Annotated in this window: 48 protein-coding genes (1 of these 48 only partly in view); 24 read left to right on the top strand and 24 right to left on the bottom strand. The window is 70.6% G+C overall.

Annotation, left to right across the window (positions count from 1 at the left end):
- Positions 1-191: 191 nt before the first annotated feature.
- Positions 192-521, top strand: coding sequence for a peptidoglycan-binding domain-containing protein (locus AB4112_RS22845; protein ID WP_441723217.1), 330 nt, complete (start codon positions 192-194; stop codon positions 519-521).
- 68 nt (positions 522-589) lie between these two features.
- Positions 590-1,471, top strand: coding sequence for an SMP-30/gluconolactonase/LRE family protein (locus AB4112_RS22840; protein ID WP_441723215.1), 882 nt, complete (start codon positions 590-592; stop codon positions 1,469-1,471).
- Here the strand turns inward: AB4112_RS22840 and AB4112_RS22835 are convergent, their stop codons facing one another.
- Positions 1,472-4,579 (bottom strand): AsmA family protein, encoded by a 3,108-nt coding sequence (locus AB4112_RS22835; RefSeq protein WP_441723213.1) that lies wholly within the window; start codon positions 4,577-4,579, stop codon positions 1,472-1,474. It abuts the gene before it with no gap.
- Between the two features lie 218 nt (positions 4,580-4,797).
- Here AB4112_RS22835 and AB4112_RS22830 point away from each other — a divergent pair, with 218 nt between their 5' ends.
- The 3 genes from AB4112_RS22830 to AB4112_RS22820 all read left to right on the top strand — a co-directional run bounded on the left by AB4112_RS22830 (position 4,798) and on the right by AB4112_RS22820 (position 7,255).
- On the top strand, positions 4,798-5,031 hold the full coding sequence (locus AB4112_RS22830; RefSeq protein ID WP_441723223.1) for a DUF4169 family protein: 234 nt from the start codon (positions 4,798-4,800) through the stop codon (positions 5,029-5,031).
- Positions 5,032-6,153: a murein transglycosylase A gene (mltA, locus tag AB4112_RS22825; RefSeq protein WP_441723211.1), complete on the top strand. Its 1,122-nt coding sequence runs from the start codon at positions 5,032-5,034 to the stop codon at positions 6,151-6,153.
- A gap of 151 nt (positions 6,154-6,304) precedes the next feature.
- Positions 6,305-7,255, top strand: coding sequence for a DMT family transporter (locus AB4112_RS22820; protein ID WP_441723210.1), 951 nt, complete (start codon positions 6,305-6,307; stop codon positions 7,253-7,255).
- On the opposite strand, the gene gcvA is transcribed toward AB4112_RS22820, so the two are convergent.
- Complete coding sequence (gene gcvA, locus AB4112_RS22815; protein WP_441723221.1) at positions 7,252-8,130, bottom strand: transcriptional regulator GcvA; 879 nt, start codon at positions 8,128-8,130, stop codon at positions 7,252-7,254. The genes AB4112_RS22820 and gcvA overlap by 4 nt on opposite strands.
- Positions 8,131-8,228: 98 nt before the next feature.
- On the opposite strand from gcvA, the gene AB4112_RS22810 reads away from it, so the two are divergent.
- Both AB4112_RS22810 and AB4112_RS22805 read left to right on the top strand, forming a co-directional pair.
- Positions 8,229-8,396 carry a hypothetical protein gene (locus AB4112_RS22810; protein WP_309798793.1) on the top strand — a complete coding sequence of 56 codons (168 nt, stop codon included), beginning with the start codon at positions 8,229-8,231 and terminating at the stop codon, positions 8,394-8,396.
- Entirely contained in the window at positions 8,393-8,812 is a 420-nt protein-coding gene (locus AB4112_RS22805) for a GFA family protein (RefSeq protein ID WP_441723208.1), read from the top strand. Before AB4112_RS22810 ends, AB4112_RS22805 begins: the two co-directional genes overlap by 4 nt.
- A 3-nt stretch (positions 8,813-8,815) precedes the next feature.
- Here AB4112_RS22805 and AB4112_RS22800 read toward each other — a convergent pair whose 3' ends face one another.
- Complete coding sequence (locus tag AB4112_RS22800; protein ID WP_441723206.1) at positions 8,816-9,724, bottom strand: DMT family transporter; 909 nt, start codon at positions 9,722-9,724, stop codon at positions 8,816-8,818.
- 132 nt (positions 9,725-9,856) lie between these two features.
- Between AB4112_RS22800 and AB4112_RS22795 the strand changes: the two genes are divergently transcribed.
- Positions 9,857-10,768 (top strand): helix-turn-helix domain-containing protein, encoded by a 912-nt coding sequence (locus tag AB4112_RS22795; protein WP_441723205.1) that lies wholly within the window; start codon positions 9,857-9,859, stop codon positions 10,766-10,768.
- A 60-nt stretch (positions 10,769-10,828) separates the two neighbouring features.
- Positions 10,829-12,331 carry a hypothetical protein gene (locus AB4112_RS22790; RefSeq protein ID WP_441723203.1) on the top strand — a complete coding sequence of 501 codons (1,503 nt, stop codon included), beginning with the start codon at positions 10,829-10,831 and terminating at the stop codon, positions 12,329-12,331.
- A gap of 14 nt (positions 12,332-12,345) precedes the next feature.
- Here the strand turns inward: AB4112_RS22790 and AB4112_RS22785 are convergent, their stop codons facing one another.
- The 6 genes from AB4112_RS22785 to AB4112_RS22760 all read right to left on the bottom strand — a co-directional run bounded on the left by AB4112_RS22785 (position 12,346) and on the right by AB4112_RS22760 (position 21,700).
- On the bottom strand, positions 12,346-13,395 hold the full coding sequence (locus AB4112_RS22785; protein ID WP_441723202.1) for an NAD-dependent epimerase: 1,050 nt from the start codon (positions 13,393-13,395) through the stop codon (positions 12,346-12,348).
- A complete protein-coding gene (locus tag AB4112_RS22780) occupies positions 13,396-14,685 on the bottom strand; it encodes a nucleotide sugar dehydrogenase (RefSeq protein WP_441723201.1) in 1,290 nt (429 codons plus the stop codon).
- A gap of 232 nt (positions 14,686-14,917) precedes the next feature.
- Positions 14,918-17,827 carry a [protein-PII] uridylyltransferase gene (locus AB4112_RS22775; protein ID WP_441723199.1) on the bottom strand — a complete coding sequence of 970 codons (2,910 nt, stop codon included), beginning with the start codon at positions 17,825-17,827 and terminating at the stop codon, positions 14,918-14,920.
- 8 nt (positions 17,828-17,835) lie between these two features.
- Positions 17,836-20,457 carry a DNA mismatch repair protein MutS gene (gene mutS / locus AB4112_RS22770; protein WP_441723219.1) on the bottom strand — a complete coding sequence of 874 codons (2,622 nt, stop codon included), beginning with the start codon at positions 20,455-20,457 and terminating at the stop codon, positions 17,836-17,838.
- Between the two features lie 396 nt (positions 20,458-20,853).
- Positions 20,854-21,342: a GNAT family N-acetyltransferase gene (locus tag AB4112_RS22765; RefSeq protein WP_309798777.1), complete on the bottom strand. Its 489-nt coding sequence runs from the start codon at positions 21,340-21,342 to the stop codon at positions 20,854-20,856.
- Positions 21,343-21,538: 196 nt separating this feature from the next.
- Positions 21,539-21,700, bottom strand: coding sequence for a hypothetical protein (locus AB4112_RS22760; RefSeq protein ID WP_309798775.1), 162 nt, complete (start codon positions 21,698-21,700; stop codon positions 21,539-21,541).
- 514 nt (positions 21,701-22,214) lie between these two features.
- Here AB4112_RS22760 and AB4112_RS22755 point away from each other — a divergent pair.
- From AB4112_RS22755 to AB4112_RS22740, 4 genes are all read left to right on the top strand, one after another.
- A complete protein-coding gene (locus AB4112_RS22755; RefSeq protein ID WP_441723196.1) occupies positions 22,215-24,500 on the top strand; it encodes an NADP-dependent malic enzyme in 2,286 nt (761 codons plus the stop codon).
- 126 nt (positions 24,501-24,626) lie between these two features.
- Entirely contained in the window at positions 24,627-25,175 is a 549-nt protein-coding gene (ppa, locus tag AB4112_RS22750; protein WP_309798771.1) for an inorganic diphosphatase, read from the top strand.
- Between the two features lie 79 nt (positions 25,176-25,254).
- Positions 25,255-27,735 carry a bifunctional acetate--CoA ligase family protein/GNAT family N-acetyltransferase gene (locus tag AB4112_RS22745; protein ID WP_441723193.1) on the top strand — a complete coding sequence of 827 codons (2,481 nt, stop codon included), beginning with the start codon at positions 25,255-25,257 and terminating at the stop codon, positions 27,733-27,735.
- Between the two features lie 148 nt (positions 27,736-27,883).
- Entirely contained in the window at positions 27,884-29,194 is a 1,311-nt protein-coding gene (locus tag AB4112_RS22740; RefSeq protein WP_441723191.1) for a transglycosylase SLT domain-containing protein, read from the top strand.
- 77 nt (positions 29,195-29,271) lie between these two features.
- Here the strand turns inward: AB4112_RS22740 and AB4112_RS22735 are convergent, their stop codons facing one another.
- The 11 genes from AB4112_RS22735 to hrcA all read right to left on the bottom strand — a co-directional run bounded on the left by AB4112_RS22735 (position 29,272) and on the right by hrcA (position 38,758).
- Positions 29,272-29,856 carry a class I SAM-dependent methyltransferase gene (locus AB4112_RS22735; RefSeq protein ID WP_441723189.1) on the bottom strand — a complete coding sequence of 195 codons (585 nt, stop codon included), beginning with the start codon at positions 29,854-29,856 and terminating at the stop codon, positions 29,272-29,274.
- Positions 29,857-29,924: 68 nt separating this feature from the next.
- Positions 29,925-30,632 (bottom strand): phosphate regulon transcriptional regulator PhoB, encoded by a 708-nt coding sequence (gene phoB / locus AB4112_RS22730; RefSeq protein ID WP_309798764.1) that lies wholly within the window; start codon positions 30,630-30,632, stop codon positions 29,925-29,927.
- Complete coding sequence (gene phoU / locus AB4112_RS22725; RefSeq protein WP_309798762.1) at positions 30,629-31,360, bottom strand: phosphate signaling complex protein PhoU; 732 nt, start codon at positions 31,358-31,360, stop codon at positions 30,629-30,631. Before phoU ends, phoB begins: the two co-directional genes overlap by 4 nt.
- A gap of 26 nt (positions 31,361-31,386) precedes the next feature.
- Entirely contained in the window at positions 31,387-32,220 is an 834-nt protein-coding gene (gene pstB, locus AB4112_RS22720; protein ID WP_441723187.1) for a phosphate ABC transporter ATP-binding protein PstB, read from the bottom strand.
- 5 nt (positions 32,221-32,225) lie between these two features.
- Complete coding sequence (gene pstA / locus AB4112_RS22715; RefSeq protein ID WP_309798760.1) at positions 32,226-33,089, bottom strand: phosphate ABC transporter permease PstA; 864 nt, start codon at positions 33,087-33,089, stop codon at positions 32,226-32,228.
- Positions 33,090-33,095: 6 nt separating this feature from the next.
- The gene (gene pstC, locus AB4112_RS22710; protein ID WP_309798759.1) at positions 33,096-34,046 is read right to left on the bottom strand and encodes a phosphate ABC transporter permease subunit PstC; all 951 of its coding nucleotides are present in this window, start codon (positions 34,044-34,046) and stop codon (positions 33,096-33,098) included.
- 114 nt (positions 34,047-34,160) lie between these two features.
- Positions 34,161-35,222 carry a phosphate ABC transporter substrate-binding protein PstS gene (gene pstS, locus AB4112_RS22705; protein ID WP_309798757.1) on the bottom strand — a complete coding sequence of 354 codons (1,062 nt, stop codon included), beginning with the start codon at positions 35,220-35,222 and terminating at the stop codon, positions 34,161-34,163.
- A gap of 99 nt (positions 35,223-35,321) precedes the next feature.
- A complete protein-coding gene (locus AB4112_RS22700) occupies positions 35,322-36,788 on the bottom strand; it encodes an ATP-binding protein (protein WP_309798756.1) in 1,467 nt (488 codons plus the stop codon).
- Between the two features lie 124 nt (positions 36,789-36,912).
- The gene (locus tag AB4112_RS22695) at positions 36,913-37,053 is read right to left on the bottom strand and encodes a hypothetical protein (protein ID WP_309798754.1); all 141 of its coding nucleotides are present in this window, start codon (positions 37,051-37,053) and stop codon (positions 36,913-36,915) included.
- Positions 37,050-37,643 (bottom strand): nucleotide exchange factor GrpE, encoded by a 594-nt coding sequence (grpE, locus tag AB4112_RS22690; protein WP_309798752.1) that lies wholly within the window; start codon positions 37,641-37,643, stop codon positions 37,050-37,052. The genes AB4112_RS22695 and grpE overlap by 4 nt, the downstream gene beginning before the upstream one ends.
- Before the next feature lie 14 nt (positions 37,644-37,657).
- The gene (gene hrcA, locus AB4112_RS22685; RefSeq protein WP_309798751.1) at positions 37,658-38,758 is read right to left on the bottom strand and encodes a heat-inducible transcriptional repressor HrcA; all 1,101 of its coding nucleotides are present in this window, start codon (positions 38,756-38,758) and stop codon (positions 37,658-37,660) included.
- Positions 38,759-38,873: 115 nt separating this feature from the next.
- Between hrcA and rph the strand changes: the two genes are divergently transcribed.
- The 5 genes from rph (at position 38,874) to AB4112_RS22660 (ending at position 45,770) form a co-directional block, all read left to right on the top strand.
- Entirely contained in the window at positions 38,874-39,593 is a 720-nt protein-coding gene (gene rph / locus AB4112_RS22680; RefSeq protein ID WP_441723183.1) for a ribonuclease PH, read from the top strand.
- A 204-nt stretch (positions 39,594-39,797) separates the two neighbouring features.
- Positions 39,798-42,266 (top strand): HAD-IIIC family phosphatase, encoded by a 2,469-nt coding sequence (locus AB4112_RS22675; RefSeq protein ID WP_309798748.1) that lies wholly within the window; start codon positions 39,798-39,800, stop codon positions 42,264-42,266.
- A gap of 11 nt (positions 42,267-42,277) precedes the next feature.
- Positions 42,278-43,762, top strand: a complete 1,485-nt coding sequence (locus AB4112_RS22670; protein ID WP_309798747.1) for an SDR family NAD(P)-dependent oxidoreductase — start codon at positions 42,278-42,280, stop codon at positions 43,760-43,762.
- Positions 43,762-45,072 (top strand): DUF4910 domain-containing protein, encoded by a 1,311-nt coding sequence (locus AB4112_RS22665; protein ID WP_309798745.1) that lies wholly within the window; start codon positions 43,762-43,764, stop codon positions 45,070-45,072. Before AB4112_RS22670 ends, AB4112_RS22665 begins: the two co-directional genes overlap by 1 nt.
- A 92-nt stretch (positions 45,073-45,164) precedes the next feature.
- Entirely contained in the window at positions 45,165-45,770 is a 606-nt protein-coding gene (locus AB4112_RS22660; RefSeq protein ID WP_309798743.1) for a hypothetical protein, read from the top strand.
- Here AB4112_RS22660 and AB4112_RS22655 read toward each other — a convergent pair.
- Entirely contained in the window at positions 45,767-46,279 is a 513-nt protein-coding gene (locus AB4112_RS22655; protein ID WP_309798741.1) for an Mpo1 family 2-hydroxy fatty acid dioxygenase, read from the bottom strand. The genes AB4112_RS22660 and AB4112_RS22655 overlap by 4 nt on opposite strands.
- A gap of 56 nt (positions 46,280-46,335) precedes the next feature.
- Positions 46,336-47,199 carry an NAD(P)-dependent oxidoreductase gene (locus AB4112_RS22650; RefSeq protein ID WP_309798739.1) on the bottom strand — a complete coding sequence of 288 codons (864 nt, stop codon included), beginning with the start codon at positions 47,197-47,199 and terminating at the stop codon, positions 46,336-46,338.
- A 93-nt stretch (positions 47,200-47,292) separates the two neighbouring features.
- On the opposite strand from AB4112_RS22650, the gene rdgB reads away from it, so the two are divergent.
- The 4 genes from rdgB (at position 47,293) to AB4112_RS22630 (ending at position 49,870) form a co-directional block, all read left to right on the top strand.
- Positions 47,293-47,922 carry an RdgB/HAM1 family non-canonical purine NTP pyrophosphatase gene (gene rdgB, locus AB4112_RS22645; protein ID WP_309798737.1) on the top strand — a complete coding sequence of 210 codons (630 nt, stop codon included), beginning with the start codon at positions 47,293-47,295 and terminating at the stop codon, positions 47,920-47,922.
- Between the two features lie 92 nt (positions 47,923-48,014).
- Positions 48,015-49,187 (top strand): radical SAM family heme chaperone HemW, encoded by a 1,173-nt coding sequence (gene hemW, locus AB4112_RS22640; protein WP_309798736.1) that lies wholly within the window; start codon positions 48,015-48,017, stop codon positions 49,185-49,187.
- 84 nt (positions 49,188-49,271) lie between these two features.
- A complete protein-coding gene (locus tag AB4112_RS22635) occupies positions 49,272-49,562 on the top strand; it encodes a CopG family ribbon-helix-helix protein (protein ID WP_309798735.1) in 291 nt (96 codons plus the stop codon).
- A complete protein-coding gene (locus tag AB4112_RS22630; RefSeq protein ID WP_309798732.1) occupies positions 49,559-49,870 on the top strand; it encodes a type II toxin-antitoxin system RelE/ParE family toxin in 312 nt (103 codons plus the stop codon). Before AB4112_RS22635 ends, AB4112_RS22630 begins: the two co-directional genes overlap by 4 nt.
- A 47-nt stretch (positions 49,871-49,917) precedes the next feature.
- On the opposite strand, the gene AB4112_RS22625 is transcribed toward AB4112_RS22630, so the two are convergent.
- Complete coding sequence (locus AB4112_RS22625) at positions 49,918-50,568, bottom strand: DUF899 domain-containing protein (protein ID WP_309798730.1); 651 nt, start codon at positions 50,566-50,568, stop codon at positions 49,918-49,920.
- Positions 50,569-50,662: 94 nt separating this feature from the next.
- Positions 50,663-51,310: a dihydrofolate reductase family protein gene (locus AB4112_RS22620; RefSeq protein WP_309798728.1), complete on the bottom strand. Its 648-nt coding sequence runs from the start codon at positions 51,308-51,310 to the stop codon at positions 50,663-50,665.
- A gap of 142 nt (positions 51,311-51,452) precedes the next feature.
- Between AB4112_RS22620 and AB4112_RS22615 the strand changes: the two genes are divergently transcribed.
- Together AB4112_RS22615 and polA are read left to right on the top strand one after the other, a co-directional pair.
- Positions 51,453-51,818: a VOC family protein gene (locus AB4112_RS22615; protein WP_309798726.1), complete on the top strand. Its 366-nt coding sequence runs from the start codon at positions 51,453-51,455 to the stop codon at positions 51,816-51,818.
- A gap of 449 nt (positions 51,819-52,267) precedes the next feature.
- Positions 52,268-53,865, top strand: partial view of a DNA polymerase I gene (polA, locus tag AB4112_RS22610; protein ID WP_309798724.1) — the 5' portion only. 1,177 nt of this gene lie beyond the right edge of the window; only the first 1,598 of its 2,775 coding nucleotides appear in the window; it begins with the start codon at positions 52,268-52,270; its stop codon lies off the right edge, out of view.

Below are 53,865 nucleotides of genomic sequence, written 5' to 3'. Positions count from 1 at the left end.
CGGCACCGCCGCCCGCCGCGCCAGCGCCCCGCGCCAAGCCGCCAGCGCCGCCCGCCGTTGCGGCAGCCGCGGCTGCGCCGGCAGCAGAACCGGTGCGGCCCGACAGCACGGCGGCTGCGTCCGTGGCCCCGGCCCGAAAAGCGGCGGCCCCCCGGCCTGCCGCGGAACCCGCGGCGGAGCCGGAGACCCCGGTGCCCGAGAGCACGGCGACCGCGCCCGGCGCCCCGCCCCGGCGGGTGGCGGCAGTGCCGGCCCAGCCCGCCGCGCCTGCGGCCCCCGCCGCGCCGGACCAGCCGGCGACCGACAGCCAGCTCAAGGAGATCCAGCAGCTGCTGGGAATGATGAACTACGACCCGGGGGCGGCCGACGGCAGGATGGGCCGCAAGACCGGCGACGCCATCGGCGGCTTCCAGCGCAGCCAGAAGCTGCCGGTCACGCGCCGGCCCTCGGCGGCGCTGCTGGAGGCGCTGCGCAAAGCGGCCGGCGCCGATGCGCCGGACTGGACGCCGGGGCATTTCTGACCACGGTCCCGACCAGGGATGACACCGGGCCGCGCGATCGGGCGGGCCCGACGCGAGGGGGATGGGCGATGACGCAGGACGCGGTGTGCATCTGGGAGGCCGGGGCGACACTGGGCGAAGGGGCGCTGTGGTCGGCCGAGGAGCAGGCGCTGTATTGGCTCGACATCCTGGCGCCCTGCATCTTCCGCTGGGACCCGGCGACCGGAACCCGGACGGTGTGGCCGATGCCGGAGCCGATCGGCTGCATCGCCCCGCGCCGCCGCGGCGGGCTGGTGGCCGGGATGCGCTCCGGCTTTCACCTCATCGACCTCGACGCCGGCAGCGTCACGCCGATCGGCGACCCGGAGCCGGACCGGCCCGGCAACCGCTTCAACGACGGCAAGGTCGATCCCGCCGGCCGGCTGTGGGCCGGGACCATGGATTTCGACTGCGTCGAATCGACCGGCGCCCTGTACCGCCTGGACCCGGACCATCGCTGGCACCGCATGGATGACGGCTACATCGTCACCAACGGCCCCGCCTTCTCGCCCGACGGCCGCATCCTGTACCATACGGATTCGGAGCGCCGGGTGGTCTATGCCTACGACCTCGACCTCGCCAGCGGCGCCATCGCCAACCGCCGGCCCTTCATCCTGTTCCCCGACGACGGCAGCGATGGCGTGCCCGACGGCATGACGGTCGACCGCGACGGCCATCTGTGGGTGGCGCATTGGGGCGGCGCGCGGGTCAGCCGCTTCCGGCCGGACGGCGCGCTGGACCGCGCCATCGCCATCCCGGCGCCGCATGTCACCAGCTGCACCTTCGGCGGACCGGGGCTGACCACGCTGTACGTCACCACCGCCCGGTCCGGGATGTCCGAGGCGGCGCTGCGCCAGCATCCGCAGGCGGGCGGCCTGTTCGAGATCGCCGACGCCGGGCACGGCCTGCCGGCGGCGCATTTCGCCGGCTGATCAGGGCGGCGGCGGCTCCGGCGGGTTGACGCCCTCGGCCGCTTTGGCCGCCGCCTTGGCTGCGACCCAGTCCTGCAGCGTCCGGGTCTCGAGCCGGCGCACCGGGGCCGAGGGGGTGCCGTCGAAGCGCAGCCCCACCGGCGGCACGTCCGGATGGGCGTGGAAGCCGAAATCGACCCCGAGGTCGAGCCGCCAGCGCGGCAGGTCGAGGGTGAAGCCCCCCGTCCCCACCGCCGCGTCGGTGACCAGGCGCAGATCGGTCGCGGCCACCATGCCGTCGGCGATGGTGAAGGTGGCGTTGGTCGCCGGGATCGCGGTGCTGCCGCCGGACAGGGCGGCGCGGAGCCCGTCGAGGAATGCCCCCGGCAGTCCGGGATCGGCCAGCAGCCGGTCCACGGCGGCGAGGTCGAGATCGGTCAGGGTGGCGTCGCGGATCGCGATCAGCCCCTTGCCGGACAGGCCGTAGACGATGCCGGCGACGCTGTTGCCTGTGGCCGCCGCATCGAAGCCGAGATCGAGCTTGCCGGTGATCCCGGCCGGGCCGGCCGACTGCTTCAGCACGGCGGCGAGATCGGCATCCACCACATCGGCGTGCACCGCCCAGCGCGGCGTCCCGGCGAGATCGACCCGGCCGGTGCCGCCGAGCCGCCCGCCGGCGACCCCGGCCGACAGCCGGTCCAACGTCAGCGCCCCCTGGTCGAGCCCGGCGTGCAGCGCGGGCTGGTCCAGGGTCCAGCCGCCGAGCGAGATCGCCGCCGCGTCGAGATCCAGGGTGCCGTCGATCCGGGCGAGGCCGCTGAGGTCGAAGGTCCGCGCCGACCATTGGCCGACGACGTCGCCGGCCGATCCGGCGGCGCCGAACAGCCGGTCGAGCGGCAGCGCCGTGGTGCGCAGCGACACCGCCAGCCGGGGCCGGGCGGCGCCCATGGTCAGCTCGGCCCTGCCGCCCAGCGAGACCGGGCCCAGCGTGCCCTGCAGGTTGTCGAGCAGCAGGCGACCGCCGGCCCAGTCGGCATCGGCGTAGAGGTCGACCGCGCCGAGATCGGGCGCCACCGCATCGCCCTCGCCGAAGCGCCGCAGCAGTGCCGGCAGGTCGGAATGGGTGACGCGCACGCCCAGGGCGGCATGCGGCGCCGCCGCCAGGTCGGACAGGGTGCCGCCCAGCGCCACGGTGCCGCCCAGGGCCTCGACCGTGCCGTCGACCGACAGCGCGGCCGGATCGCCACGCAGCCGCAGCGAGGCCGCGAGTGGGCCTGCCGGAGGCGGCGGCAACCGGCCGCCGAGGCGCAGGGCGCGGATCACCGCCGCCGGGTCTTCCGCCTGCAGCTGGGCCTGGAGGTCGACATCGCCGAGCGTGGCCAGCGTCCCGATGGCGCCGTTGAGCGTCAGGCTGGTCCCGCCCGGGCCGCCGACCCGGCCGCTGTGGATGGTCAGGGCCCCCTGGGCCAAAGTGGCTTCCAGCCGCAGCGCATTGAAGCCGGTGCCGTCGACCGTGGCGGCGTCGACGGTGGTGTCGAGATTGACGTCGATGCCGCCGAGCACGCCCAGGATGCGGTCGCGTAGCGCCGCGTCGGAGCGCAGCAGGTCGAGCAGCCGCGGCGCCCCCGCCGGGCGATAGGCGTCGAGGTCGATGCGGTTCAGCGTCAGCCTGGCGCCGACGCCCGGCCGCTCGCCGCCGACATAGGTCAGGGCGCCGGTCAGGCGGTTGCCGTCGAGATCGGCGTCCAGCCCGGTGACCCTCAAATTGGCGACGTCGCCGGACAGGGTGGCGGCGACCCTGGCGCGGCGCAGCGCCGTGGCCGGCACGGGGCCGGGATCGATCCCGGCCCAGGCGAGCGCGCCGCGCAGGTCGTCGGCCGCGGCCTGGACCATCAGTTGCTCCGCCGCCGGCCGGTCGCCGTCGAGCCGGATGGCGCCGGACAGCGCCGCCGAGCCGCCGCCCGGCAGGCCGAAGGCGAAGCGGGTCAGGGTGAGCCGCGCGGCATCCAGCGTCGCCTGCAGCCGGAGGTCGCGGACCAGCCCGTCGCGCACCGCCAGGGCCGCGACGGACAGGTCGAGCGTGCCGGTCACCGGCACCGAGAGCTTGCGCGACAGCGCCTGGAGCAGGCGGGTGCCCAGCGTCGCCGGATCGGCGTCGCCGACCCAGTCGGCCAGCGCCAGCCGGTTGAAGCCGAGCGTCGCCTCGACCCGGGGCGCGGCGCCGAGGATCACCGTCAGGCCGCCGGCGGCGCGCATGTCGCCGAGATCGGCGGTCAGCTGGGTCAGCTCGATGCGGTCGGCGCCCGCCGGGTCGGCGGTGGTCAGCACCGTGCCGCGCAGGGCGAAGACGCCGGGCCGGGACGACGAGGCCGGCAGCTTGACGCCGAGCCGCGCCAGACTGGCGTCGAGGTCCTTGCCCACCACCGAGATGTCGCCCTGCAGACCGCCCTCGGGCCGCAGCAGCCCGCCGATCCGCGCCTCGGTGGCATCGAGACCGACCGTCGCCGTCACCGGCAGGGCGCCGAGCGGCGAGCGCGGCTGCAGCGCCAGGTCGAGCGTCATCGGGATGCCGGCCAGCACGCCGGTGCCGGTGATCGACACCGGCGCGCCCGGCCCGGCGGCGACCAGCCGCGCATCCGCCGTGTCGATGCCGATCTGGCGGCCGCTGCGGCGGTCGAGCCACAGGATCGAACCCTGGATGATCGAGGCGCGGACCGCGCCGACGCGATGGCCGATGCCGTCGCCCAGCCCGTCCCAGGAATGGCGGCCGTCCGGCAGCGTCTCCAGCGCCACGCTGGGCTTCTGGAAGGTGACGCCTTCGACCTCGATCCGGCCGAGCAGCAGCGGGAACAGCGCGACCCGCAGGTCGACGCCGGTCGCGGTCAGGAGGTCGGGCACCTCGGCGCCGGGGATGCTGGCGACGCGGATGTCGCCGGCCGACAGGCGCGGCATCGGCAGCATCTCGAACGCGACCGGCCCGTCGATCACGACGGCACGGCCGGTCAGCGCGCCGATTTCATCGGCGATGCGCCCGCGATAGGGGGTCCAGTCGATCTGGCCGGGCACCACGAGGATCGCGGCGACGAGCAGAACGAGGACAAGAAGGAGACCGAAGGCGAATTTCTTCACGGCGCCCAAGCGTCGTCTGGTGGTGCGACTCCGGCCCATGATCGGAAATCACCTGTCGGAGTCACAATACAAAACCAATGAATCGATCGGCAGCGAAGGCCGATCTTATGCCACGCCACGGTTTCCGATAGTGTCGATTGCGACGCGGTGGGCGCAAGGGGTGCCGCCGGGGCCCGGGAATGGTCGGCCGGGGATGATCGGAATGGGGCGTGCTGCCGATGGGGGATGTGATCAATCTGCGGCAGGCGCGCAAGGCCAAGGCCCGCGCCGGCAAGGAGGCGCAGGCGCAGGAGAACCGCGTCCGCTTCGGCCGGACCGGCGCGGAGAAGCGGCGCGACGCCGATGCCGAGGACCGCGGCGCCCGGGCGCATGACGGCCACCGCATCGAAGGCGGGGGCATCGAAGGCGGCGGCAACGAAGACGAACAGGATCCGGACGGGGGCAAGGTCTAGATGCGGCACGCTGCGAAGACCGGGATCCTGCTGGCGATCCTGGGGCTGATCCTGGCCGCCTGCGCCGGCCCCGCCAGGCCGCCGGCCGGCGGCGGCACCGGCGGCGTCGCCACCGACTTCCAGCACCTGCCGGGCTGGGACGAGGACGACCTGGCCGCGGCCATGCCCGCGGTGTGGAACACCTGCAGCGTCTATGCCGGCAAGCCGGCGGGCACGCGGTTGAACTACAACGGCATCGAGGGGCCGGTCGAGGATTGGCGGCCGATCTGCGACGCCGCCAACCGCCAGACCGGGCGCGACCGCGCCCAGATCCGCCATTTCTTCGAAAGCTGGTTCACCCCGGTCGCGCTGACCGGCCTGGACCGCGGCCAGTACGGCCGCTTCACCGGCTATTTCGCGCCGGAGCTGAACGGCAGCCGGGTGCGCGGCGGCGTGTTCCAGACGCCGTTGTACCGCACCCCGTCGCGCGACCGCGACCGCCGCCACAGCCGCGCCGAGATCGCCCGCGGCGCCCTGGAGGGCCGCGGCTACGAGATCGTCTGGGTCGACGACCCGATCGACGCCTTCTTCCTGGAGATCCAGGGGTCGGGCAAGGTGCGGCTGACCGACGGCAGCGTCATCGGGCTGAAGTTCGACGGCCAGAACGGCCAGCGCTACAAGGCGGTCGGCCGGGTGCTGGTCGATTCCGGCGTCGCCACGCTGGACGAGATGTCGATGGGCTACATCCGCAACTGGATGCTGGCCAATCCCGACCGCGCCCAATGGCTGATGAACCAGAACCCGAGCTACGTCTATTTCCGCGAGAAGGCGGCGGCGGACGTGGTCGGGGCCCATGACGTGCCGCTGACGGCGGGGCGCAGCCTGGCGGTGGACAACGACTACATCTCGCTCGGCACCCCGGTCTGGCTCGACATCGAGGATGACCCGACGGTGCCGAACCGGACGCTGCGCCGGCTGGTGCTGGCGCAGGACATCGGCGGCGCCATCCGCGGCCCGATCCGCGGCGACCTGTACTGGGGCGAAGGCCACGACGCCGGCGCCCTGGCCAGCGCCATGAACGCCGAGGGCCGGGCCTATCTGCTGGTGCCGCGCGCCACGCTGGGCCTGCCGCCGGCCCAGTAGGACCGGGCGCAAGCCTTCGCGGCGGAATTCGGGCGGCGAGACCTGCGCGGATCGCCGGCTGGCGATGCGAGGCCTGCAATGGCGTCGCCGAGTCGCCCGACGTAGGCTGGGGATCGCGGCCTCGAGGTCGCTCTACCCGGCCGCCGCCCCCATGACCGTCGCCCTCGCCTCCTCCCGCAGCACCGTTTCGGCGGGCATCGGCTTTGCCTGCCTCGGCTTTGCCCTCTACACCTGCATGGACACGGCGGTGAAGTGGCTGAGCGCGGGCTATCCCCTCTATCAGGTGATCTTCTTCAACGCTGCCTTCGGGCTGGTGCCGATGCTGGCCTATGCCCAGCTGACCGGCGGCTTCGGCCAGCTGAAGACCAGGCGGCCCTGGCTGCACGGCGTCCGCGCGGCGCTGGCGCTGATCGGCTCCTTCACCTGCTTCCACGCCTATTCGGTGATGCCGATCGCCGATGTCTACGCCATCCTGTTCTGCGCGCCGCTGCTGATCACCGCCCTGTCGGTGCCGATCCTCGGCGAATCGGTCGGCTGGCGGCGCTGGAGCGCGGTCGGCGTCGGCTTCATCGGGGTGATGGTGATGCTGCGCCCGGGCGCCGGCATGGCCAATCCGGCGATTCTGGGCGCCCTGTTCTCCGCCGTCGCCAACGCGCTGGGCTTCCTGCTGCTGCGCCGCTTCATCGCCACCGAGAACCGCATCACCTTCGGCTTCTACGCCAGCGCGGCCACGGCGGCCGCCACCGGGCTGATGATCCTGGTGTTCGGCGGGGTGATGCCGGCGCTGAACGACCTGCCGCCGATCGCGATCGGCGGCATGCTGGGCGGCAGCGCCTATCTGTTCGTCACCAACGCCTACCGCCAGGCGCCGGCGGCGGTGGTGGCGCCGTTCCAGTACACCCAGATGATCTGGGGCGTGCTGTCCGGCTACCTGCTGTGGCAGGACGTGCCCGACACGACGATGCTGGTCGGCTGCGCCATCGTCATCGCCAGCGGTCTGTACATCCTGCACCGCGAGACGGTGCGCCAGGCGCCGGTGGCCCAGGGCGCCACCCCGGCCGGCACCGTCGCCTCGGCCGCGTCGCCGATCAAGACGACCTAATCGCCAACCGGCGGGAAGCAGGACAGCAGCCAGGAGCGGAAGGCGCCCGCGGCCGGCGACAGGCGGCGGCCTTCCGCCATCACCAGCCAGTACCAGCTGCGCGGCACCGTGACGTCGAACAGCCGCACCAGCCGGCCGGCGGCGATGTCGCGGGCGCACAGCACGTCGTCGCCCATGGCGATGCCCTGCCCGGCCATGGCGGCGTCGAGCGCCAGGGCCACGTCGTGGAAGCGCGGCCCTCTTGTGGCGTCGATGCCGGCGATGCCGGCGGCGTCCAGCCACAGCGCCCAGGTCTGCGCGCTTTCGTCATGCAGCAGGGTCTGGCCGCGCAGGTCTTGCGGCCGGGCCAGGGATGCCGCCAGGTCCGGAGCGCAGACCGGATAGTCCATGACATGCACCAGCCGCTCGGCCACCAGGCCGGGCCAGACGCCGCGGCCGTAGCGGATCGCCAGGTCGGTCTGGTCGGCCCGGAAATCCACCAGCCGGTTGGTGGGGTCGAGCTCGATGTCGATGCCGGGGTGGCGCTGCCGGAACTCGCCCAGCCGCGGCACCAGCCAGCGCCCGGCAAAGGCCGGTTCGACCGACAGCCGCATCCGGCCGCGCCCGGATTCGGCCGAGATCGCGACCATGCCCTGGGACAGCCGGTCGAAGGCGTCGGCGACCACGGCGGCGAAGGCCTGCCCCGCCTCGGTCAGCACCAGGCCGCGGCCGTCGCGCAGCAGCAAGGGCACGCCGAGCCGGGCCTCGAGCCCGCGGACATGCCGGCTGATCGCGGCATGGCTGACGCCGAGTTCGGTCGCGGCCGCGGTGAAGCTGCCGCGGCGGGCGGCGGCCTCGAAGGCACGGACGGCGTTGAGCGGCGGCAGCGGGCGCATGCCCACCTGTAACTTTTCCTGACAGATCCTGCAAGGGAACGGCGTTTGTGCCGGGGCGCGGTTCGAGACAGAGTCGGAGTCAAGCCCAGGAGGCGACCATGTTCCACCGTCTGCTCGACGCCTATCTCACCGTCTTCGCACCGCCGCGCCGCAGCCCGACGCTGCCGGCGGAGCTGCGCGCCGCGGCCGAGCCCCTGCCGCCGCTGCCGATCGGCCGGCGCCGCAGCCGCCCGGCGCCTCGCCCGATGGTGATCGGCCGGCCATGAGCCTGTTCCCGCTGGAGGGCGGCTGCTTGTGCGGCGCGGTGCGCTATCGCATCGACGGGCCGCTGGAGTCGGTCGACTACTGCCACTGCCGGATGTGCCAGAAGGCCACCGGCAGCCCGGCCGTGGCCTGGGCGACCGGCCCGATCGGCGGCTTCCGCTGGACCCAGGGCCAGCCGCGCGGCTTCCGCTCCTCCCCGATCGGGCGGCGCTGGTTCTGCGCCGATTGCGGCTCACCGCTGGCCTTCGAGGGCTTCGAGCCCGAGGGCAAGACCATGGGCATCGCCCTGGCGACGCTGGACGACCCGACGGCGCTGCGGCCGCGCCAGCATGCCTGGGTCGGCACCCGCATCCCCTGGCATGTAATCGACGAGACGCTGCCGCAGTATGAGGATGAAGGGCCGCCCAGCGGCCTCTAGCCGCTACGCGCCAGCCTTGACCGCCGGCGCCGCGCCGCCGTTGCGGCGTCCCGGCAGCCGGGCGAAGACCAGCAGGTTGCCGAGCAGCACCAGCGCCACCCCGGCCACCGCCGCCGCGGTCCAGACATATCCCTCGAGCAGCGCCGAGGCGTTCAGCGCCACCAGCGGGAACAGCACGGTGGAGTACGCTGCCTTGTCGGCGCCGATGCGGCCGACCAGGGTCAGATAGGCCAGGAAGGCGATCACCGAGCCGGGGATGGCGAGGTAGAGCAGGGCGCCGACATAGGCCGGCGCCGGATCGAAGCGCCAGGGCAGCCCTTCGGCCAGCACCACGGCGACCAGGATCAACGTGCCGTACAGCATGCCCCAGGCGGTGGTGGTCCAGGGCGTCAGGCCGCGCCGGCGGTGGATCACCGCGAACACGTTGCCGAAGGCGAAGCCCATGGTGCCGGCCAGCGCCAGCCCCAGCCCGTACAGCATGTCGAGGTCGAGCCGCGCGGGATCGATGCCGAACAGCAGCCACAGCCCGGCCAGCCCCACCAGCCCGCCGGCGATCACGCGAGGGCTGAGCTTTTGGCCCAGCGCGACCCAGCTGAACACCGCCGTCCAGATGCTGCCGGTGGAGAAGGCGACGGCGACCAGCCCGCTCGGGACCCAGGCCGAGGCATGGTAGATCAGCAGGAAATTGCCGCTGAACAACGCCAGCCCCTGGCCGAGGCAGACCAGATGGTCGCGGGCGCGCAGCCGTTCGAACCGGCGGGTGACCAGCAGCAGCGCGAACATCACCACAGTGGCCAGGGCGAAGCGGTAGAGGATCGACAGCTCCACCGCCACCGGGCCGATCTGGTAGTGGATGGCGATCCAGGTGGTGCCCCAGATCAGGACGACAAGCAGGTACAAGGCGGCGGTCATGGCGGTGCTCAGGGTTCCGGACTCTCGACCCTCACCCTGCGCCCCGCCGTGCCAAGGCGGCTTGCACATCCTTGCGCTCTTTCGGCCCCCGCCATGGCGCCGGGCGGGGCGCGGGGCTAGGCTGGCGGCACGATGATGGAGCATGGACCCAGGGTCGAGGCCGGGCTGCAGCGGCGGCTGGCGGCGCGCTACGGCGTGGTCGCGGTGCTGGCGTCGTCGCGCGCGGTGCTGGAGCACGCGGCCGAGATCGGCGACGGCTTCACCCTGGCGCAGTGGCGCAATGCCCACGACACCACCGGCTACGAGGCCCCCGGCCACCACACGCTGAGCCTTTACCTGGAGGGCGGCGAGGGCACCCGGCGCATCGGCTTCCCCGACCGCTTCGGCGGCCCCGGCCGGTTCTGCCTGCTGCCGGCGGAGCATGAATCGCACTGGATCCTGAGCCGGCCGATGCGCTTCCTGCACTTCTACTTCGACACCGGGGCCCTGGCCGCGGCCGGCGCCGCCGTGCATGACGCCGACATCCGCGAGACGGCGCTGCCGGACGAGACCTTCTTCGACGACCCCGAGGCGGCGCGCCTGATGGCCGGCTTCACCGGGCTGGACTGGAGCGATGCCGGCGACCGGCTGGCCGCGACCCAGACCGGGCATGAGATCCTGGCCCATCTCGCCGGCAGCCGGCTGCGCCGCCGCCCCTCCCCTGCCCTCGACGGCGGCCTGGCCCCGCATGTCCGCCGCCGGGTGCTGGACGTCGTCGAGACGGCGCTGGACCAGCCGCTGACGCTGGGCCGGCTGGCGGCCGCGGCGGGGCTGTCGGAGTTCCATTTCGCCCGCATGTTCCGTGCCTCGGTCGGGCTGCCGCCGCATGCCTATGTGCTGGCCCGGCGGCTGGACCGCGCCCGCCGGCTGCTGGCCGCCACCGACCTCCCGCTGACCGAGATTGCTGCCGCCTGCGGCTTCACCCATCCCAGCCACCTGACCCGGCATTTCCGCGCCGCCTTCGGCGGCCCGCCCGGCGCGTGGCGGACGGCGATCCGGGGCTGAATCCGGCTTTATCCGCCCGAAGCCGACCGCCATAGTGGCGGAAATGGGGGGAGCGGAACGATGCGACGGATGCTGAGCTTGGCCGGCGGCCTGGTGTTCCTGTTCGGCGCGAGCGATCCAGCCTGTGCCCAGGCCACGGCGGAGGGCGCCGCCAAGCTGAAAACGCTGTTTGAGGCCTGGCTGGCACCGATGGAGAAGCTGACATCGGCGGAAGCCCGCTATCTCGCGACGAAGCTGTCGGGCATCCAGATCATCGGCCAGTGGCAAGTCGAACCCAACGGCGACGGATACCGCATCCAAACCCCTGGGTTCCGGACAGCAGTGGTCGCGAGCCTGTCGCCCGTGACCGGTGAGCTTATGCTCGCCTGCGAGCCGGACCAGTGGCACGCGACACCGGCCGCAGATGGTGCCTATGCCCTGGGCGCCGACGCACCCCCGACGTGCCGGCTGGAGGGTGAAGGGGGTTCGGCATGGCCCATCACCGCCGAGCGCCGGCAGACCACAGGCTCGGTTGACCTCAACGGTGCGAGTGGCCTGTCGATAGACACCGTTCTCGAACGGGTATCGGTCGGCAGTACCGGCAACAGCCGCGTGGCCGCGATCAATCGCCTGACCCTGACCGACAGTTTCAAGCTCATGACGAGCGGTCGTTCGGACCTGACCGAGCACTATATCCTGGAAGGCGCCTCCTTCGCCGGCCAGGGCAACTATGGCACAACCACGGCCGACCTGATCGCCATCGACAGCTGGGCGCAAGGGGCCGACATCCCGACCGTTACGGGCGCCTCGGTCGCATTGGTAAGGCGCCTTACCGGGCTGGCGGACTATCCCAGGCCCATGTCCGGGATGTTCCTGGGCAAGTTCGAGGACATCCGGGTTGTCCGACCTTTTCAGGAAAAACTCCTCGACGGCTGGGGCACCGACGGCCACGCCGAGGTCAAGATCGAAGGATTGCAGACGTCGATCCCTGACAGGACGATCCGGATCGGCAATCTGACGCTTCGCACCACATTCACGGGCCTCGACCAGGAGGCTGGCGATCTGACTGTGCGCATCGCAAGCCAAGGCATATCGGCCGAGCCGTCGGCCCCATACACCGCATGGATGCCGGCCGAAGGAACGATCGAGGTCTCGTTCCAGAGCCTGCCGCTGCGGGCCTTACTGGCAAACTCGATGCTGCCGGGCAAGGCGGCCCCCGAGTATACGGTTCGACTGCTCAACGAGGCGTCGAGCCGCATCCTCATCGAGACCTTCCACTTCACCGCACCCCAGAGCCTGCTCGATCTGACCGGAGCGGTCTGGTCGGCCGGCGAGACGGAACGGACGCTAACCGGCCAGTTGCACCTGCGCCTGGCTGGCCTCGACGACCTGTTGGAGAGGCTGAAGGACCAACTGCGAAGCCGCGAAATCACCGAGGGCTTGAGCGTGCTGCGAGTCCTGGGACGACAGATCACTCTGCCGGATGGCGGCGCCGCCCGGGACTACGAGATCGTGCTCGATCCGGAGAATCGCATCTTGGTCAATGGAAGCGATGTGCGGGGACTGCTCCGAGATCCGCCCTGATCCGAGTCTTCCGCCTATCCGCCGTAGAAGCTGCGGTACCACTCCACGAAGCGCGGGATGCCGATCTCGATCGGGGTGGTCGGGTGGAAGTCGATCGCCGCCTCCAGCTCCGCCACATCGGCATAGGTCTCGGGCACGTCGCCGGGCTGCAGCTCGCGGAAGATCTTCTGCGCCTCGCGGCCCAGCGCCTTTTCCAGCACCCCGATCATGTCCATCAGCGCCACCGGCCTGGTGTTGCCGATGTTGTAGAGCCGGTAGGGCGCCGTGCTGGTGGCCGGGTTCGGCGCGTCGCCGGACCAGGCCGGGTCGGGCGCCGGCACATGGTCCAGCACCCGGGCCACGCCTTCGACCAGGTCGTCGACATAGGTGAAGTCGCGCAGCATGTGGCCGTGGTTGAACACCTCGATCGGCCGTCCCTCGAGGATGGCGCGGGTGAACAGGAACATCGCCATGTCGGGCCGGCCCCAGGGACCGTAGGCGGTGAAGAAGCGCAGGCCGGTGACCGGCATCCAGTAGAGATGGGCGTAGCAATGCGCCATCAGCTCGTTCGCCTTCTTGGTCGCGGCGTAGAGGCTGAGGGGATGGTCGACATTCTGCCGCACCGAGAACGGCATCGCCGTGTTGGCGCCGTAGACCGAGCTGGAGGAGGCGTAGACCAGGTGGCGCACGCCGTTGTGGCGGCAGCCTTCCAGCACGTTGAGGAAGCCGACCACATTGGCGTCGACATAGGTCTCGGGGTGGGTCAGCGAATGCCGCACCCCGGCCTGGGCCGCCAGATGCGCCACCAGGCCTGGCTTTTCCCGGGCGAACAGGTCGGCCATGCCGGGCCGGTCGGCGATGTCGAGGCGGTGGAAGGCGAAGCCCGGCTGTTCCGCCAGCACCGCCAGCCGCGCCTCCTTCAGCCGCACGTCGTAATAGGGGCTGAGGTTGTCGACCCCCACCACCCGGCGCCCGGCCGCGAGCAGCCGCCGCGCCAGGGTGAAGCCGATGAAGCCGGCGGCACCTGTGACCAGGACGGGATCGGCAGGCCGGGACTCGGGTGACGGAACAACCGGGGCAGGCATCTACAGGCTCCAATAGGCGAGGCGGGACGGCACGCTCGCCGGGTCCAACGCGGATTTCACATCCATCACCAGACCGCCGTCGCGCAGGCGGGACCAGAATTCACCGAACGGTCGGTCAATATAAGCCCGGTGCGGCACCGCCAGCACCAGCGCGTCGAGATCGCGGAATTCGTCGAGGCCGGACAGGGTGAGGCCGTATTCGTGCCGCGCCCGGTCCGGGTCGGCCAGCGGGTCGTGCACCAGCGGCGTGATGCCGTAGCCCGCGAGCTCGGCCGCGATGTCGGGCACCCGGCTGTTGCGCAGGTCGGACACGTTCTCCTTGAAGGTCAGGCCGAGGATGCCGACCCGGGCGCCCAGGATGGTGCGGCCCTGGCGCGCCAGCACCTTGACCAGCTTGCCGGCCAGGAAGGCGCCCATCTGGTCGTTGATGCGGCGGCCGGCCAGGATCATCTCCGGCCGGTAGCCCACCGCCTCGGCCTTGGCCGTGAGGTAGTAGGGGTCGACCCCGATGCAGTGGCCGCCGACCAGCCCGGGCTGGAACTTCAGGAAGTTCCATTTGGTGGCCGAGGCCGCCAGCACCTCGGCGGTGCGCAGGCCCAGCCGGTCGAAAATCATCGCCAGCTCGTTCATCAGGGCGATGTTGAGGTCGCGCTGGGTGTTCTCGATCACCTTCGCCGCCTCGGCCACGCGGATCGACGGCGCCCGGTGGATGCCGGCCGGCACGATGGCGCCATAGGCCGCCGCCACCCGCTCCAGCGTCGCCGCATCCTGGCCGGAGACGACCTTGACGATGCTCTCCAGCCGGTGCTCGCGGTCGCCGGGGTTGATCCGCTCCGGCGAATAGGCCAGGGCGAAGTCGGTGCCGGGCCGGAGGCCGGAGGCGCGGGCCAGGGCCGGGCCGCACACCTCCTCGGTGGCGCCGGGATAGACGGTGGATTCGAACACCACCACCGCGCCGGGCGACAGCGCCCGGCCGATGGTCTCGCAGGCCCGCAGCAGCGGCCCGAAATCCGGCCGGCGCTCGGCGTCGATCGGCGTCGGCACGGTGGCGACGAAGAAGGTCGCGCCCTTCAGCGCCGCCGGGTCGGCGGTGATGGCCAGGCCGGTGCCGGCCAGATCGGCGGTCTCGACCTCGCCGGTGATGTCGCGGCCCTCGCGCAGCGCGGCGACGCGGCCGGGATCGATGTCGAAGCCGACGGCGCCGGGAAAACGCCGGGCGAAGGCCAGCGCCACCGGCAGCCCGACATAGCCCAGGCCGATCACGGCGATGCGCTCGGGGGGCAGGCTCATCGGACGCAACGCCAATACAATTCCAGTCCCCCCTCCCCTTGCGGGAGGGGGTTAGGGGGAGGGGTCTGCGCGCGTCCGCGCGCGAATGGGCCGGGTTCCTCTCGATGCCCGGATCGGCTTGTCATCGGCCATCTCCGGCTCGGGCTGGGAGAACCCCCTCCCCCTACCCCCCWCCCGCAAGGGGAGGGGGGACGCAGGAGAGATGGACGGCTGGCAAAGTCCAGACTGATGGTCATGCCGCGGTCCGGCGGGTGCGGGGACGCCGCTTCACCGCGGCCGCCACCGGCTTGGCCACCGGGTCGGCCACCACCCCGGTCAGGGTCTTGCGGATCTGCGCCAGCTTGGTCTCATGGGTGATCTTCAGCCCGAACACGTCCTTGACGTAGAACACGTCGACCGCGCGGGCGCCGAAGGTCGAGATCTTGGCCGAGGAGATCTGCAGCCCCAGATTGGTCAGCGACCGGCCGACGGCGTGCAGCAGGCCCGGCCGGTCGCGGCCGTTCAGCTCGATCACCGTGTGGGTGCGGCTGGCCTCGTTGTCGACCAGCACGCGCGGCGCGATCGACACCGCGTTGAACCTGGGATAGGTGCGGTGCCGCCGCTCCAGCTCGGCCGACATCTTCATCTCGCCGGACAGGCTGCGCTCGATCGCGACCTTGACCTTGGCCAGCCGCTCCGGCGCGTCGAAGGCGCCGCCCTCGACCGCGTCCTGGACCAGGAAGGTGTCCAGCGCCATGCCGTCGGCGAAGGTGAAGATCTTGGCCTCGACGATGTTGCCGCCGGACACGGCGATGGCGCCGGCCAGGCGCGAGAACAGGCCGGGATGGTCGGCGGTGTGGATGGTCAGCTCGGCCACCGTGCGCTGCTGGTCGACCCGGATGTCGATGGCCAGCGGCGTGGCCTCGGCCTTCGCGTCCGCCGCCCGCACCAGCCGGGCGTGGCGGGCCTGGGTGGCGCCGTCGAAGGCCAGCCAGTAGGCGCGGCTGACCTTGGCGATGTAGGGCTCGACCGCATCCCCGGGCCAATCCGCCAGCGCCTCGCGCAGCAGGTCCTTGGCCAGCTCGACCCGGCGCTCGGCCCCGACCGTCTCGTCGGCGCCCGACAGCCGTTCCTCGGCGCGGTAGTACAGCTCGGACAGCAGCGTCGCCTTCCAGGCGGTCCAGCGCCCGGGGCCGACGGCGCTGATGTCGGCCGCGGTCAGCACCAGCAGCAGCCGCAGCCGCTCCGGGCTTTCCACCGCGGCGACGAAGTCCTGCACCGTCTTGTCGTCCTCGATGTCGCGCTTGAAGGCGGTGTCGCTGAGCAGCAGGTGCCAGCGCACCAGCCACTGCGCGGTCTCGGTCTCCTCCGGCGTCAGGCCGAAGCGGGGGCCCAGCTTGCGCGCCACGCGGGCGCCCAGCACCGAATGGTCGCCGCCGCGGCCCTTGGCGATGTCGTGGCACAGCAGGGCGACGTAGAGCGCCCGGCGCGACCCGGTCTTGCGCATCACCTGGGTGGCCAGCGGCAGGGTGTCCGCCGCCTCGCCGGTCTCGATCCGGTGCAGGATGCCGAGCGCGAACAGGGTGTGCTCGTCGACCGTGTAGGTGTGGTACATGTCGTACTGCATCTGCGCCACCACCCGGCCGAAATCCGGGATGAAGCGGCCCAGCACGCCGGCCTCGTTCATGCGCCGCAGCGGGATCTCCGGGTCCTGCTCCGCGGTCAGGATCTCAAGGAAGATGCGGTTCGCCTCCGGGTCCTCGCGCAGGCCCGAGATGAGGTGGATGTTCCGCGTGATCAGCTTCAGCGCCGCCGGATGGATGTCGAGGTCGCGCGCTTGAGCCACCCGGAACAGCCGGATGATGTCGACCGGGTGCTCGCGGATCTGCTTCTCGCCGGCCAGGCTGATGCGGTCGCCGTCCAGCGGCAGCCCGTCGACCATCGGCGCCGCGAAGCCGAGGAAGGCCAGGCCGCGCTTCGGCCGCCGCTGGCTTTCCGCCTCCAGCGCCGCGCAGAAGATGCGGGTGAGGTTGCCGACCTCCTTGGCCACCAGGAAGTAGTGCTTCATCAGCCGCTCGACGCCCTTGGCGCCGGCATGGTCGGTGTAGCCGGCGACGCGCGCCATCTCCGGCTGCAGGTCGAAGGTCAGCCGGTCCTCGGCCCGCCCGGTCAGGTAGTGCAGCTGGCAGCGCACGGCGCGCAGGAAGCTCTGCGACCGGCGGAAATGCCGCGCCTCCTCCTCGGTCAGCACGCCCTTGGCCACCAGCCCTTCGACGCCGTCGACCTGGTAGAGATACTTGCCGATCCAGAACAGGGTCTGCAGGTCGCGCAGGCCGCCCTTGCCCTCCTTCACATTCGGCTCCAGCACATAGCGGCTGTCGCCCATGCGGCGGTGGCGGGCGTCGCGTTCGCCCAGCTTGGCCTCGGTGAAGGCGGCGCCGGTGCCGGCCGCCACCTCCTCGATGAAGCGCTTCCGCAGCGTGTCGTACAGCGTCGGCTCGCCCCACAAGAGCCGGGTCTCCATCAGGCTGGTGCAGATGGTGGTGTCGCTGCGGGCCAGGCGCAGGCATTCGTCGACCGAGCGCACGGCGTGGCCGACCTTCAGCCCGAGATCCCACAAGAGGTAGAGCATGTACTCCACCACCTGCTCGACCCGCGGGTTGCGCTTGTAGGGCAGCAGGAACAAGAGGTCGATGTCCGAGAACGGCGCCAGCTCGCCGCGGCCGTAGCCGCCGATCGCGGCGATGGCGAAGCGTTCGCCGACCGTCGGGTTGGAGACCGGGAACAGCCGCGACACGGTCAGCGCCGCCAGCCCCGCGATCAGCACATCCATGAGATAGGCGGATTCGCTGACGCAGGCATCGGCCGACCCGTCCTCGTCGACGAAACGGCGGCGGATCACCGCACGGCCGTCCGCCAGCGCCTGGCGCAGCACCGCCAGGATCTCCGCCCGCTGCGCCTGGGTGTCGCCGCGGTCCAGCGCCGCGTAGAGACGCTGCTCCAGCACCGCGGGATCGATGATCTCGAGCGGCGCGTCGATCCGCTCGCCGCCGCGCCGCACCGCGCTGGGCGCGGGCGAGGCGGCAGCCGGCGGCGCTGCCTGCGGCAGGAAGCGGCGGAGGCGGCCACGCAGGCCGGGTCGGGCGATGATCTCGTCGGGCATGATAGGTCTTAGGTGAGCAGCGCCTTCAAAGCATACAACCGTTCGAGCGCTTCGCGCGGTGTCATCGTGTCGGGATCGACCGCCGCCAGCGCGGATTCGACCTCGGACGGGCCCGCCTCCGCCAGCGTGGCCGGCCGCGCCATCGCCGCCGAGAACAGCGGCAGGTCATCGACCAGCCGGGCGACGCTGCGCCCCTGCTTGCCTTGCTCCAGCGCCTCCAGCACCTCCTCGGCCCGGCCGATCACCGCGGCCGGCAGCCCGGCCAGCCGGGCAACATGGATGCCGTAGGACCGGTCGGCGGTGCCGGGCGCGACCTCGTGCAGGAACACGATGTCGCCCTGCCACTCCTTCACCCGCATGGTGTGGCAGGACAGGCGCGGCAGCCGCGCCTGCAGCGCCGTCAGCTCGTGGTAGTGGGTGGCGAACAGCGCGCGGCAGCGCGTGGTCTCGTGCAGATGCTCGACGCAGGCCCAGGCGATCGACAAGCCGTCGAAGGTGGCGGTGCCGCGCCCGATCTCGTCGAGGATGACCAGCGCCCGCGGGCCGGCCTGGTTCAGGATCGCCGCGGTCTCGACCATCTCGACCATGAAGGTGGAGTGGCCGCGCGCCAGGTCGTCGGCGGCGCCGACCCGGCTGAACAGCCGGTCGACCACGCCGATCTCGGCATCCTCGGCCGGCACGAAGCCGCCCATCTGGGCCAGCACGGCGATCAGCGCGTTCTGGCGCAGGAAGGTGGATTTACCGGCCATGTTCGGGCCGGTCAGCAGCCACAGCCGACGCTCCTCCGACAGGTCGCAGTCATTGCCGACGAAGGCGCCGCCCTGGGATTCGGCCAGCGCGATCTCGACCACCGGGTGGCGGCCGCCCCTGATGCGGAAGGCGGTGTCGTCGGTCACCCGCGGCCGGCAGTAGCGCCGCTCGACCGCCAGCTCGGCCTGCGACGCGGCGACGTCGAAGCCGGCCAAAGCGCGGATCGCGGACGACACTGCCTCGGCCCGGCCGGTGACCTCGCCGACCAGGTCGGCGAACAGCCGCAACTCGATCGCCAGCGCCTTGTCCGCCGCCTCGGCGATCGACCGCTCCAGCGTGCCGAGCTCGACCGTGGTGAAGCGCATCGCCGAGGCCATGGTCTGGCGATGGATGAAGGTGCCGATATGCGGCGGCTGGGTTAGCTTGTCGGCCTGGTTGGCCGAGACCTCGACGTGATAGCCGATGACGTTGTTGTGGCGGATGCGCAGCGTCGAAATCTTGGTCTCGTCGACGTAACGCTGCTGCAGCGCCGCGATCAGCCGGCGCGACTCGTCGCGCAGGGTGCGCAGCTCGTCCAGCTCGGGCAGGTAGCCCGCGGCGATGAAACCGCCGTCGCGGATCAGCAGCGGCAGCTCCTCCGCCAAGGCCCGGGCCAGCCGGTCGATCAGCCCGTCATGCTCGCCGAGTTCCGCCGCGGCGCGGGACAAGAGCGGCGGCAGGTCGAGGAAGCGCGGGGCGCCCAGCCGGTCGCGCAGGGCGGTGCCCTGGCGCAGCGCGTCGCGGATCGCCGCGAGATCGCGCGGGCCGCCGCGGCCGAGGCCCAGCCGGGTCAGCGCCCGCTCCCCATCCGGGCACGCGCGCAGCAGGGTGCGCAAATCGTCGCGCAGCCGCCCGTCCTCGACCAGCGCCTGGACGGCATCGAGCCGTTCGCCGATCGCCGCCGGGTCGGTCAGCGGCGCCGCCAGCTGCGATGCCAGCATGCGGGCGCCGGGGCCGGTGACGGTGCGGTCGATCGCGGCCAGCAGGCTGCCACGGCGGTCGCCCGACAGGGTCCGGGTCAGTTCGAGGTTGCGGCGGGTGGCGACGTCGATCTCCATCACCGCGCCGCGCGGCAGGCGGCGGGGCGGCGACAGCCGCGGCAGCGCCTTCTGGGTCAGCTGGATGTAGTCGACCAGGGCGCCGGCGGCGGCGACCTCGGCCCGCTCGAAGCTGCCGAAGGCATCGAGGGTGCCGACCCGGAACAGATCCTGCAGCCGGCGCCGCCCGTTCTCGCTGTCGAAGCGGGCGCTGGGCTGCGGCGTCAGCCGCATCTTCCAGTCGCCGAGCAGCTCGAACAGCGCCGGATTCTGCAGCACCCGCTCGGGCAGCAGGATCTCGCTGGGGTCGAACCGGGCCAGCGCGGCGCCCAGCCGGTCGGGCGCGGTCGGCTCGGTCACCAGGTCGCCGGAGGAGATGTCGACCGCGGCGATCGCCAGGGTGCCCGCGACCTCGGCCAGCGCCACCAGGTGATTCGCGCTGCGCGGCTCCAAGAGGCCGTCCTCGGTCACCGTGCCCGGGGTGACCACGCGCACCACCTCGCGCCGCACCAGCGTCTTGCCGGAGCGCTTGCGCGCATCGTCCGGGCTTTCGGTCTGGTCGCACAGCGCCACCCGGAAGCCCAGCCGGATCAGCCGGGCCAGATAGGCCTCGTGGCTGTGCGCCGGCACCCCGGCCATCGGGATGTCGCCGCCCTGGTGCTGGCCGCGCTTGGTCAAGGCGATGTCGAGCGCCGCCGCGGCCTTGACCGCGTCGTCGAAGAACATCTCGTAGAAATCGCCCATGCGGAAGAACAGCAGGCAGTCCGGATGGGCCGCCTTGGCCTCCAGATACTGCGCCATCATCGGCGTGACGGGCGGTTCGGTCGTCGCGGGGGTGCTGCTGTCGGGCAAGGCTGTCGACACGGGGCTCGGGGATCGGATGGGCGAAGGGCGGACCTTAGCACGCCTTTCCCACACTTCTCACGCCCTTGCGTCGCCTTGCGACAGGTGGGGTACCGGGGCCGGAACGCGGTTGCGCCGCAGGGTGGTTTTCCCGGCGGCGCCCCGCCCGATCCCCGCGCCGAAGCCCACCGACCACAGGCGGCCGGCGATCCGGAACCGGATCCGCGGCGCCCCCTCCCCCATGGCGGATGGCGCCGCTGCGACTCGGATCATACTAAGATTGATAATCACTCTCAATCTCCATTGCCGATCGACGGGATGCGACGCGTCCGGGGCCGCCGGACAGGCGGCCCCGGGTCAGCGTTGCAGCACCCGGCGCATCACCAGCTCGTCGCCGAGCATTTCGCCGGTCTCGACGAAGCCCTCGGCGGCGTAGAGCCGGCGCGCCACCAGGTTGGCCGGGTCTACGCCGAGCATCACCCGCTCGCTGCGCGGCAGGCGGTCGAGGATGGCCAGCGTGGCGCGCAGGGCGGCGCGGCCGAAGCCGCGGCCCTGGAACCGGGCGTCGATCATCAGCCGGTAGATCCAGCGCCGGCCTTCATCCGGGTCGAGCGCGTGCATGACGAAGCCGACGACCCCACCATTGGTGGCATCGCAGACCCCGAGCGGCACGCACCACGGCATCTCATCCGCCTCGGCGATGGATTCGGCGTTGGAGGCGACGAAGCCCGCCTGGTCGGGCAGCACCCGCAGCGAGGCGAACACGGCGCGATCCTGCGACGTGACCATGGGGACAAGCCGCACCGGCGGCGCTGCCGGCAAGGGCGGCGCACGATATGCGTACATGTGATTTAGTTCCTATATAGCGTCGATAACCCAAGCCTCGCGCCCGACACGGAGGTCGGGCACAGGCCGGTGGGATCTAGCGACGGGAGGCGGCGGGGCAGTGCCTAGAGCGCGTTCGCGCTCTACTCGTTTAAGTAGGCCCGGATTCAGATTTCGGACGAAATCATCCGGGCCTAGGCCCCGCCCCGCTCCCGTTTCAAGATCTGAGCCCGACGTCGCGTCTGAGGTATTCGCTCAGCGAATCGGTGTCGCGGGGTTTTCGGCGCGGCGTCACGAGGACGCGGCCCAGCTCCGCAAACGCGACGACGATGAGCGACAGGGACGGACGGAAGGCACGCTTCTCGTTCGAAACGAACATGATGATCTCCAAATCGGTTTGGAGGTTGATGAACCGTCCGGCCGACACGGGTCGGGCCGATGAGGACCGGACCTGTGAAGGTCGGGCCCGTGAAAGTCGGACGGGGCGAATCCGTCACGCGGAATGCGGGACGGAATGGGGTGGAAGGTTGAAGGACGAGGATCGGATGCGGAGGCGTCGGAAACGGCCCGTTGGGGTCCGTCCGGCGGTGTCGGCAGCGATCAGGTCAGTGCAGGGAAGCTATCAGGTCGTGAGTCGACGAGATCTGATCGTGCAGACGTTCAGGCGGCAAAGCCGCGGTAGAGATGAACATTGGTCATTGCACGATCCTCCCTGGAATTGGAGTAGAGCCGAGAGATACGGGATTGCCGCTGCGTTGCGCAAGCGGCCTCTTTTGGGTGCAGTGCGAAGAGATCTTGGCGTTGCAGAAGAGCCACAGTCGGAAGGGCTTGACGGTCGGTTGCCGCGAAGGTCCAGTGATCGGCCCCGCATCCACCCAGCGCCGCCGGACATCATGACCACATCATCGCTCGATGACGACGCCCTCGCCTTCCATGCCCAGGGCCGCCCCGGCAAGCTGGAGATCAGCGCGACCAAGCCGCTGACCACCCAGCGCGACCTGTCGCTGGCCTATTCCCCCGGCGTGGCCGCGCCCTGCCTGCGGATCCATGCCGATCCGGCGGCGGCCTACGACTACACGTCCAAGGGCAACATCGTCGCCGTGATCTCGAACGGCACCGCAGTGCTGGGCCTGGGCGACCTGGGCGCGCTGGCCAGCAAGCCGGTGATGGAGGGCAAGGCCGTCCTGTTCAAGCGCTTCGCCGACATCGACGGCATCGACCTCGAGGTCGACACCCGCGACGTCGACGAATTCGTCAACTGCGTGCGCTTCCTGGGCCCGTCCTTCGGCGGCATCAACCTCGAGGACATCAAGGCGCCGGACTGCTTCATCATCGAGGCTCGGCTGCGCGAGCTGCTGGACATTCCGGTGTTCCACGACGACCAGCACGGCACCGCGATCATCGCCGCGGCCGGGCTGATCAACGCGCTGGAGCTGACCGGCCGGACCATCGGCGACATCCGCATGGTGCTGAACGGCGCCGGCGCCGCCGCGATCGCCTGCGTCGAGCTGTTCAAGTCGCTGGGCACGCCGGCCCAGAACATCATCCTGTGCGACAGCAAGGGCGTGGTCTACCAGGGCCGCACCGAGGGCATGAACCAGTGGAAGGCGGCCCATGCCGTCGACACGCCGCACCGCACCCTGGCCGAGGCGGTGGCTGGGTCCGACGTCTTCATCGGCCTGTCGGTCAAGGGCGCCATGACGCCCGAGATGGTCAAATCGATGGCGGACAAGCCGATCATCTTCGCCCTGGCCAACCCGGACCCCGAGATCGCGCCGGACGCGGTCAAGGCGGTGCGGTCCGACGCCATCATCGCCACCGGCCGGTCGGACTATCCCAACCAGGTCAACAACGTCCTGGGCTTCCCCTACATCTTCCGCGGCGCGCTTGATGTCCGCGCCCGCACCATCAACGAGGCGATGAAGCTGGCCGCCGCCCACGCGCTGGCCCGGCTGGCCCGCCAGGACGTGCCGGACGAGGTCGACAGCGCCTATTCCGGCCGCCGGCTGCGCTACGGCCCCGAATACATCATCCCGGTGCCGTTCGACCCGCGGCTGATCGAGGAGATCCCGCTGGCCGTGGCCCAGGCGGCGATGGAATCGGGCGTGGCGCGCAAGCCGATCACCGATGTCGCCGCCTATCGCCAGAGCCTGCGCCGCCGCCTGGACCCGACCGTCGACAAGCTGCAGCTGATCTTCGACAAGGTGGCGTCGGCCGACACCCGCGTGGTCTTCGCCGAGGGCGAGGAGGAGCGCACCATCCGCGCCGCCATCGCCTTCCGCGCCGCCGGCTACGGCACGCCGATCCTGATCGGGCGCGAGGAGCGGGTGCGCGAGACCATGGCCCGGATCGGCCTGCCCGAGGCCACCATCGCCGAGCTGGAGATCCACAACGCCCGGCTGTCGCGCCACAACGAGCGCTACATCGACTTCGTGTGGCGCCGGCTGCAGCGCCAAGGGCTGCTGCAGCGCGACGTCGCCCGCATGGTCAACCAGGGCCGCAACATCTTCGCCGCCTGCATGGTCGCGCATGGCGACGCCGACGCCATGGTCACCGGGCTGACCCGCAACTTCACCACCTGCTTCGAGGAGATCACCCGCGTCATCGACCCGGCGCCGGACCATGTGCCCTTCGGCCTGTCGATGCTGACGGTGCGCGGCGGCACGGTGCTGATCGCCGACACCACGGTGCATGAGCGGCCGGACCCGGAACTGCTGGTCGACATCGCGCTGCAGGCCGCGGCCAAGGCGCGGGCGCTGGGGCATGAGCCGCGGCTGGCCTTCGTCTCCTCCTCCAATTTCGGCCAGCCGATGCGGGAGTTCACCCAGCGCATCCGCGACGCCGTCACCATCATGGACGCCCGCGCCAAGGCCGGCGGGGTCGATTTCGAATACGACGGCGAGATGACCGCCGAGGTCGCGCTCGACCATGAGCTGATGAAGCGGCTGTATCCCTTCGCCCGCCTGTCCGGCCCGGCCAACCTGCTGATCATGCCGGCGCTGAACGCGGCCAATATCGGCGCCAAGATGATCCAGAAGCTGGCCGGCGCCTCGCTGATCGGGCCGCTGCTGTGCGGCCTGGAGAAGCCGGCCCAGGTGGTGCAGATGGGCGCCACCGTGACCGAGATCGTCACCGCTGCGGCGCTGGCCGCCTACGACGCGCTGCCGCAGCGGCGGTAGTTCCCTCGCTGCAGCGCACAAAAAAGATGGGGTGATCCGCATCGGCGGAACGCCTCGGCACTAGCCCTGGGGCGCGGTCCGCATTATGGTCCGCGCCCATACCCCTTCGGAACGACCAGGGCCGTCATGGATATCAACAAGATCCCGGTGGGCGTGAACCCGCCCTTCGACGTCAACGTCCTCATCGAGAACCCGATGGGCGGGGTGCCGGTGAAGTACGAGCTCGACAAGGAGTCGGGCGCGATGTTCGTCGACCGCTTCCTGCACACCGCGATGGCCTATCCCGGCAATTACGGCTTCATCCCGCATACCCTGTCGGGTGACGGCGACCCGGTCGACGTCATCGTCGTCGGGCGCGAGCCGGTGATGCCGGGCGCCGTGCTGCGCGCCCGGCCGGTCGGCGTGCTGCTGATGGAGGACGAGGCCGGCGAGGACGAGAAGATCCTGGCGGTGCCGGTGTCGAAGCTGCACCCCTACTACGCCAAGGTGCAGAGCTACGAGGATTTGCAGGAGATCCTGCGCGACCAGATTTCCCACTTCTTCGCCCACTACAAGGACCTGGAAAAGGGCAAGTGGGTCCGGATCATGGGCTGGGACGGGCCGCAACGGGCCGCCGAGATGATCGTCGCCGGCATCGAGCGCGCCAAGGCCGACAAGAAGACCGCCGCGGAGTAAGCACCCCGACCGACATCGTCCTTGAGCCGCCCGGCCTGCTGGGCGACTCTCAGCGGACGGCCCCTGCCGGGAGCGCGCGATGTCGGTCCGCAACCTGGACGCCCTGTTCCGCCCGGCCTCGATCGCCCTGATCGGGGCCAGCCGCCGCCCGGGCTCGGTCGGCGCCGTGCTGGCCCGCAACCTCTTCGCCGGCGGCTTCGGCGGCCCGGTGATGGCGGTCAATCCCCGGACCCAGTCGTTCGGCGGGGCCCCGTCCTACCCCTCGGTCGCCGCCCTGCCGGTGGTGCCGGAGCTGGCGGTGATCGCCACCCCGCCGGCCACCGTGCCCGGGCTGATCGCCGAGCTGGGCGCCCGCGGCACCCGCGCCGCCGTGGTCGTCACCACCGGCTTCGATGCGGGCCCCGAGGGGGCGGGGCTGCGCCAGGCGATGCTGGACGCGGCCAGGCCGCATCTGCTGCGCATCGTCGGGCCCCATTGCCTGGGCCTGATGGCCCCGCATCACGGCGTCAACGCCAGCCTGGGCCATGTCGCGCCGCTGGCCGGCGACATCGCCTTCGTCAGCCAGTCCGGCGACATCGCCGCCGCGGTGCTGGACTGGGCCACCCATCGCGGCATCGGCTTCAGCCACGCGGTGTCGCTGGGCGACATGGCCGATGTCGATTTCGGCGACCTGCTGGACTGGCTGGCCGCCGACAGCCGCACCCGGGCGATCCTGCTGCATGTCGAGACCGTCACCCAGGCCCGGAAGTTCATGTCGGCCGGGCGCATCGCCGCCCGCACCAAGCCGGTGGTGGTGATCAAGGCCGGCCGCACCGGCGCCCTGGCCGGGCCCGACGCGGTCTACGACGCCGCTTTCCGCCGCGCCGGCATGCTGCGGGTGTTCGACCTGGCCGAGCTGTTCGACGCGGTCGAGACCCTGGCCGGCGGCCTGCGCGTCGACGGCGAGCGGCTGGCGATCCTGAGCAATGGCGGCGGCATCGGCGTGCTGGCGGCCGAGGCGCTGGCCGATGCCGGCGGCAGCGTGGCGGCCCTGTCGCCCGAGACCCTGGCCCGGCTGGACGTGGCGCTGCCGGGCCACAGCCTTGGCAACCCGGTCGATGCCATCGGCCCGGTCGACATCCGCGGCGACGCCACGGGCGAGCGCTATGCCCGCACACTCGATGCGTTGCTGGCCGATTCGGGCAAGGATGCCGTCCTGGTGCTGAACGGTCCCAGCGCGCTTGCCGATCCGATCCCCGCGGCGCGGGCGATGGTGCAGTCGGTGGCGCAGGCGACGGCGCGCAACGGCCGGCGGCCGCCCGTGCTGACCAGCTGGCTGGGAACCGGCGCCGCCGCCGTCGCGGCCAGACGCCTGCTGGCCGAGGCGCGGATCCCCGGCTACGCCACCCCCGGCCAGGCGGCGCGGGCGTTCATGCACCTCGCCCGCCATCGCCGGAACCAAAAGTCGCTGATGGAGACGCCGCCGGCCCTGCCGGAGGATTTCGTGCCCGACACCGAGGCGGCCCGGGCGGCGATCGCGGCTGCGTTGGTTGAGGGCCGGTCGACCCTGGCCGAATCGGAGGCCCGGTCGGTGCTGGAGGCCTATCGGATCCCGGTGGCGCCGGCCGGCAGCGCGGCGGGGTCGGAGGCGCACCCGCTGATCCTGGCTATCGGCGAGGATCCGCTGTTCGGCCCGATCCTGCGCTTCGGCCAGGGCGGCGCCGCCGCCGGGATGCTGGGCGACAGTGCCGTCGCCCTGCCGCCGCTGAACGCCGTGCTGGCGCGCGAGCTGATGGCCCGCGCCCGGGTCTGGCGGCTGCTGCAGGGCTATCCTGGCCGGCCGCCGCCCGACCTCGACGCCATCGCCCTGACCCTGGTGAAGCTGTCGCAGCTGGCCGCCGACCTGTCCGAGGTGGCCGCGCTCGAGATCAATCCCCTGCTGGCCGATGCCGCCGGCGTGCAGGCGCTGGACGCCCAAATCAGGGTGCGGCCGCCGTTGCCGGCGGGCACGCCGCGATTCGCCATCCGCCCCTACCCGCAGCGACTGGTCGAGCGGCTGGTGCTGCGCGACGGGCGCGAGATCGTGCTGCGGCCGGTGCGGCCGGAGGACGAGCCGGCGATTCGCGAGATGCTGCAGCGATCGGCCCCGGCCGATGTCCGGCTGCGCTTCTTCAGCACCATGCGCAGCTTCAGCCACGAATTCGCCGCCCGGCTGACCCAGATCGACTATGACCGCGAGATGGCGCTGGTGGCCGAGGCCGAGGAGGACGGGCGCAGGGTGCTGCTGGGGGCCGTGCGAATCATCGCCGACCCGGACAACGAGACCGCCGAATACGGCATCATGGTGCGGTCCGACCTGAAGGGCCACGGGCTGGGGTCCCGGCTGATGACCGAGATCATCGCCTATGCCCGCAGCCGCGGCCTGAAGCGGATCTACGGCGAGGTGCTGCGTGAAAACGTCACGATGCTGCGCATGGCGGGAGAGCTCGGCTTCGCCCGCGAAGATGTGGCCGACGAGCCCGGCATCGTGCATGTGACGATTTCGCTCGACGACCTGCCCGCTCTCGGTCAGCATTCCTGACAATTGTTCGACCGTCTGGGGGACAGGCTGGTCGGCGTTTTGTACTTTGAATGAAGGACTTATCCGTATACGTTAATCGCCTGCGTTAATGTTGGGGCCTGCGGCGCCGCCGTCGGTCTTTGCGATTCGGGGGAGCATGGAGGGGAATATGCCAGGGACAACCCGCTGGACCAGGGCTGTTGCGGCCACCGCGTTGCTTGCCGGCCTGCTGGCCGCCTGCGCCGAGGCGCCCAAGCCGAAGCCCGTGGTCGCGAGCGGCCCCTGGGGTGCCGAGATTCACGAGGCGTCGCGTCGCTTCGACGTGCCCGAGGCCTGGATCCGCGCCGTAATGCAGGTGGAAAGCGGCGGCCAGACCCATTGGAAGGGTGGCCAGCCGATCACCAGCACCGCCGGCGCCATGGGCCTGATGCAGGTGATGCCCGGCACGTATGACGAGCTGCGCTACCAGCACGGCCTGGGCGGCGATGCCTACAACCCGCGCGACAACATCATCGCCGGCGCGGCCTATATCCGCGACATGTACGACCTCTATGGCTATCCCGGCTTCCTCGGCGCCTACAATGCCGGGCCGGAACGCTATCGCCAATACGTCGAGGAAGGCCGGCCGCTGCCGCGCGAGACCCGGCGCTACATGGACATCATCGCGCCGCAGATCGCCGGCATCCTGCCCGGCAAGAGCGCGCCCGACCGCATGACCCAGTACGCGGCGGCCCAGATCGACCGGCAGATCCCGGCGACCCGCAACACCACCGTGGTCGCGGCGATGAAGCCGATCCCCGACGGCTCGTCGATGCGCGGCACCACCGTGGTCGCAGCCATGCAACCCATCCCCGATGGCTCGTCGATGCGTGGTGCGACCGTGGTCGCAGCCATGCAGCCGATCCCCGATGGCTCGTCGATGCGCGGCACCACCGTGGTCGCGGCGATGCAGCCGATCCCCGATGGGTCGAGCGCCTACCGCGCCGTGCAGCAGAATCCGGTGGCCGCCCTGGCCGCCCGGACGGTGCAGCCGGCCCCGGTGCAGATGCGGCCGATCCCCGACGCCGGCGCCGTCCAGGTCGCCACCGTGGCCCCGGCCGCCCGCACCGTCGTGGTGCCGGCCCCGGTCCGCATGGCCCCGATCCCCGACGGCAGCAGCCAGGTGGCCGCGGCAACCCCGGTGACGCGCAGCGTGCTGCCGCCGCCGGCCCGCATGGCGCCGATCCCGGACGCCCAGCCGGTGGCCCGCGCCCCGGCGCCCGAGGTCCGGGTCGCGGCGGCGGTTCCGGCTGCGCCGCCGGTCCGCGCCACCGCCGCCCCGACCCGCATGGCGCCGATCCCCGACGCCCCGCCGGTCCGCGTGGCCTCGGCCAAGGCCAACCGCCCGGCGATCCAGCAGGTCGCCGACGCCGGCGAGCCGCGCCGCCAGACCAACGGCCTGCCGGCCGGCTGGTTCGTTCCCAGCGCGCCGGGCAAGTAGGCCGGCGCTCCCTGCTCCCCAAAAAAGCCCGCGATGCCGGTCCGGCGTCGCGGGCTTTTTGCTGTCCGAAGCCGGGATCAGGTCGCGTCGATCATCCCCTTGCCGTCGCGGCGATAGCTCCAGGCGCCCGAGGGCGGCAGGCTGCGCCAGACGAAGTCGACCAGGCGGCCGCGCAGCCCCAGCTTGCGCCGCGGCAGCGGCGACAGGATCTGGTTGGTGATCTGCAGGAACTGGCCGGCCCGGCCCATCCGGGCGAAGGCCGCGTCGATGATCCGGCGCTGCAGTTCGAGCGGGAACCAGATGATCGGCAGGGTCGACACCACCGTCGACAGCCTGATCACGCCGGCCGCCTCCAGCATCGCGCCGATGTCGGCGACATCGCCCTCCAGCACCCGGACCCCCGGGAAACGGCGGCGCAGCACGGCGCACAGCTCCGGCATCTTCTCGACCACGATCAGCTTCTCCGGCGGCAGCCCGGTCGCCAGCAGCTCCTCGGTGATGCTGCCGGTGCCGGCACCGAGCTCCAGCACGGGATCCTCGACCCGCGGGTCGACATGGCGGGCGAAGGCCCGGGCCAAAGCGGGGCTGGAGGGCGCCCAGGCCGCGATCTTGAGCGGCGACCGGAACCACAGCCGAAGGAACAGCCAGGAATCCTTGTTCATGCGACGCCTCCGAATCCGGGGTCGAGACTACGGGTCGGCACGATCATAAGAGCCCGCCTGGCGGCGGATCAGGCCTGGGCCTGGACGTCCAGCGAGTAGCCGGCCGAACGGACGGTGCGGATCAGGTCGATCTCCGTGTCGTCGTTCAGCGCCTTGCGCAGGCGGCGGATGTGCACGTCGACGGTGCGCGGCTCGACATAGACGTCGTGGCCCCAGACGATGTCGAGCAGCTGCTCGCGGCTGAACACCCGGCCGGGATGCTGCATGAAGTGGCGCAGCAGGCGGAACTCGGTGGGGCCGAGATGGACGTCGCGGTTGCCGCGGCGGACGCGGTGGCCGCCGAGATCCATGCTGAGATCGGCGTAGCTGAGCATGTCGCCGGCGCTGGACGGCGAGGTCCGGCGCAGCACCGCCTTGATCCGGGCCAGGAGTTCCGGCGTTGAGAACGGCTTGGCGACATAGTCGTCGGCGCCGGAATCGAGGCCGCGGACGCGGTCCCCTTCCTCGCCGCGCGCGGTCAGCATGATCACCGGGATGTCGCGGGTCTTGGCGCCGCGGCGCAGCTGCCGGCAGACCTCGATGCCCGAGAGATGCGGCAGCATCCAGTCCAGCAGCACCAGGTCGGGGCGCTGCTCGCTGGCCAGCAGCAGCGCCTCTTCGCCGTCATAGGCGGCCAGGACGCGGAAGCCCTCGCGCTCCAGGTTGTAGGTCAGCAGGGTGACGAGGTCGACTTCGTCCTCGACCACCAGAACCAGCGGCTGAATGCCGGCCCTCATGGGCTATCCTCCGACTTTGCCTCGGGGATGACGACGGTGAAGGAGGATGAGTCGCCCTTGGGGCGCGCATCCTTGATCGGCTTGCCGGTGAGCAGGAAGTGGATCAGCTCGGCGATGTTGGTGGCGTGGTCGCCGATGCGCTCGATGTTCTTGGCGATGAACAGCACATGGGTGCAGGGCGTGATGTTGCGCGGATCCTCCATCATGTAGGTGAGGGTCTCGCGGAACAGGCTGGTGTAGAGGTCGTCGACCGATTCGTCCTGGCGCCAGGCGGACAACGCCTTCTCCAGGTCGCGCTCGGTGTAGGCGTCGAGCACGTCCTTGATGATCTGCTGCACCATCCGGCCCATGCGCGGCAGCGTCGCCACCGGCCGGACCACCGGCACCTGGGCCAGCGCCAGGGAGCGCTTGGCGATGTTGGCGGAATAGTCGCCGATCCGCTCCAGGTCCGAGGCGATGCGCAGGGCTGAGACCACCTCGCGCAGGTCGCCGGCGAAGGGCTGGCGCAGCGCCAGGATCTGCACCACCTGGGCGTCGATCGAGGTCTCGTAGGCGTCCATCTGCTCGTCGCTGCGCACCACCCGGCCGGCGAGGTCGGCGTCGCGGCGGACCACGGCCTGGATGGCGAGCTCGAGCTGGCTTTCGGCCAGGCCGCCCATCTGCACGATGGTGCGGCGCAGCGCCTCGAGCTCCTGATCGAAGGATTTGACGATATGTTCATTAGCCATGGTGCGGACCCTTCCTGACCGGGAGCTCAGCCGAAGCGGCCGGTGATGTAGCTGTGCGTCCGCTCGTTCTTCGGGCTGGTGAACAGCTCCGAAGTCTCGCCGAACTCGACCAGCTCGCCGAGATACATGAAGGCGGTGAAGTCGGCGGCGCGGGCCGCCTGCTGCATGTTGTGGGTGACGATCGCGATGGTGTAGTCGGTCTTCAGCTCGTCGATCAGCTCCTCGATCTTCGCCGTCGAGATCGGGTCGAGCGCCGAGGTCGGCTCGTCGAGCAGCAGCACGTCCGGCCGCATCGCGATGGTGCGGGCGATGCACAGGCGCTGCTGCTGTCCGCCGGACAGGCTGGTGCCGCTCTTCTTCAGCTTGTCCTTGACCTCGTCCCACAGCGCGGCGCGGCGCAGCGCCGCCTCGACCCGGCTGTCCATCTCGGCCTGGTCCAGCTTCTCGTACAGCCGGATGCCGAAGACGACGTTGTCGTAGATCGACATCGGGAACGGCGTCGGCTTCTGAAACACCATGCCGACCCGGGCGCGCAGCAGGTTGACGTCCTGCTTCGGCGCCAGGATGTTCTGGCCGTCCAGCAGCACTTCGCCGGTGGCGCGCTGCTTCGGGTACAGATCGTACATCCGGTTCAGGATGCGCAGCAGGGTCGACTTCCCGCAGCCCGAGGGACCGATAAAGGCGGTGACGCAGCGCTCGTACAGCGGCAGGTTGATCTTCTTCAGCGCCTCATGGTCCTCGTAGAAGAAGGACAGGTTGCGGACCGTGACCTTCTCGCGGAGGTCGCGGCCGAGGCCGGTCGGGCGGTCGACGTTGATGTTCATGTCGAGCGTCGTCACCTGCGCACCATTGCCTGTCATGACCGTCAGCCCTGCTTGCTGCCGAGCGAGGAGAGCGCCCGGGCGATGATGTTGAGGAGGAGAATCGTCACGGTGATCAGGAGCGCCCCGCTCCAGGCCAGCTCGACCGACCGCGGATCGGTGCTGTTCAGCGTCATCTGGTAGATCGTCACCGGCAGGTTGGCGATCGCCTGCCCCATGTCCGCGCTCCAGAACTGGCTGCTGAACGAGGTGTAGAGCAGCGGCGCCGTCTCACCGCTGATGCGCGCGATCGCCAGCAGGACGCCGGTGATGATGCCGTTGCGCGCGGCGCGGTAGCAGACCTGGGTGACCACCTTCCATTGCGGCGAGCCCAGCGCCGACGCCGCCTCGCGCAGGGTGTTCGGCACCAGCCGCAGCATGTCCTCGGTGGTGCGGGTCACCACCGGGATCGCGATGATCGACAGCGCCACCGCCCCAGCCCAGCCCGAATAGTGGCCGAACAGGCCCGCGACCAGGACCTGGTAGACGAACAGGCCGATCACGATCGACGGGGCGCTGAGCAGGATGTCGTTGACGAAGCGGATGACCTCGGCGAGGCGGCTGGTCTTGCCGAACTCCGAGAGGTAGGTGCCGGCCATGATGCCGACGATGGTGCCGATCACCGTGCCGATCAGCGTCATCAGGAAGCTGCCGTAGATCGCGTTCAGCAGCCCGCCCCCGTCGGAGCCCGGCGCCGGGGTCGATTCCGTGAACAGGGTCACGCTGAGCGACCCGACGCCGTTGATGAAGAGCGTCGCCAGGATCCAGACCAGCCAGAGCAGTCCGAACAGCGCTGCGCCGAGGGAGATGGTCAGCATCACCGCGTTGGTCGCCCGGCGGCGGGCGTAGCGGGCAGAGGCGATCTGCATGGCGGTCTAGCTCCCTGCCTTGCGCTGCAGCCGCATGAGCTGGAGCTTGGCCAATGCCAGGACGATGAAGGTGATGACGAACAGCGCCAGGCCGAGGGCGAGCAGGGCCGAGTTCAGCAGTTCGCTCGGATTCGAGTTGGCCAGGTTGGCGATGGTCGCGGAGATCGTGGTGCCCGGCGCCAGGAGCGAGGCGTTGATCTTGATGGCGCTGCCGACCACGAAGGCGACCGCCATGGTCTCGCCCAGTGCCCGGCCGAGGCCGAGCATGACGCCGCCGACCACGCCGGTGCGGCTGTAGGGCAGCACGACCTTCCACATCACTTCCCAGGTCGTCGCGCCCAGCCCGTAGGCGGATTCCTTGAGCAGCGGCGGCACCGTCTCGAACACGTCGCGGGTGATGGCGGTGATGAAGGGCAGGATCATGATCGCCAGGACGATGCCGGCGGTGAAGATGCCCTGGCCGTAGATCACGCCGGAGAACAGGAAGCCGATGCCCGGAAGCTGGCCCAGCGTCGCCTTCAGGAAAGGCAGGATCGTCTGCTGCAGCACCGGCCCCAGCACCAGAAAGCCCCAGATGCCGTAGATGATGCTGGGGATGCCGGCCAGGAGCTCGATCGCGATGCCGAAGGGCCGCTTGAGCATCGGCGGGCACAGCTCGGTCAGGAAGACGGCGATGCCGAAGCTGACCGGGACGGCGATGATCATGGCGATGACCGAGGTCACCACGGTGCCGTAGATCGGCGCCAGGCCACCGAAGATCTCCTTCGGCGGCTGCCAGGTCGGATCCACGAAGAAGCCGGGGCCGAAGGCCTGGAGCGCCGGCAGCGCGCCGACGGTCAGCGAGACGATGGCGCCGCCGAGCAGGATCAGGACCAGTACGGCGAAGGACTGCGTGGCCAGGCGGAAGATCGTATCCGCCGTGCGCTGGCGCCGGGCGACCCCCGCACCGATCCGCATTCCGATGTTCTGCGACGTCGCATCCACCATAAATCACCTTGCCCGGGAAGCAGGCGGCACCGTGCGGCCGGTTGTGACCCGCACGGTGCCGTATCGATCAGGAACCGGCTGCGATCACTTGGACGCGGTCCAGATCGCCTTGCCGTCGGTGGCCTTGATGTTGTCGGCCCAGGTCTTGTGAACCATGGTCACAACCGCTTCCGGCATCGCCACGTAGTCGAGGCTTTCCGCTTCCGGGGTGCCCTTGCCGTAGGCCCAGGCGAAGAACTGCAGTGCGGTGGCCGCGGCCGCGGCATCCTGCGGCTGCTTGTACATCAGGATGAAGCTGGCGCCGGTGATCGGCCAGCTCTCGGCACCCGGCTGGTTGGTCAGGATCACGTAGTAGCTCTTAGCGTTGGCCCAATCCGCGTTGGCGGCGGCGGCCTGGAAGGTCTTGATCGTCGGCTCGAGCGTCTTGCCGTCCTTGTTGACCATCCGGGCATAGGTCAGCTTGTTCTGCTTGACGTAGGCGTATTCGACGTAGCCGATGCCGCCTTCGGTCTGCTGGACGGCGCCGGCGACGCCGGCATTGCCCTTGCCGCCGAGCCCCGTCGGCCACTGCACCGAGGTGCTGGCGCCGATGGTGTCCTTGAACTTGGCGTTCACGCTGGACAGGTAGTTGGTGAACAGGAAGGTGGTGCCCGACCCGTCGGCGCGGTAGGCCGGAGCGATGTCGGTGCCCGGCAGCTTGAGGTCCGGGTTCAGCTTCTTGATCTTCTCGTCATCCCACTTGGTGATCTCGCCGAGATAGATCTCGGCGATGGTGTCACCGTCGAGCACGAGCTTGCCCGGCTCGATGCCCGGGATGTTCACGACCGGCACGACGCCGCCCATGACCATCGGGAACTGGACCAGCCCGGCGGCATCCAGGTCTTCGGCCTTCAGCGGCATGTCGGAGGCGCCGAAGGTGACGGTCTTGGCCTTGATCTGGTTGATGCCGCCGCCGGAACCGATCGCCTGGTAATTCAGGCCGACGCCGGTCTCTTTCTTATACGTGTCCGCCCACTTGGCGTAGACCGGGGCCGGGAAGGTGGCGCCGGCGCCGGTGATGTCGGCGGCCATGGCGGTGCCCCCGAGGAGCATGGCGGCAGCGCCGATCACCGCGCCGCGAAGGGTGGATCGTGAAAAGAGCTTCACGGGGATCTCCTGTGGTGGGTGGCGGCGACCCGGAATGTCGCCGGTCGAACGGCGAAGGCCGTATCCGTCCGCAGGCTATAGACGCCGGCACCGAAGCTTTTACGACAATTCGGTTACAGTTTTATGAAGGGCCCGGCCGCCGGCCTTTGCGCCTGGTGCTGCGGGCAGGTGCACCGTGAAGACGCTGCCGCGCCCGACCTCGCTGTCGATCTCCAGCCGGCCGCGATGGCGGCTGACGATGTGCTTGACGATGGCGAGGCCGAGGCCGGTGCCGCCGACGGCGCGGCTGCGCGCCGGGTCGATCCGGTAGAAGCGTTCGGTCAGCCGCGGCAGGTGTTCCCTGGCGATGCCGTCGCCCTGGTCGGTGACGGTGACGACCAGGCCCGGGCGCCGCCCTTCCTGGACGGTGCGGGCGGAGATGCCGACCACCGAATCCGGCCGGCTGTAGTTGATCGCGTTGGACACCAGGTTCTGGAACACCTGGTACAGCTGGTCCGAATCGCCGACCACTGCCGGCAGGTCGGGCGACAGGTCGAGTTCGAGCCGCTGGTTCTTGCGCTGAGCCTTCAGCTCCAGCGCGTCGGCCACTGCCTGCAGCAGCGGGCCGATCGTCACCCGCCCGGTCGGCGGCACATGCTCGTCGAGTTCGATCCGCGACAGCGACAGCAGGTCGTTGACCAGCCGCGACATGCGTTCGGCCTGCGCCTGCATGATGCCGAGGAAGCGCTCGCGCGCGGCCACGTCGTCGCGCGCCGGGCCGCGCAGCGTCTCGATGAAGCCCATCAGGCTGGACAGCGGCGTGCGCAGCTCGTGGCTGGCATTGGCCACGAAATCGGCACGCATCTGCTCGATGCGCTTGGAGATGGTGAGGTCGTAGAGCGTGACCAGCAGCGCCGGCTCCGGCCCGCCGCCCGGCTCGCGATGGGCCGCCTCGGGCGGGACGATCTCGGGCGAGACCGCGGTGTCGCGGCGCTCGAAGCGCTGGATGCGGACCTCGAACTCCCGTTCGATCGGCACCGGCAGGTTCAGGGGCACGGTCTGCACCGCACCGCCGGCCAGCACCGCATCGACCGCCGCCACGATCTCGGGATGGCGGATGGCGTCCGCCATGTCGCGGCCTAGCAGCCGGTCGCCGAACAGCCGCCCGGCGGCGCCGTTGGCGCGCAGCACGCTGCGATCGCCGGCCAGCACCAGAATCGGGTCCTCCTGCGCCTCCAGGATCTCCGACGCGGTCTGCAGCTCGACCGCCAGGGTGCGCTCGCGGCCGCGGGCGTGGCGCTGCAGCCGCAACAGGTGCAGGAACAGCACTTGGCCGATCTCGGTCGACGGCCGCGGCGGCGTCTCCGGCGCCTCCACCGTCGATGCCGCGATGTGGCGGCGCAGCAGTTCGAGGTCGCGCAGCAGGCGCCAGGCGAACAGGCCGGCGACGGCGACCACCGCCAGCACGCCGGCCGCAGCCAGCCAGACGCCGATTCCCCCCGCCCCCGCCGACAGGAACAGCGCCGCGATCACCAGGACGGCGATCGCGCCGATGCCAAGCAGATGACGGTAGATCGGACCGGCCATGCACGCGCCTCGAGCAGCGAGCCTAGGATACCGCGATCATGCGGGGGACGGCGAAGCTACGTGAGGGCGGTGACAGTTTCGTGTCGATTCCCTGCGGCATGCGGACCGCAGGGATGCGCCCGCCTCAGGATGGCTTGGACATGCCGGCGCCGACGCCGACATAGGGGCCCTGGGCGGGCTTGACCGCCGGGTCGCAGGCGGCGGCGAGCACCGCCACCGCGATCAGGGCCGACGCGAGACCGAGCCGCCGGTTCTTCATCGTCATTCCCCCTTGGCCACGCCGACCATGGCCGGGCGCAGCAGGCGTCCCTGCAGCACATAGCCGGGCTGGATCACCTGGATGATGGTGCCGGCCGGCTTGCCGCTGCCCGGCAGTTCGAACATCGCCTGGTGGAAGTTCGGGTCGAACACCTCCCCCACCGGCTCGATCCGGGTGACGCCGTTGCGCTCGAAGGCGGCCAGCAGCTGGCGCTCGGTGGCGGCGACGCCGTCCATCAGGGTCGCCAGGGCCTGGTCCTGCTCCACCGCCTCGGCCGGCACCGCATCGATGGCGCGGCGCATGTTGTCGGCGGCGTCCAGCAGCGACTTGGCGAAGCTGGAGATCGCGAACTTCGCCGTGTCCTCGCGCTCGCGCTCGGACCGGCGGCGGATGTTCTCGGTCTCGGCCAGCGCGCGCAGCGCCTGGTCCTTCAGCTTGGCGGTCTCGGCCTCCAGCGCGGCGATGCGGTCCTGCGCCTCGGCCAGTGCCGCCCCATCGTCACCGGCTTCGGATTCGGTCGCGGCGACACCCTCGACCGCGGGCTCCAGGCCCTCGGTCTCCGGCTCCGTCGCGTCCGGGCGGGGCTCGGGGGACATCGTCTTGCTCTGCATCATGCTACCTGGTTCGTGTTCTCGTTGGTCCACAGGAGACGCCCTATCATCTTCGCGGTGTAATCCACCATCGGGATGATGCGGGCGTAGTTCAGCCGCGTCGGCCCGATCACGCCGATGGCGCCCACCACGCGCTGGTCGCCGCCCTTGTAGGGGGCGATGATCATCGAGCAGCCGGTGTGGCTGAACAGGCCGTTCTCGGCGCCGATGAAGATCTGCACGCCCTCCGCGGCGTTGGCCGCGTCGAGCATCTTCAGCATCGACTCCTTGGTCTCCAGCACCTGGAACAGGCCGCGGATGCGATCGAGGTCCTCGAGCGCGGTGACGTCGCTGAGCAGGCGGGACTGGCCCTTGACGATCAGCGTGCCGCCCCCGCTGCCGCTCCAGGTGGCGAGGCCGGCCTCGACCACCTTGGTCGAGAGGGCGTCGAGCTGGGTGCGCTGCGCCTCGATCTCGGCCGTCACCTCGGTCCGGGCCTCGGCGATGGTGCGGCCGACGATGCGGGCGTTGAGGTAGTTGGTGACGTGGACGAAGGTCGAGGCCGGCAGCCCGAGCGGCACCTCCAGCACGCGGTTCTCGACCATGCCGTCCTCGGTGACCAGGACGACCAGCGCCCGGCCCGGCGACAGGTTGACGAATTCGATGTGCTTCAGCGGGCGGTCGGCCTTGGGCGCCAGCACCAGCCCGGCGCAGGCGGACAGGCCGGACAGGGTCGACGTCGCCTCCTCCAGCATCTCGGCGACGCCGCGGCCGGCCTGGGCGCATTGCGCCTCGATCGAGGCGCGCTCGCTCTCGCCGACATCGCCCAGCTGCATCAGCCCGTGCACGAACAGCCGCAACCCCGCATCGGTCGGCAGCCGGCCGGCCGAGGTGTGCGGCGCGTAGAGCAGCCCGGCCTCCTCGAGGTCGGCCATGACGTTGCGGATGGTGGCCGGCGACAGCGAGGCGCCGAGCCGGCGCGAGAGGGTGCGGCTGCCCACCGGCTCGCCGGACTGGACATAGGCGTCGACGATCAGGCGAAAGACCTCGCGGGATCGCTCATTGAGCTCCCGGAAGGCCTGGCCCGTCGATCGGGTCGAGAAGTCGTTCAATGCGTTCATGGCTGTCGCCACGCTATGTAGGCGCCGTTCGGCCCGAATCAACGCCCCGGGCTTTACGGGCAGGACCTGCGAGGATAGCGTGCGCGACCCTCGCCGAGAAACAGAAAGCCATCCCATGCGACCGTCCGGACGCGCCATCGACGCGCTGCGCGCCATCCGCCTCGAAACCGACGTCAACAAATATGCCGAAGGCTCCTGCCTGGTGAAGTTCGGCGACACCCATGTGCTGTGCACCGCATCGGTCGACGACCGCGTGCCGTCCTGGCTGAAGAACGGCGGCAAGGGCTGGGTCACGGCGGAGTACGGCATGCTGCCGCGCGCCACCGACCAGCGCACCGACCGCGAGGCCGCCCGCGGCAAGCAGACCGGCCGGACCCAGGAGATCCAGCGCCTGATCGGCCGGTCGCTGCGCGCCGTCACCGACCTCAAGGCGCTGGGCGAGATCCAGATCAAGGTCGATTGCGACGTGCTGCAGGCCGATGGCGGCACCCGCACCGCGTCGATCACCGGCGGCTATGTCGCGCTGGTGCTGGCGCTGCGCCACCTGGTCCAGATCCGCAAGCTCAAGGCGCTGCCGCTGATCGACAGCGTCGCCGCCATCTCCTGCGGCCTGTACCAGGGCCAGGCGGTGCTGGACCTCGACTATGCCGAGGATTCCAGCGCCCAGGCCGACGCCAACTTCGTCATCACCGGCAAGGGCGGGCTGGTCGAGGTGCAGGCGACGGCGGAGCAGACGCCGTTCACCCGCGCCGAGTTCGACGCGCTGATGGGCCTGGCGGAGCAGGGCACCGCCGAGCTGGCGGCGCTGCAGCGCGCGGCGCTGGGCGAGGCGTAAGGCCCACCATAGGCTTGGCCGACGACTCCCGGGGCTGGCCGACACGCCGGCCCCGTTCTCGTTCCCGCCCTGTCCCCTGCCCTGTTTTCGACAACGTCTCGGGGTAGTTCCGTTTCTGGCCGTTTGTCGTGTATTGAACTGCGGCCCCGGTTTCGGGCACCGTCGAGCCGGTATCCCTTCCCGATACTCATCGAGGCGCAGGCCATGCGTCAGGCATTCTTGCAGGCATTGCGCGACGTCCTGGGGCCGACCCCGGGCATCGCGGTGATCCATTCCTCGCTGGCCCGGCTGGTGCCGCCGCCGGGCTTCGGGCGCTGGGACGCGCTGTACGGCCTGCGCGCCCTGATCGATTCGGGTTGGACCGTGGCGCTGCCGTCCTTCACCTTCAGCTTCTGCGGCGGGCGGCCCTACCACCACGCCGACAGCCCGTCCGAGACCGGGGTGCTGGCCGACTGGCTGCTGACCGGCGATCGCAGCGCCCGGCGCACCGCCCACCCGATCTATTCCTTCGTCGTCGCCGGGCCCGAGGCCGAGCGCATCGCCGCCTGCCCGACGACCACCACTTTCGGCGCCGATTCGCCCTTCGGCCTGTTCGCCCGCGAGGACGCGACCACCGTCATGGCCGGCTGCGGCTGGGAGTACTGCACCCAGTTCCACCAGCCGGAGGAGACGGCCGCCGTCCCCTACCGCTATTTCAAGGACTTCGCCGGCACCGCGGATTATGGCGACGGCGCCCATGACGTGAAAGCGCGGATGTTCGTGCGCGACCTGGCGCTGAACCCCCGCAACGACTTCACCCCGGTGGTGGACCGCCTGCGCCGCGACGGCGCGATGGCCACCGCCTCGCTGTGGCGCGGCACGGTCGAGGCGGCGAGCACCGCCGCGATCGAGCGCATCTGCGACACCATGCTGGCCGCCGACAAGTTCGCCTTCGTCGAGAACGGCGCCGAGCTGGCCCATCGCCACGCCAAGCTGAAGCAGGCGGCGAAGCAGCCGCCGCTGCGGCTGGCGGTGCTGGGCAGCGCCAATGTCCACCACCTGACCGCCGCCCTGGCCGACCAGCTGTCGACCCTGCTGCCGGACCGCACCGCCGAGATCCACGAGGTGCCCTACGGCCAGCTGCGCCAGGCCCTGCTGGACCCGCGGTCGGAGCTGCGGCGCTTCGACCCCCAGATCTCCGTGTTCTGCGACCGGCTGGAGGACCTGGCCGGGCAGCCGTCGCTGGACGGGCTGGCCCCCGACCTGCTGCTCGACCTCGCGGCGGGCTATGCCGAGATGATCGCCGGCCATCACGCCGACAACGGCGGCTGGGTCGTGGTCCATCGCTTCGCAGTGCTGGGCCGCATGGCCGGCGGCATCGGCGACAAGGATGCGGCGGCGCTGATCGCCCGCGCCAACGCCATCCTGGACGAGCGGCTGGGCGGGCTGGACCGGCTGGTGTGGCTGGACCTGGCGGCCGAGGCCGGCGCCGCGGCGGTCCCCGTGCTCGACGCGCGGCTGTGGTATCTCGGCCGCTTCCCATTCTCCGAAGCCTTCAACCAGCGCCTGGCCGGGCGCTGGGCCGGCATCGCCCTGGCCGTGCTGGGCAAGAGCGCGCGGCTGGTGGTGCTGGACCTCGACAACACGATGTGGGGCGGGGTGCTGGGCGAGGAGGGCATCGCCGGGGTGCGCATCGGCGGCGACTATCCCGGCAACGCCTTCCTGGCCTTCCAGAAGGCGGTCAAGGCGCTGACCGAGCGCGGCATCGCCCTGGCGGTGTGCAGCAAGAACGACGAGGATCTGGCGCTGCAGGCGCTGGAGACCCTGCCGGCCATGCAGATCCGGTCCGGCGACATCGTCGCGCACCGCATCAACTGGCGACCGAAATCCGCGAACATCCAGGAGATCGCGGAGGAGCTGAGCCTGGGCCTGGAATCGGTGCTGTTCGTCGACGACAACCCGGTCGAGCGCGAGGCGGTGCGGCGCAACCTGCCCGGGGTCAAGGTGCTGGACCTGCCGGCCGACCCCGCGCTCTACGCCGACGCCCTCATGCGGTCGCCCTGGCTGGAGGTCGCGGCGGTCACCGCCGAGGACCGCAAGCGGGTCGGCAGCTACAGGGCGCGCCGCCAGATCGAGCAGCAGCGCACCACCGCCGCCAGCCTGGATGATTTCTACGCCAGCCTGCAGATGAAGCTGCACCTGCAGCCGCTGGACGACAGCCGCATCGCCCGGGCGGCGCAGCTGTGCCAGAAGACCAACCAGTTCAACACCACCACCCGCCGCTACGACCAGCGCGAGCTGCGCCAGATCGTCGACCAGGGCGGCGACGTCGTGGTGCTGGGGCTGGAGGACCGCTACAGCGAGCTCGAGAACATCGGCCTCTTGATCCTGAAGCAAGACGACGGCGCCCCCGGCGCCGGCGTGGTCGACAACTACCTGCTGTCCTGCCGCGTGCTGGGGCGGGGGCTGGAGACCGCGATCCTGGACTGGGCCGTCGGCCGCGCCGCCCATCGCGGCTGGTCGGTGCTGCGCGGGCCGATCATCGAGACCGAGCGCAACACCCCGGTGCGCAACGTCTTCCAGGATGCCGGCTTCGCCCGCGCGGATGACCGGCCGGACTGGGCCCGGCCGGTGACCGGCACGCCGGTGATGCCGCCCTGGCTGACCATCGTCGACACGACGACCCCGCAGTGACGGATCCCGCCATGACCACAGCTTCCCCCCGCGGCTTCGAGCAGTTCGAGGTCGGCGACACCGTCGTGTTCGACCGGGCCTTCAGCGCCGAGGAATGCGCCACCTTCAGCGCCCTGAGCGGGGACCACAGCCCGATCCACAATGATCCGGTCTATTCCGCGACCACGCCGTTCGGGCGGCCGATCGTGGCGATGCACCTGACCATGGCGCCGCTGTCGATGATCGCCGGCATGGTGTTTCCGGGGTCGTCCTCGCTGTGCCTGGGCGAGGAGGTCCGCGCCGTCGGCCCGGTCTATTTCGGCGACAGGCTGCGCTATTCCGCCCGGATCATCGGGGTGAACGCCAGCCACCATGTGCTGACCATCCGGGTGCTGGCCCTGCGTGAGGCCGAGGTGGTGCTGGACGTGACGATGCGGGTCCAGTCCCGCGATCCCACCGAACTGACGATTCCGGCCCTGCCGGTGTCGAAGGGCACCCAGCCGTCGCTGGCCGTGGTCACCGGCGCGACCGGCGAGATCGGCAGCGAGATCGCCCTGGCCCTGGCCCAGCGCGGCTGGTCGCTGCTGCTGCAGGGCCGCGGCGACGCAGCACGCCGCGACAAGCTGGGCCAGGCCTTGGACCGCTTCGGCATCCACACCGAATTCGTCGCCGCCGATCTCGCCACCGCGGCGGGACAGGGCGCGCTGGCCGAGGCGGTCACGCGGCAGGACCGCATCGGGCTGGTGGTGCACGCGGCGTCGCCCGGCGTCACCGCGCCGGTCGAGGAGCTGGTGGCGGTGAACTACACCGCGCTGAAGGCGGTGGCCGACGCCGCCTTGCCGAAGCTGCTGGAGCGGCAGGGCGGGGCCGTGCTGCTGCTGGGCACCCGCGCGGTCGAGATGTCACTGCCCGGCTGGGAAGCCTGTGCCGGGGCCAAGAGCATGGCCACCACCCTGGTCAACGGCATCGAGCGCCGCCATGCCGGCTTCGGCGTGCGCGGCCTGACCCTGTCGCCCAGCCTGGTGGCGACCCGGTTCTCGGCGGCGTTCCGCGACGATGCGCCGTCCCTGCTGCCGGGCGAGGTGGCCGAGGCGGCGGTGGCGATGGCCGAGGATCTGACCGCCACCGGCAACGCGGTGATGATGGAGCCCGGACGCAGCACGCGCGGGCAGTTCGGCTTCCACACCGCCCGCGCCGCCGAAGCGCCGGCGCCGGCCGCCTCGGCCGCCACCGCGACGCCGACAGCGGCGGCTCCGCAGCCGGCCGCGGCGGCCGCCTCTTCCTCCGCCGTCGCCGGCATCGTGCGGCGGACGCTGCGCCTGCCGGCCGGCGAGGACGTCAGCAACGCCGCCCTGGGCGTCACGCCGGGCTGGGATTCCCTGAAGCACATCGAGCTGTTGCTGCAGCTCGAGACCGGGCTGGGTATCCGCTTCAGTTCGGGCGAGATCAGCACCGTGCAGCGCTTCGGCGAGCTGGACGCCATCTGCCGCCGCAAGCTGACCGAGGAGGCCGCCTGATGGCCGACATCTCCGTCGCCACCCCGACCGCCACGGCCGAGGCCGGCCAGGGGATGCACGACTTCATCCGCGACCTGTTCCCGATCTGCCGCAGCCTGACCGGCGACGGCGTGCGCGAGACCCTGGCCTATATCAAGGGCCTGCTGCCCGGCCTGACCGTGCACGAGGTGCCGTCCGGCACCCAGGTGTTCGACTGGACCGTCCCGGACGAGTGGAACATCCGCAGCGCCCGGCTCATCGGCCCGTCGGGCGAGACCGTGGTCGATTTCGCCGAGCATAATTTGCATGTCGTCGGCTATTCCGAGCCGGTCGATGTCGAGCTGTCGCTGGAGGAGCTGCAGGCGCATCTCTACTCCACGCCCGAGCAGCCCGACGCCATCCCCTACATCACCTCCTACTACAAGCGGCGCTGGGGCTTCTGCCTGCCGCACCGGCAGCGCGAGGCCCTGCCGCAGGGCCGCTACCGCGCGGTGATCGACGCCACCCTGGCCCCCGGCCACCTGACCTATGGCGAGCTGATCATCCCGGGCGAGAGCGACCGCGAGATCCTGATCTCGACCTATGTCTGCCACCCCTCGATGGCGAACAACGAGCTGTCGGGCCCGGCGGTCACCACCTGGCTGGCGCGCTGGCTGTCCGAACGGCCGCGCAAATACACCTATCGCATCGTCTTCATCCCGGAGACGATCGGGTCGATCACCTACCTCTCACGCAACCTGCCGCAGATGAAGGCTGCGACCATCGCCGGCTTCAACGTCTCCTGCGTCGGCGACGACCGCTGCTATTCCTACCTGCCCAGCCGGCGAGGCGGCACCCTGGCCGACCGGGTGGCGCTGCATGTGCTGAAGCACATGGCGCCGGACCACCTCACCTACAGCTTCCTCGACCGCGGCAGCGACGAGCGGCAGTACTGCGCGCCGGGGGTCGACCTGCCGGTGTGCACCATCATGCGGTCGAAATACGGCTGCTATCCCGAATACCACAGCTCGCTGGACGACCTGTCGCTGGTGACCCCGACCGGGCTGCAGGGCGCCTACGACGCGCTGAAGGCCTGCCTGGTCTGCCTGGAAGGCAACACCACCCCCCGGGCCACGGTGCTGTGCGAGCCCCAGCTGGGCAAGCGCGGCCTGTACCCGACCCTGTCGGTGCGCGGATCGGCCATCATCACCCGGAACCTGACCAACCTGCTGGCCTATGCCGATGGCGACCACGACCTGCTGGCGATCGCCGACCTGATCGGCGCGCCGATGTGGGACCTGATCCCGTCGCTGGACGACCTGCGCAAACATGAGCTGATCACCGAGGCCTAGCCGCCCGCCGCGGCACCGCCTCAATCCCATCGGAAGGTGGGCCATGGGCTGGTGGCGGCCGGGCCTCGGGCCGCTTCGGACGGGAGGAACAGTTGGGCGCAGTTTCGCTCTGGCACTGGCTGATCATCCTGATGCTGTCGGGGCCGCTCGGCGCGGGCCCGGCCATGAACCGCGCCTTGTCCGAGACAGCCGACGCCCTGCGGATGGTGGCCCAGCTGCCCAACCCCGAGCGCCTGATCGACTATTCCCCGGGCAGCAGCGGCCTGGTGCTGTACCGGCTGCCCGGGAATACCTGCTTCCTGCGCAGCAACCTGCAGCCCGGCCAGACCAGCTGGATCCGGCGCGACGACCAGGGCCGGATCGAGATCACGGTCTCGGCCCCGGCGCTGGCCCGCACCGGCCGCCGCTTCGACCCCGCCGACGGGACGGCCCGGCTGCGGCTGGGCGGCAAGCCCGTCGCGGTGCCGGTGGCGTCGCCCGGCGCCCCGACCTGGCGCTTCACGCTGGACGACACCCCGGCGCTGCAGGCAGCACTCGACGCCGACACCCCTGAGGACCTGAGCTTCACCGCCATCCGCGGCGGCAAGCCAGTGTCGGACGAGACCCTGGCCGTCGCCACCGCCGACCTGTTCCAGGGCCTGCAGGGGCTGGATTCCTGCGCCATCGGCGCCGAACTGCCGGGCGTGGTCGGGCCTTAGGCGCGCGCTGCCGCCAGCGCCTCGACCCGGTGCTTCAGCCCGGGGCGCAGGCCGAGGGCGAAGGCGGTTTCGGCCATCAGGAACATCGGCCCGATCAGCAGCTGGAACAGGTTGGACAGGAAGGCCGGCCGCTTGCCCTCATAGGCGTGACCGACCAGTTGCAGCGCCCAGCCGCCCACGAACAGCACCGCGGCGACGGTCCAGGTGACCCAGGCCGCACCGCCATCGACCACGAGATGGGCGATGATCAGCCCGGGGATCACCAGCACCGCCATGGCCAGGCCGAGGCCGAGGTCGAGCGCGATCCACAGCAGCCAGATCAGCAGCCCGACCAGATCGGCCAGCGTCACCGGCCAGCCGGCGACGGCGCCCAGCGGAACCGTGGCCAGCGCCACCAGCACCGCCAGGATGATCGCCGGGATGCCGAAGAAATGGGTCAGCCGGTTGCGGCCGTCGCGGTGGAAGCTGGTGTACATCGCCATCTGGCGATCGAAGAGATCCGAAGCCATGCGCGATCCTCCCCGCCAGGACGATAAACCCAAAGCGGGGAGTCGCGCGAGGCTCGTCAGTCTTGGAGGGCGAGCAGCAGGCTTGAGGTGTCGACCCGGCCGCCGGCCTTGGCCTGGACCGCGGCGTAGAACTGGTCGACCAGCGCCGTCACCGGCAGCCGGGCGCCGTTGTGCTTGGCTTCCGCGAAGCAGATGCCGAGGTCCTTGCGCATCCAGTCGATGGCGAAACCGAAGTCGAACTTGTTCTGCAGCATGGTCCGGCCGCGGTTTTCCATCTGCCAGCTCTGGGCCGCGCCCTTGGAGATGACGTCGAGCACCAGATTGCCGTCCAGTCCTGCCTTCTGGGCGAAGTTCAGCCCTTCCGACAGCGCCTGGACCAGGCCTGCGATGCAGATCTGGTTGACCATCTTGGTCAGCTGGCCGGCGCCGGCCGGGCCCATCAGGGTGCAGGCGCGGGCATAGGCGTCGATCACCGGCTTGGCCACGGCGAAGACCGGCTCGCGCCCGCCGCACATCACCGTCAGGGCGCCATTCTCGGCCCCGGCCTGGCCGCCGGAGACGGGGGCGTCGATGAAGCCGAAGCCGAGCTTGTCGGCCTCGGCCTCCAGCTCGCGGGCGATGTCGGCCGACGCGGTGGTGTGGTCGACCAGGATGGCGCTGCCCGACATGCCGGCGAAGGCGCCGTCCGGCCCCTTGACCACCGAGCGGATGTCGTCGTCGTTGCCGACGCACAGGAACACGATCGCGGCGTCCTTGGCCGCCTCGGCCGGGGTCGGCGCCGCGGTGCCGCCGTGCTTCTCGGCCCAGGCCTCGGCCCGCGCCGCGGTGCGGTTGAAGACGGTGACCTGGTGCCCCGCCTTGACCAGATGCCCCGCCATTGGCGCGCCCATCACGCCCATGCCCAGGAATGCGACCTTCATCGTGCTCGTCCACCCGTCATGCATTGGAGAGGACACAGTGCACCAACCGCGGCCTTTGATTCCAGCGTCGGGCGCGCGTATCTGATGTCCATCATGACGAACGCCGCCTCCCCCGCCCGCCGCTTCACCGGCGACCACCTGGTCATCGCCAGCCACAACAAGGGCAAGATCCCCGAGATCGCCGCCCTGCTGGAGGGCCGCGTGCCGCGCCTGACCTCGGCCGTGGAGCACGGCGTGCCGGAGCCGGAGGAGACCGGCGACAGCTACATCGCCAATGCCGAGCTGAAGGCCCGCTTCGTCACCGAAGCCACCGGCCTGCCGTCGCTGGCCGATGACAGCGGCGTGTCCGTCGGCGGCCTGGGCGGCGCGCCCGGCATCTATTCCGCCCGTTGGGCCGAGAAGCCGGACGGCAGTGGACGCGACTTCGCCTATGCCATGGAGCAGGTGCGGCTCAAGCTGGGCGACAACCCCGACCGCAGCGCCCGCTTCGTCTGCGCCCTGTCGCTGTGCTGGCCGGACGGCCATTGCGAGACGGTGGAGGGCGAGATTCGCGGCCAGCTGGTGTGGCCGGCGCGCGGGACCAAGGGCTTCGGCTACGACCCGATCTTCGTGCCGGACGGCCACAGCAGGACCTTCGGCGAGATGGAGTCGGCCGAGAAGCACGGCATGAGCCACCGCGCCGACGCCTTCCACAAGCTGGTGGCCCGCTGCTTCGCGCCGTGAGACAGAAGAACCCTCACAAACTTGACGTCATCCCCGCGAAAGCGGGGATCTCCTCGCGCCTGGGTCCGAAAGAGATTCCCGCTTTCGCGGGAATGACGGCGGAGGATCGGTCAACGGCGCCCGGCTTCGCCCTCTATGTCCACTGGCCGTTCTGCAAGTCGAAATGCCCGTATTGCGACTTCAATTCGCATGTCCGGGAGCAGGTGGAGCATGACCGCTGGCGCCGGGCGCTGGTGGCGGAGCTGGACCATTTCGCCGATCTGACGCCGGGGCGGACCCTGACCTCGATCTTCTTCGGCGGCGGCACCCCGTCGCTGATGCAGCCGGCCACGGTCGCGGCGGTGATCGACCGCGCCGCCGAACGCTGGGGCCTGGCGCCCGGCATCGAGATCACGCTGGAGGCCAACCCGACCTCGGTCGAATCAGGGCTGTTCGCCGGCTTCCGCGGCGCCGGAGTCAATCGCGTCTCGCTCGGCGTCCAGGCGCTGGACGAGCCGTCGCTGCGCTTCCTCGGCCGCAACCATTCCGCCGATGAAGCGCTGGCCGCCGTCGGCCTCGCCGCGCGCCATTTCGACCGCTTCTCCTTCGACCTGATCTATGCCCGGCCCGGCCAGACCGTGGCCGGCTGGACGGCGGAACTGCGCCGCGCGCTGGACCACGCCGTCGGCCACATCTCGGCCTATCAGCTGACCATCGAGCAGGGCACCCGCTTCCACACGCTCTATTCCCGCGGCGAGCTGGTGCTGCCGGACGAGGACACCCAGGCGGCCCTGTACGAGGCCACGGCCGAGGTGCTGGATACCGCGGGCCTGCCCGGCTACGAGATCTCGAACCACGCCCGGCCCGGCGAGGAATCACGCCACAACCTGACCTATTGGCGCTATGGCGACTATGTCGGCATCGGCCCCGGCGCGCATGGCCGGCTGACCCTCAACGACGGCAAATGGGGCACCCGCACCCACCGCGCGCCCGAGGTGTGGCTGGAGCGGGTCGAGGCCGCCGGCCATGCCGAGCACGGGCGCGAGGCGGTGCCGCCCGAGGCCCGGCGCGACGAGATGCTGATGATGGGGCTGCGCCTGGCCGAGGGCGTGGCCAAGTCCCGCATCGCCGACGAGATGGGCCGGCCCTTCGCCGAGGCGATCGACCGCCGCAACCTGGACCGGCTGATCGGCCACGGCTTCCTGGTCGAGGACGAAGCCCGCCTGACCGCTACCCCCGCCGGCCGCCAGCGCCTGGACGCGGTGCTGGCGGCGCTGCTGGGGTAGGACGAAGGGGTCCGAGGCTTGCCCGATGCCTGGGCCTACCCCATGTGTTACAGTGCACGCACTGGTAAACACATGGGTGCAGCGATGACCGACGCCACATTCACCTTCCGCGTCGACGATGAGTTGAAGGCCCGGTTCACGGATGCCGCCAAGGCGCAGGACCGCACCGGAGCCCAGTTGATCCGCGACTTCATGCGCGATTACGTCAAGCGCCGGGAAGACGAGGCCGAATACGACGTCTGGTATCGCCGGCAGGTGCAACTCGGGCTGGACTCGGCCGATGCCGGCCGGCTGGTGCCGGCCGACGAGGTGGAGGCCGAATTCGCCCGGCGCCGCGCCGAGACCGGGCGCAAGTTCGATGATGCCGGCTCGTGAGGCTGGCCTGGACGCCGGAAGCGATCACCGACCGCCGCGCCGTCTATGATCATGTCGCCGCTGCCAACCCACGCGCCGCCCAGGACCTCGATCGGCTGTTCCAGCACAAGATCGGCCGCCTGCTGTCGCATCCGCTGATCGGGCGACCGAGCCGGCGGCTGCAGGGCACCCGGGAGCTGGTCGTCCATCAGAACTATGTCGTCGCCTATGACGTGCGGGACGAAGTCGTCCGCATCCTGCGACTGCTCCACACGTCGCGCCTCTGGCCGCCTGCTCCGCCGGATGACGAGGACGATCGACAGGAGTGAGAAGCCGAACGGTGCCCGGCTGACAGAGGCAGGGACGGTCCGACCCCTCAATACTCGTCGTGCAGCCGGGTCCGGCTGTGCGTGGGGTCCTGCGGCCAGCCCTGGGGTGAATCCTCCCAGGCCTCCTGGCGGCCCCAGGGCGTGATGTCGAGCAGGCCGAAGGTGTTGGCCGGCTGCTCCACGCCGCGCCCGGAGGTGAAGTAGGTCCGGAAGATGCCGTCGTCCCGGCGCAGGAAGACGGACAGGCCGAAGCTGCTGCCACCGACCATGTCCTGATGGAAGGTCGTGCCGAAGCAGGAGACCCAGGGGAAACTCCATCCCATCCGGGCCTTCACCCGCTCGATCTCGGGCACCGTGGCCCGCGACACCACGACGAAGCTGGTCCGCCGCGCCCGCAGATGCTCGAGATTGCCGATATGGTCGCAGTACAGCGAGCAGCCGGGGCAGACATGGTCGGACCCGTGGTCCAGCATGTTGTGATAGACGACCAGCTGCGACCGCCCGTCGAACAGGTCGGCGAAGCTGAGCTCACCCGCGGTCGACTGGAAGGTGTAGGCCGTGTCGATCCGGGTCATCGGCAGGCGCCGGCGCCGCGCGTTGAGCGCATCCTGCGCCCGCATCAGCGCCTTCTCTTCCCTCAGGAAGGCGTCGCGCGCGGCCTGCCAGTCTTCGCGGGACACGATTTCGGGATAGGTCATCGGTTTCCTCCATCGGCAGGGCTCTTCACGGCCCTGGCTGTCGAGAAACGGTGAATTCGGCGATCCGGTCCCGAGATCGCGTCGGAATGTGCCGTCAGCCCTGCTTCGTGATGGTGAGATGGGTGGCGCGGGCCGAACTGACCTGGCCGGTGCAGGCATAGCCCAGGACGGCGAGATCGAGCCCGGCGAACAGGTTCTCGCCGCTGCCCAGCAGCACCGGCGCCTGGGCGAGGTGCATCTCGTCGATCAGCCCTTTGCTGAGATACTGCCGCACGGTGGCGACGCCGCCGCCGACCCGGACGTCCTTGCCATCAGCCGCCTCCCGCGCCTGGCGCAGCGCCGAGTCGATGCCGTCGGTGACGAAGTGGAAGGTTGTGCCGCCCTGCATGACCAGCGGCGCACGGGCGTGGTGGGTCAGGACGAAGACCGGCGTGTGATAGACGGGGTTGTCGCCCCACCAGCCCTTCCAGCTGTCGTCCGGCCACGGCCCACGGATCGGCCCGAACATGTTCCGGCCCAGGATCCAGGCGCCGATATTCTCGAAGCTGCGCGCGGCGAAATCCTCGTCCACGCCGGTCTCGCCGCCTTCCTTGCCGAACATCTTCTGGAAGGTGCGGGTGGGGAAGGCCCATTGCGGCAGCACCATGCCGCCCTTGCCGAACGGGTTCTCGAGGCTCTGCTCCAGTGCGGCGCCGTAACCGTCGACGGACAGGGAGAAGGCGCGGACAACGAGCTTGGACATGATGGCGTTTCCCCTCAAGTGACGTTGCTAACCAGTTTCTTATTATAACTAGTTATATAGTGCAATCAGTTTTCTCGCGTACTGTCCCTGCCCCCGCTGTCTGGGCTATCCTCTCGGTCGAACTCACCGGGGAGGCAATCCCATGCCGACGGTCCGGTACATCGTCCACGACGTCGACCAGGCGGTCGCGTTCTATAGGGACAGCCTGGGGTTCCGGCTGCAGCAGCAGTTCGGGCCGAACATGGCGATCCTCGAGCGGGATGGGCTGACACTGTGGGTCGCCGGCCCCGGCGCCTCGGCCAGCCGCCCGATGCCGGACGGCCGCAAGCCCGAATCCGGCGGCTGGAACCGATTCGTGCTGCAGGTCGACGACCTGACGGCCCTGGTCGCCGATCTGCGCGGGCGCGGCGTCCGGTTCCGCAACGACATCGTCACCGGCCCCGGCGGCCAGCAGATCCTGTGCGAGGATCCGTCCGGGAACGTGGTCGAGCTGTTCCAGCCGGCCTGAGCGGACGCCCCGACCGGCTGGCCGTCGCTCACACCCTTGCGCAGATGAGCCGCCCGCCGTTGTTGTGCAGCCCGTCCTTGCGCCGAGACAGGTAGCGTCGGTTCAGATCCTCCGGCTCTCAGCTCTCGACCTCGCGGAAGCCAGAGGGCGAACAGCCGCTCCCGCAGCACGGCCGGATCGAATGAGGTGATCATCGGCTCACCGAGCGCAGCTGAGGCCCTGGAACGTGGAACGGGCGGATCGGAACTCGGCGGCGGTTTGCTGGTCGGGTCGCGATCAGCCTCGTCCCACCCTCATAGCCGACACACGAAGAACGGCAAACAGGCCCGGGCTGCGGCAACCTGACGGTGCCGTTCCGACGCGGCGGAACGGGGGCCCGCCCGACCGGGTGGACACCCGCGGCCCGGCGCGGCATGGTCGCGCTCTGTTCCCGTGCCGGAGATCCCGCGATGTCGACCACGCCGAAGACCTATTATCTGATCGACGGCTCCGGCTACATCTTCCGCGCCTTCCATGCGCTGCCGATGATGATGCGCAAGTCGGACGGGCTGCCGGTGAACGCGGTCTATGGCTTCACCAACATGCTGATCCGCCTCTTGGCCGATCTCGACGCCGACCATCTCGCGGTGATCTACGACGCGTCGGAGCGCGGCTTCCGCAACGAGATCTACCCCGCCTACAAGGCCCAGCGCCCCCCGGCGCCGGAAGAGCTGGTGCCGCAGTTCCCGCTGATCCGTGCCACCAGCGAGGCCTTCAACCTGCCGGGCATCGAGGTCGACGGCTTCGAGGCCGACGACATCATCGCCACCTACGCCCGGATGGCGCGCGAGGAGGGGTCGCGCGTCGTCATCGTCTCCTCCGACAAGGACATGATGCAGCTGGTGGGCGACGGCGTGACCATGCTGGACCCGATCAAGAACAAGCCGATCGACGCCGCCGAGGTGATGGAGAAGTTCGGCGTGATGCCGGACCGGGTGGTCGACGTGCAGTCCCTGGCCGGCGACAGCGTCGACAACGTGCCGGGCGTGCCCGGCATCGGTATCAAGACCGCGGCGCAGCTGATCACCGAGTACGGCGACCTCGATTCGCTGCTGGCCCGGGCCGGCGAGATCAAGCAGCCGAAGCGGCGCGAATCGCTGATCGAATTCGCCGAGCAGGCACGGATCAGCCGCCAGCTGGTGCGGCTGCGCACCGACGCGCCGGTGCCGGTCGGGCTGGAGGGCCTGGTGGCGCGGCCGCCGAACCGGCAGAAGCTGATCGGGTTCCTGGAGGAGATGGAGTTCCGCACCACCCTCGCCCGGGTCGAGGCGTCGTTCGACAAGCTGGGCGACACCGGCGGCGGCGAGCCCGACCTGTCGGCCCCGGGCAAGCCTGAGGCGATCGCCCAGGCCTATGAGCTGGTGCAGGATTCGGCGGCGCTGCAGCGCTGGGCCGATGCCGCGGTCCAGGCCGGGGTGCTGGCGATCGACACCGAGACCAATTCGCTGGACGCCGAGGCCGCCGTGCTGTGCGGCATCTCGCTGGCCACCGCGCCGGGCCGCGCCTGCTACATCCCGCTGGCCCATGTCGGCGGCGACGGCGACGGGCTGGCGCTGGGCGGCGACGCGCCGGCGCAGATCGCGATGGACGAGGTCCGCCGCATCCTGGGCCCGGTGCTGGTCGACCCGTCGGTGCTGAAGGTCGGCCACAACCTGAAATACGACGCCCATGTGCTGGGCCGGCCGCATGTCGGCCTGCCGATCACGCCGTGGGACGACACCATGCTGATCTCCTACGTCCTCGACGGCGGGGCGCATGGCCACGGCATGGACGAGCTGTCGGAGCTGCACCTGCAGCACCGCACCATCCCCTATTCCGCGGTCTGCGGCACCGGCAAGACCGCCATCACCTTCGACAAGGTGCCGCTGGACAAGGCCCTGGCCTATGCCGCGGAGGATGCCGACATCACCCTGCGGCTGCACATGCTGCTGAAGCCGCGGCTGGTGGCCGAGCGCATGGCGACGGTCTACGAGACCATCGAACGGCCGCTGGTCGGCGTCATCGCTGA

This window comes from Inquilinus sp. 2KB_23 (assembly GCF_052115705.1).
Lineage (GTDB): Bacteria > Pseudomonadota > Alphaproteobacteria > DSM-16000 > Inquilinaceae > Inquilinus > Inquilinus ginsengisoli_A.
This window is presented reverse-complemented; position numbering and strand designations above follow the sequence as displayed.

What these genes read in the sequence shown, in the direction of transcription:
- pstB (WP_441723187.1), bottom strand. Translation starts at nt 32,220, where the DNA reads ATGACAGGCAATGGTGCGCAGGTGACGACGCTCGACATGAACATCAAC.
- AB4112_RS22670 (WP_309798747.1), top strand. Translation starts at nt 42,278, where the DNA reads ATGACCACAGCTTCCCCCCGCGGCTTCGAGCAGTTCGAGGTCGGCGAC.
- gcvA (WP_441723221.1), bottom strand. Translation starts at nt 8,130, where the DNA reads ATGCGCCCGCTGCCGCCGCTCAACGCCGTCCGTGCCTTCGAGGCCGCC.
- AB4112_RS22745 (WP_441723193.1), top strand. Translation starts at nt 25,255, where the DNA reads ATGTCGGTCCGCAACCTGGACGCCCTGTTCCGCCCGGCCTCGATCGCC.
- hemW (WP_309798736.1), top strand. Translation starts at nt 48,015, where the DNA reads ATGACGGCGGAGGATCGGTCAACGGCGCCCGGCTTCGCCCTCTATGTC.
- mutS (WP_441723219.1), bottom strand. Translation starts at nt 20,457, where the DNA reads ATGATGGCGCAGTATCTGGAGGCCAAGGCGGCCCATCCGGACTGCCTG.
- AB4112_RS22675 (WP_309798748.1), top strand. Translation starts at nt 39,798, where the DNA reads ATGCGTCAGGCATTCTTGCAGGCATTGCGCGACGTCCTGGGGCCGACC.
- pstA (WP_309798760.1), bottom strand. Translation starts at nt 33,089, where the DNA reads ATGCAGATCGCCTCTGCCCGCTACGCCCGCCGCCGGGCGACCAACGCG.
- AB4112_RS22780 (WP_441723201.1), bottom strand. Translation starts at nt 14,685, where the DNA reads ATGAGCCTGCCCCCCGAGCGCATCGCCGTGATCGGCCTGGGCTATGTC.
- AB4112_RS22800 (WP_441723206.1), bottom strand. Translation starts at nt 9,724, where the DNA reads ATGACCGCCGCCTTGTACCTGCTTGTCGTCCTGATCTGGGGCACCACC.
- AB4112_RS22625 (WP_309798730.1), bottom strand. Translation starts at nt 50,568, where the DNA reads ATGACCTATCCCGAAATCGTGTCCCGCGAAGACTGGCAGGCCGCGCGC.
- AB4112_RS22830 (WP_441723223.1), top strand. Translation starts at nt 4,798, where the DNA reads ATGGGGGATGTGATCAATCTGCGGCAGGCGCGCAAGGCCAAGGCCCGC.
- AB4112_RS22740 (WP_441723191.1), top strand. Translation starts at nt 27,884, where the DNA reads ATGCCAGGGACAACCCGCTGGACCAGGGCTGTTGCGGCCACCGCGTTG.
- AB4112_RS22755 (WP_441723196.1), top strand. Translation starts at nt 22,215, where the DNA reads ATGACCACATCATCGCTCGATGACGACGCCCTCGCCTTCCATGCCCAG.
- hrcA (WP_309798751.1), bottom strand. Translation starts at nt 38,758, where the DNA reads ATGAACGCATTGAACGACTTCTCGACCCGATCGACGGGCCAGGCCTTC.
- ppa (WP_309798771.1), top strand. Translation starts at nt 24,627, where the DNA reads ATGGATATCAACAAGATCCCGGTGGGCGTGAACCCGCCCTTCGACGTC.
- AB4112_RS22665 (WP_309798745.1), top strand. Translation starts at nt 43,762, where the DNA reads ATGGCCGACATCTCCGTCGCCACCCCGACCGCCACGGCCGAGGCCGGC.
- AB4112_RS22795 (WP_441723205.1), top strand. Translation starts at nt 9,857, where the DNA reads ATGATGGAGCATGGACCCAGGGTCGAGGCCGGGCTGCAGCGGCGGCTG.
- AB4112_RS22695 (WP_309798754.1), bottom strand. Translation starts at nt 37,053, where the DNA reads ATGACGATGAAGAACCGGCGGCTCGGTCTCGCGTCGGCCCTGATCGCG.
- mltA (WP_441723211.1), top strand. Translation starts at nt 5,032, where the DNA reads ATGCGGCACGCTGCGAAGACCGGGATCCTGCTGGCGATCCTGGGGCTG.
- AB4112_RS22790 (WP_441723203.1), top strand. Translation starts at nt 10,829, where the DNA reads ATGCGACGGATGCTGAGCTTGGCCGGCGGCCTGGTGTTCCTGTTCGGC.
- AB4112_RS22700 (WP_309798756.1), bottom strand. Translation starts at nt 36,788, where the DNA reads ATGGCCGGTCCGATCTACCGTCATCTGCTTGGCATCGGCGCGATCGCC.
- AB4112_RS22615 (WP_309798726.1), top strand. Translation starts at nt 51,453, where the DNA reads ATGCCGACGGTCCGGTACATCGTCCACGACGTCGACCAGGCGGTCGCG.
- AB4112_RS22785 (WP_441723202.1), bottom strand. Translation starts at nt 13,395, where the DNA reads ATGCCTGCCCCGGTTGTTCCGTCACCCGAGTCCCGGCCTGCCGATCCC.
- phoU (WP_309798762.1), bottom strand. Translation starts at nt 31,360, where the DNA reads ATGGCTAATGAACATATCGTCAAATCCTTCGATCAGGAGCTCGAGGCG.
- AB4112_RS22620 (WP_309798728.1), bottom strand. Translation starts at nt 51,310, where the DNA reads ATGTCCAAGCTCGTTGTCCGCGCCTTCTCCCTGTCCGTCGACGGTTAC.
- pstC (WP_309798759.1), bottom strand. Translation starts at nt 34,046, where the DNA reads ATGCGGATCGGTGCGGGGGTCGCCCGGCGCCAGCGCACGGCGGATACG.
- AB4112_RS22650 (WP_309798739.1), bottom strand. Translation starts at nt 47,199, where the DNA reads ATGAAGGTCGCATTCCTGGGCATGGGCGTGATGGGCGCGCCAATGGCG.
- AB4112_RS22820 (WP_441723210.1), top strand. Translation starts at nt 6,305, where the DNA reads ATGACCGTCGCCCTCGCCTCCTCCCGCAGCACCGTTTCGGCGGGCATC.
- grpE (WP_309798752.1), bottom strand. Translation starts at nt 37,643, where the DNA reads ATGTCCCCCGAGCCCCGCCCGGACGCGACGGAGCCGGAGACCGAGGGC.
- AB4112_RS22760 (WP_309798775.1), bottom strand. Translation starts at nt 21,700, where the DNA reads ATGTTCGTTTCGAACGAGAAGCGTGCCTTCCGTCCGTCCCTGTCGCTC.
- rph (WP_441723183.1), top strand. Translation starts at nt 38,874, where the DNA reads ATGCGACCGTCCGGACGCGCCATCGACGCGCTGCGCGCCATCCGCCTC.
- AB4112_RS22810 (WP_309798793.1), top strand. Translation starts at nt 8,229, where the DNA reads ATGTTCCACCGTCTGCTCGACGCCTATCTCACCGTCTTCGCACCGCCG.
- AB4112_RS22775 (WP_441723199.1), bottom strand. Translation starts at nt 17,827, where the DNA reads ATGCCCGACGAGATCATCGCCCGACCCGGCCTGCGTGGCCGCCTCCGC.
- AB4112_RS22635 (WP_309798735.1), top strand. Translation starts at nt 49,272, where the DNA reads ATGACCGACGCCACATTCACCTTCCGCGTCGACGATGAGTTGAAGGCC.
- AB4112_RS22735 (WP_441723189.1), bottom strand. Translation starts at nt 29,856, where the DNA reads ATGAACAAGGATTCCTGGCTGTTCCTTCGGCTGTGGTTCCGGTCGCCG.
- phoB (WP_309798764.1), bottom strand. Translation starts at nt 30,632, where the DNA reads ATGAGGGCCGGCATTCAGCCGCTGGTTCTGGTGGTCGAGGACGAAGTC.
- AB4112_RS22805 (WP_441723208.1), top strand. Translation starts at nt 8,393, where the DNA reads ATGAGCCTGTTCCCGCTGGAGGGCGGCTGCTTGTGCGGCGCGGTGCGC.
- rdgB (WP_309798737.1), top strand. Translation starts at nt 47,293, where the DNA reads ATGACGAACGCCGCCTCCCCCGCCCGCCGCTTCACCGGCGACCACCTG.
- AB4112_RS22765 (WP_309798777.1), bottom strand. Translation starts at nt 21,342, where the DNA reads ATGTACGCATATCGTGCGCCGCCCTTGCCGGCAGCGCCGCCGGTGCGG.
- AB4112_RS22840 (WP_441723215.1), top strand. Translation starts at nt 590, where the DNA reads ATGACGCAGGACGCGGTGTGCATCTGGGAGGCCGGGGCGACACTGGGC.
- AB4112_RS22655 (WP_309798741.1), bottom strand. Translation starts at nt 46,279, where the DNA reads ATGGCTTCGGATCTCTTCGATCGCCAGATGGCGATGTACACCAGCTTC.